We start from the raw sequence: 57,671 nt of genomic DNA on the forward strand, positions 1-57,671 counted from the left end.
GCGGCTCAAGCTGGTGTACGTTACTCGTTAGAAAACCCTTACGCTTATATTAATACTAATATTGTGGGGTTCTTGAATATATTAGAATGCTGTCGCAATTACAATATTAAAAATCTATGTTTTGCATCAAGTTCATCTGTATACGGTTTGAATAAATCTCAACCTTTTAAAACATCGGATCATACAGATCATCCTGTATCTTTATACGCTGCAAGTAAAAAATCAAATGAGATGATGGCTCATACCTATGCTCATTTATTTGGTATACGTTGTACTGGGCTTCGATTTTTCACTGTCTATGGACCTTGGGGGCGGCCTGATATGGCTCCAATGCTGTTCGCAGATGCTATGACAAACAATAAAACAATAAATGTTTTTAATCACGGTAAAATGAATCGTGACTTCACATATATTGATGACGTAGTTAATGGAATCATTGGGGTCTTGGATTGCCCAGCTGGAACGTCTGGAACAGAGGTTTTATTTAATCCGTTAGAGCCTAATCCAGAAACTTCATCTGCACCATACCGCTTATATAATATAGGCAATAACTCACCTGTTAGTCTTATGGACTTTATTAAACATTTAGAAAAAGAATTCGGAATAGTAGCAACTAAAAATATGATGGAAATGCAGCCTGGTGATGTCGTTTCTACTTATGCCGACTCAAGTACAATCGAAAAATTAGTAGGTTTTGCGCCAGATACAACTTTATCTGAAGGTGTAAAAGAATTCACTAAATGGTATAGAGAGTATTATTTAATATAAATGAGGTGTTATTTTTTGGTATCTCTTTTTATATATGCAAATTTTTAAGTTATAAATTAGGTGTGCATAATAATGTCATTAAATTCATATGTTATTAGTCTTAAAAAAGAGACTGAACGTCGTGACCATATTAACAAAATTTTTCAAGAGTTAGACCTTGAGTTTGATTTTTTCGATGCAATTGATAAAACTCAAATTAATACGATCATAGAAAAATATTCTATTAATATTTCTAAAACGCACTTATCAAATGGAGAAATAGCATGTTATTTGAGTCATTTCTGTTTATGGAATAAATTAATAGATCATAATTTAAAATGTATGGCTATATTTGAAGATGATATCTATTTATCCAAAGATGCTGCTTCGTTTATGACTGATATGGGTTGGTTGCCAGATGAATTTGATGTGGTTAAACTTGAAACCATGTATGAAAGAGTGTTTATTCAAAAAGGTTCTAAATTATTAGGTAGTAGATATCTTAGTAAAATGCAAAGTAGGCATATGGGTGGTGCAGGATACATATTAAGTCAAAAAGCAGCTTTCAAGCTTATAGAAGAAACAATAAAACACGGTATACGAGCTCCAGTAGATCATTTAATTTTCGATTGGCTTATATCTGATGAAGAACAAATATATCAAGTAAATCCAGCGATATGCATTCAGGATAAAGTTTTCTACGATCAAGATCCTAAATTTGATAGTTCACTTGAAAATGATAGGGGAGAGAAGCCTAGTGCTCCTAAACCTCAAGGAATAAAAAAAATAATAAGGGAAATGCAAAGAGTTAAAAAGCAATTGTCCACTAATGAGCTAATTATTGCTTCAATTATGTTTTTTAAAGGTTATCGTAAGGAAGTAATTAAATTTAAACCTTAATAACATACTTAAAATTAAAAAATTGTTAGGTATACGTTAAATTTCATAGATAGTTTATTTTATTAATTCTAAATATAATTTGGCTGCGTTTTCAGGTAAGAAAATATCATCCAATTCTATAACAAATTTATTTGGCTCATGTACAACTTGGTTAATCAGTAGAGCCAATGCGTCTATATCTTCCACTGGACTTAAGTTATGTTTAGGTAGAACCTCAGAAGGCCCTGAGGGACAGTTTGTACTGATTACTGGTGTATTTAATGCTATTGCTTCAAGCATTGAAATATTTAATCCTTCTACATCAGAACTAATTACCATTGCTAAAGCATGTTTGATATAAGGATAAGGATTAGAGGTATTGCCAATGAAATGGATTTTTTGATCTATCTTTAAATCTTTAGCTAAGATTTCTGTATTAAGTCTTTCCTCTCCATCTCCTACTAATATTAAAGGTAATTGAACCCCACTTTTAGCATAAGCTTTTAATAATTTATCCTGTCTTTTAACAGGTTTAAAACTTGAAACATTTACTATAAATCTCTCAAATGGTGGCGTAAAATCTTTAGCTAGTTTACTGGCTTTTTCAATATCAACTGGATCATAGATAGTTTGAATGTTTAACTCACCACCCAATAATCTCTTTAAATCTGAACTCACACCTTTACTAACACCAATACAAGGTTTTGATAAGTAAGTGGTTTTCAGCCTATTTAAAGTTTTATTTGTTAAATACTCTCGTTTAGAAAGTGTATTGTGAATTATCAGAAATACATTAGGTAGCTCACTGCGTGCCATGAACTTATCGACTGAGTATAAATTGGATAATACTAAATTTGGTAAACCAATATTTTCTAAAATAAAATTATCTAATGCAGTAGGAATAACAAAAGGTCTAAGAACTCTAGGATATTTGCGGTATTTATTGAAATCGAATATATGTACTGGAATGTCTTCAGGTACTGGTAATTCTATTGTTTCAAACAAGATCACTATATGAGGATCATGTCCAAGCTTTTTAAAAGCTTTAGCTAAGGTTATTACAAATTGTTCTGCACCACCAATTCTTAATTTAGAAATTATTAAAACAATTCTTTTACTCTCAAAATTTTTACTTTCTTGCTTAGTGTTATTAGTATTGAATAACAGTTTCTTCATAAAACTTCCATTTAAAATAGTATATTTATTTAATCATATTAAAATTGCGAGATAATAAAAGAATCTATAAAGTCAGACAAAGTTAAAAATTTTATAAAAGATAATTGGGTTAATTTAAAATTTTAATATTATATATTCTTAAATAAACCCTTTGATACCGGAGATTTATTATCCACTTTAACCCCATGATCTCTATATACTTTACCCATTAAATCAAACGAAGGTACAATACGATTAGTTATGGCTTTATCAAGTTTACAAGGCGCCGCATTGTCCTTATTTTCATAAAAGCGAGGCTGATTGCTGTTTATTAAATCAATCCCATATAAATTTATCTCTTTAGCTCGTAAAGTATATGCCAATTGTGCAGCAACAAAAGCTACCGTACCTGATTCAACAAATCCATTTTCAATGTTTAAAGATACGCCAATAGACTTAGGGTAACTAGAATTATCAATAACAAAATCAGGATGGTTTTGAAAGTCTGTTAAAGAGAGTTTTTTAGTAGATAACCTTCCTAAAAAAGGTAATGAATTCAAAAAGCCAGCTTTATAATTAATAGGTATGGGTCTATCTACAGGATAAATTAGTTTAATGGCATGATGGTATCTATCAATAAGCTGTGGCAATGTCGAAGCAATAGCCTCTAATACAGGCTTGGTTATAAATAAAGGTTGCCCAGTATAAAACTGCTGCATAATCTCTGCATTATGCTGAACAAATCTATCATCACTAATTACGTAACCAGCTATTTTAGAAAAGTTATGATCTTCAATTAAAGTTATGCTGCCATTAACGAATAGGGTAGGGGTTTTAAGAAAAGCCTTATCATAACTAATTTCATTTATAGAGGGTCCAGAAGCTATAATATTTATGATCTCATATTGATGACTTGATGAGCCAGTATCATGATTAAATAGTGCAATAGAATATGATTTAAGAGGTGTTTTTATTTCGACATGTGTAGGTAGAACCATAGACCATTCTTATTTTAAATACTACAAATTATAGTTAATAAATTTTCTAATAACAGGGGGATGCTCAACTCTTAATTTACTAATCATTGCCAAACAAGTCTCGAGTGAAAACTTTATCTTTAACATCGTTTAATTCATCCGACATTCGATTAGCAATAATAACATCACTCATCTCTTTAAATGCTTCGATGTCTTTTATTACTCTGGAGTTATAAAATAAATTTTCTTCTAAAGTAGGTTCATAAACAACAACCTCTATGCCTTTGGCTTTAATTCGCTTCATTACTCCTTGAATAGAGGAGGCTCTATAATTATCTGAACCACTTTTCATAGTTAGTCTATGAACACCTACAATTTGAGGGTTTTTTTCTAAAACTTTTGATGCTATAAAGTCTTTTCGAGTTCTGTTGGAATCAACTATTGCCTTTATTATATTGCTAGGTACTTCGTCATAATTAGCTAGAAGTTGTTTGGTATCCTTAGGTAAGCAATAGCCCCCGTAGCCAAAAGATGGGTTATTATAGTGATTGCCTATACGAGGATCTAATCCTACCCCCTCAATAATTTGTCTGGTATCAAGTCCATAGGTCTGAGCGTAAGTGTCTAATTCATTGAAATAAGCCACACGCATAGCCAGATAAGTATTCGAAAATAATTTGATAGCTTCAGCTTCTGTTGACTCTGTAAAAAGAATCGGTACTTCTTTTTTTACAGCCCCTTCTAGCAACAATGATGCAAACATTTTGGCTTGTGAAGATCGATCTCCAATAATTATACGAGAAGGGTACAGATTATCGTGTAAAGCTTGTCCTTCACGTAGAAATTCTGGAGAGAAGATAATATTTTCAGCGGATAAGATTTCTCGAAGATTTTTAGTAAAGCCTACAGGAACAGTGGATTTTATAACTATCAAAGCATTTGTATTTACTGCTAGTATATCTTCAACGACGGATTCAACACTTTTGGTATTAAAGAAGTTTGTTTTAGGGTCGTAGTCAGTAGGTGTGGCTACTATAATTATCTCAGCCTCTTTATAGGCTTGTTGAGCATTTAAAGAAGCTGAGAAATTGAGCTTTTTATTGGTTAAAAAGTTTTCAATGTCTTTATCTTCGATGGGAGAGACTTTAGAGTTAAGCTGTTCTATTTTTTCTGGAATGATATCAATAGCAGTAACCTTATTATGCTGGGCAAGTAGCATTGCATTTGATAACCCTACGTAACCGGTACCTACGACAGTTATATTCATAAAATCTCCAAGACTTTTTAAATGTTTTTATAGTATTTATGATTTCAATAGTTTTGATACTCTCTGAGCATAAAATCCATAACTCAAATCAGAATATCATTTAAATATTAAATTTATAAGAAATCTATGAATCAATGCCAGTATTGCTTCAGCCAAGGGCTGGGTTTAACATGACGATACCATTTCCCTCCACCACCTTCGATGGCATCAGGGGGGTTTATCTCCCCATGAAAAATTACTATTTTAGCCCATTTAGGAAGACTTGGCGGTTTGACTAAACTAATGGGGAAAGGTTGAATGCATTGGTATTTAAAACTGACACACCATGACTTGTCCCAGTATTCAAGGTGATGATGTTCACGTAGGTAGTTTGATAAGTAGGCTTGTTCATGGCGTACTTCTGAGCGAATGATTGAAAAGTTTCGTTCAAAGTTACTAAGTAGATTTGGATAAGTATTTTGACCTACTTTGAAGCGATAGACTGAGCTATTGCCAATCTTACGCCATGGTTTCTTCCAGTCACGAATAATAATGACGCAATCTTCATGATCAGCTTCATATTCAAAAAAAGCATCAATATTATCAACTATAACAATATCAATATCTAAAAATAAAGCAATCCCTTTTAAGTCATACAAATTAGGTTTAAAAGTAGTTAGTTTTTTCCAACCGCGTTCTGGCAAACCTTCAGGTAGATTTAATTCTGGGATCGGATAACAGGTTACTTTGTCATCAATTCCTTCAGAATCATCTGTTAAACAGACCATTTCAAAATCTAAAGTTAGATTACGTTTTACCATATTATATAAACGATTTACGTACTCGGGACCATATTTGGTGCCCCATTTCATACAAATAATATAACGCTTTTGTTGGTTATCAAACACTTGCGTATCCTAATTTAATTTTAATAATATAGATTTATAGAAGGTTGCAATCTAATCAAGATTGAATGTGTAAAAAAGCTTCTTTGCAGATAGTTGCAACTTATAAGAGTTAATTTTAACAGATTATTTGAAGTATTTATTTCACTATTATTTAAATGTTTTTATGTATTGGGCTTATTTAGTAAAGTATTCACTATTTACTATTTAGTTTTCAAATGTTTAGTAAATCTATAATTAAAATTGAATTTAAGAATCAATAGTAAGGTTTTTTATAAAATCGTTTAACTTAGCTTCTGACGTATTATAAGGGTTTCCTAATCTGGGTATACGTTTGAACCTTCTATAGCTCCACATATATTGACTTGGACATACTTTAATCATCTGCTCCATCGCTTTATTTAAAGCATGAGTAGCTATTTGCATATCACGGTCATAGAGTTCTGGATTATCAAGCTTAGTACAGTAAATATCAAAACCATTTTTCTCATTACGTAAGCAAGTAAGTCCTATTAACGAGCATTTGGTTTTAGTAGCTAGCTTTGATGCTAGGGTACTACTAAGGGTTTCTACACCAAAAAAGGGAACAATGACTCCGCCGGAGGGGTGGGGAACATGGTCGGGTAATATAATGCTAAATCCACCGGACTTTAAAGTTTTAAAAATGGATTTTACCCCAGAAGCGTCAGTAGGTACTAAAGTAGCATTGAGTCTTTGACGACCTTGCAAAATAAAATCATTTGTCATATCCCTGCTAGCAGGCTTATATAATATGGTAGGAGAGCCGAATTGATTAAGCCAAGCATTCATCATCTCCCAGGTACCTAAATGTGGCACTATGGCAAGCATCCCTTTAGGGTTAGCTAGTGCTTCATCTAACAATTGTTGATTATAAACATTATCGATTTGTTCAATACTCCATTGCGGCTGCATTGCCCAACACTTCACAGATTCTATAGCAGTTAAAGCTTGATTTTTTATACTAAGCTTCATTAATTTATTACGTTCAACCTTACTAAGTTCAGTAAAGGCGAGTCGTATATTTACTTCGATGATACGTTTAATTCTTAAATTAGGGGTTAGTATAATTATCCAAGCGACAAAAAGTGCCAATGTCCGCATGACGGACAATGGCACATATCTAAAAATATTCAATGGATTCATATAGTTGCACTCATAAATAAGGCGATATTCGGAGTACCCGTTATCGCCTTACTATCAAAACTTACCGATAACATATCAGCAAATATCATAAAAGAGTATTAATAAATAGAGGTTTAATACCTATTACTCTTTATTTTCTGCTTGAGCTTTTTCACGAATACGAATACCAAGCTCACGTAATTGACGATTATCTACTTCAGCAGGCGCTTGAGTTAGAGGGTCCTCAGCAGTTTTGGTTTTTGGGAACGCAATCACATCACGGATTGAGCTGGCACCAACCATTAGCATAATTAGACGATCCAAACCAAATGCCAAGCCACCGTGCGGCGGCGCACCAAATTTAAGCGCATCGAGTAAGAAGCTAAATTTCTGATCTGCTTCTTCTTCAGAGATACCTAAAGCATCAAACACGGCTCGCTGCATCTCAACCGTATTTATACGTAGGCTACCACCACCGATTTCGGTACCGTTTAATACCATATCATAAGCGATCGAAAGGGCTGACTCTGGATTGTTTTTAAGTTCCTCAACTGAACCCTTAGGTTTAGTGAATGGATGGTGCATTGAAGTCCAATGACCATCGTCGGTTTCTTCAAACATTGGGAAGTCAACTACCCATAAAGGTGCCCAATCACAGGTTTCCATGTTCATATCAAGACCAATCTTGACACGTAGCGCACCCATGGCATCATTCACAATCTTCGCTTTATCTGCGCCAAAGAAGATGATGTCACCATCTTGAGCTTCTGTACGCTCTACAAGACTAACCAGAACATCATCACTCATGTTCTTAATAATTGGCGATTGTAGACCCGACTCTTTATCGACACCATTGTTGATGTTAGTCACATCATTTACTTTGATATATGCTAAGCCGCGCGCACCGTATATACCGACATATTTTGTATAAGCATCAATTTGCTTGCGCGTTAAAGTGCCACCATTAGGAACGCGTAGGGCAGCAACTCGGCCTTTTGGATCATTAGCGGGACCTGCGAATACTTTGAATTCAACGTCTTTCATTAGGTCTGCAACGTCGATAAGTTTTAAAGGAATACGCAAATCTGGCTTGTCAGAAGCATAGTCGCGCATTGCATCGGCGTAAGTCATACGTGGGAAGTCATCGAGTTCAACATCAAGCATGGTTTTGAATAGATTTTTAATCAAACCTTCGTTGATGTCCATGATTTGTTCTTCATCTAAAAATGAAGTCTCGATGTCCACCTGAGTAAACTCTGGCTGACGATCAGCACGTAAATCTTCATCTCGGAAACATTTGGCGATTTGGTAGTAACGATCAAAGCCTGATACCATTAATAGCTGTTTAAATAACTGTGGTGATTGCGGCAGTGCAAAGAAGTTACCTGGGCGTGTACGTGATGGCACGAGATAGTCACGTGCACCCTCTGGTGTCGCGCGTGTCAAGATTGGTGTTTCTACATCTAAAAAACCATTGTCATCTAAATAGCGGCGAATCGTTGAGGTCGCTTTAGCGCGAAATACCATACGTTCTTGCATCACCGGACGACGCATGTCTAAATAACGATATTTTAGACGTAAGTCTTCATTAACAGTTGTGTTTTCGTCATTCAATGGGAAGGGCGGGGTTTCAGATTTGGCTAAAACTTCAATCTCTTTACCCAATAACTCAACCTGACCACTGGTCATATTTTTATTTTCAGTACCTTCGTAACGTTTACGTACACGGCCAGTAATCTGTAATACATATTCAGGACGCGCGGCATCTGCCGTAGCAAAAGCCTCAGGGGTGTCAGGATCAATGACAACTTGCAATATACCTTCACGATCACGCATATCCAAAAATATAACCCCACCATGGTCACGGCGACGGTGTACCCATCCAACAATAGTGATGGTTTGATCTAATAGCTCTTCGGTTACTGCTCCACAATACTCAGTACGCATCATAAATGGTCCACTATATTAATTAATATTATAGAAAAAGGATCTAAATAAAATTCTTGCAAATAAGATGTTAGATTAGTTGCACATTATGCCTGTTATTGCGCTTTGTCACAACTCCTAGCCCGTTACAAATTGATTTGAAATGCTTTAAACAAAGGGCAGATAGCCGCTCTAAAAAATTCACAGCCTATAAAACAGTAAAAATATAAATTAAATGTGTACTAGGGTCTATTGATTAAGGTAAGGTTTAAACATGTGGCGCTATACCATGTGCATTTAAGTTTATAACGGTTGCTAAGGAAGATAAATATGACTATGAATACAAAAGGTAGCAGTGCTGGTGATAGTACTAAATTAAAAACCTCTATCAGTGCTGTTATGACAATGAGTTGTTTGATGACAGGATGTCAGACAATTTCAACTGACATGCATAATGGAGTATCAAATCAGACCACTGAAGCAAATCAAATCTTACTGTCAAATGATAGTAATAAAGGGATGCAAAGTGCCGACTTAATTGCACCTGAATACGGGACTGGCCGCACCAATCAGCAGCTAGTATATGCTGATAATTATATGGTAGCTTCTGCAAATCCATTATCAACGCAAGCAGGCTATGACATACTTAAAAAGGGCGGCAATGCGGTTGACGCGATGGTAGCCATTCAAACGACATTGGGTTTGGTTGAGCCGCAATCATCGGGGTTAGGCGGCGGCGCTTATGTGGTTTATTGGGATAATATTAATAAAGAGCTGACCACTTTCGATGCACGTGAAATAGCACCATTCTCTGCTACGCCAGAGCTGTTTTTAGACGAATCTGGAGAACCTCTAGAATTTATGCAGGCTGTCATCGGTGGTCGTTCGGTCGGTGTGCCAGGTGTACCTAAGATGATGGAGGTACTGCATAAGCGTTATGGAAAGCTTGAATGGTCTGCGTTATTTGATACGCCAATCCGATTGGCTGAAAATGGATTTAAAGTTTCTCCGCGCATGGCGGCTTCAATTGCAAGCAATTCGGACAAATTGTCTCGCTATCCGCAAACAAAATCGTACTTTTTACCTAATGGTCAGCCGCTTCAAGCAGGCACATTGCTAAAAAACGCTGAGTATGCAAAAAGTATCAAAGTCTTGTCGCAGCAAGGTAGCACTCCTTTTTATCAAGGTAAATTAGCCAATAATATAATTCAGCAAGTGAAGATGGCGCATGATAATCCTGGTGATTTACGGCCCTATGATTTTCAATCTTATAAAATAATTGAAAGAGACCCCGTATGTAGTGAGTACCGCAAATACGACGTATGCGGGATGGGCGGATCTAGCTCCGGTGGCATCGCAGTTGGACAGATAGTGGGGGTATTAAATCAATTTACACCTGAGTATCTTACCGATAATCCAGCAAATACATTACGAGTGCTTGCAGACAGCTCACGGTTAGCTTTTGCAGACCGTGGCAAATATGTCGGCGATCCAGATTATGTCACTGTTCCCACAGCTGAGCTGCTATCGCCAGAATATCTAAAAAAACGAGCTGATTTGATTAAGTCAACAACCCTTAGTATTCCTAATGTGGTACCAGGCGACATACAGCTCAAAGACCCACACTTAAGTAATCAAATCGCCAGTTATGTGTCTGCAGAAGCCATAGAGTTGCCCTCGACCAGTCATATTGTCGTTGTAGATCAAGCGGGGAATGTATTATCGATGACATCGTCTATAGAAAATGCATTTGGCTCGACACTGATGGCAAATGGCTATTTATTAAACAATGAATTGACTGATTTTTCATTTAAACCAGAAGAAGATGGTGAAATTGTGGCCAATCGCGTTGAAGGTGGAAAACGGCCTCGCTCTTCCATGGCACCCACAATCGTAATGGAAGATGGGGAGCCGTATTTAGCAGTTGGCTCTCCAGGCGGTAGCCGCATTATTGGTTATGTCGCAAAAACTCTCATGACCCATATTGATGGTGGGCTAGATATTCAACAGGCCATTTCCTCACCCAATATTTTAAATCGGTTTGGCACCTTTGAAGTTGAAGAAAATACCCAAGCTACCCAAGCGGTACCCCTGTTAGAAAGTATGGGCTATAAGACCAAAGTGCGAGACTTAAACTCAGGGATACAGGGTATTGTTATTACTGAAGAAGGACTTCAAGGAGGTGCCGATCCTCGCCGCGAAGGTAAGGTCATGGGGGATTAAATACTAAAATTTGATAAGCATTACTTTATTTAAGTTATTTGTAGATATATATGTAGTGGCTATTAAATTGGTGCATATTTATTTATGGTCTAATTACTGAAGCCATTCGGTCTTAGTAAGCTATAAATATTGAGCCAAAAAGGCAATGAGCTTGAAATTGTCAGTTTATGCAACAATATCTATAGATAGCTTAGAATATATTATGTTTTATTCGCCTAGAACCTTTATACATTATTGATAGGAAAATTTAAAAAATTATGTTATTTCACCCTACAAAAAATCCAGTAGAACTTAAAATAGTGCATCTTAATAAAAAACAAAATGAGCAGCGTTCTAAACTGATTGAAGCTATTGAAGATAAAAATGCAGTCAAGCACTTCAAAAAATCTTTGACCAAGGAAGCTAAAAAAAGATTAAAAAATATCACCAAAAATAAGCAAAAGCCAAAGCGTATTTTCGTTTTAGATTTTGATGGCGATATAAAAGCGTCAGCGGTTAAACACTTACGTGAAGAGATTAGCGCTATTATTAGCACTGCAAAAAAAGGCGATGAAGTCGTTGTTCGTTTAGAGTCTGGCGGCGGTATGGTACATAGTTATGGTCTTGCGGCTGCGCAACTGGTACGTCTTAAGGATGCGGGATTAACGTTAACAGTATCAGTGGACAAAATTGCCGCCAGTGGTGGCTATATGATGGCCTGTGTTGCGGATAGAATTATTGCCGCCCCATTTGCCGTCCTAGGGTCAATCGGCGTGGTGTCTCAAATTCCAAACTTTAACAAATGGTTAAAAAATCACGATATTGATTATGAGATGTTCACCGCAGGTGAGTACAAACGTACGGTCACTATGTTCGGTGAAAACGACGATGAAGACCGTGCTAAGTATAAAGAAGAATTAGAGCAAACTCACAAACTGTTTAAACATTTCGTGACCACATACCGTCCACAGCTTAATTTAGAAAAAGTAGCTAATGGCGATCACTGGTATGGTGAAGATGCGCTTAAATTAAATTTAGTAGATAATCTTAAAACTTCTGATGCTTATTTACTTGAGCAAATGGATGAACATCAGGTATTCGCGTTAATGTCACGTCAGAAACCTACCTTAGTCGAAAAGTTAGGTTTAGCTAATGCGGCTCATTCAGCAGTTACTGGATTGAGCAGCGCGGCTACCAAGTCTGTCTTACACGCTATTAGTGACAAGCTGCCTGAAATAATGACTAAGCTTGAACAAGATAAACGGCTTAAAAAGTAATCAACCTGTTGATGTTAAATGTTAAATGTTGATTGTTATTTACCAGTCAATTTTATAATTAAAGCGGCCTTATGGTCGCTTTTTTGTGTGCCATACTATGAAATAAGGTCTAATTATAATTTGATAAGCTTAGAAAAGATTTTATCTAATCTCAAATATAGTTGTCTAAATTATAAAAAGTCACGGTGTTAACCTCGATAAGCCTACTCCAGTAGTACTTGCAGTCGGTTGCCTTGTGACTACTTTAAAGTTCTTTGACTATAGATAACGGAATAGTTTTTATAAAAAAATCATATTAGAAAAGCATATAAATAAAAGCATAAAACAAGGATTGTTGCTAGCAGATGAATACTAAACTTAAAAAACAAACCCAAGTCACTAAAAATAATAAAACTCAACCCTTTATTAAAAGAACCACAATTGCAACAGGTATAGCGATAACCTTAGGCACCGTTATAGCAAAAGCAGTATGGAGACCTGATTTATCGCTTGAACAATTGCGTCATTGGGAGTTTTCAGACAGTAAATTCGTGCCTATTAGTGATGCGAATGTTCATGTGGTTATGTCAGGTAAATGTTTCGATTCTACTGATGACGTAATAAAGGTAAGCCAAAATAACAAACTACAAGAAACCATTTTGTTATTGCATGGTACGTCTGCAAGCTTGCATACATGGGACGGCTGGAGTAAAGCGCTTGAGTCAGAATATTGTGTGCTACGTCTGGATATGCCAGGGTTTGGATTAACGGGGCCTTATACTGCTGCGCACAAGCGGTATACTTCGGACAATTATGTTGACACCGTCATTGAGGTTATGGATAACCTAGGTATTGATAAAGTATCGGTTGCGGGCAACTCACTGGGTGGGGGTGTGGCATGGCTGATGGCATTAAAGCATCCCAACCGAGTTGCAAAGTTAATACTAATCGACGCCTCAGGTCTCAAGTTCAAGTCACATAGCGTACCCATAGGCTTTAAATTGGCCCAATATCGCGTGCTCGAACCAATTATTACTAAGGTGCTTCCTAAGCGTTTAATCCGAGACAGCGTGTATAGTGTCTATGCTAACAAGTCTAAAGTTACTAGCGCTTTAGTCAATCGCTACTATGAGCTAGCATTACGCCAAGGAAACCGCGCCGCATTATTAAAACGAATGCGTGAAGGGTTGTCTAGCGCTCAAGTAGGTAATTTGTCCGATATCAAACATCCAACGCTAATTATTTGGGGCGGGCAGGACAAGCTTATCCCAATCGATAGTGCGTATAGATTTGAAAGAGCGATACCCAACAGTCAGTTAGAGATTTTTGATAACTTAGGTCATGTGCCCCAGGAAGAAAATCCACAAGCAACCGTTGCGGTAGCGATGAAATTTCTGAAGGGAACCTTATAGTCGTTATAATCTATTTAAAGAGGCTAAATTAATTTTATAAGTACGAGATTAAGCTTTATTACGTTTTTATCATGAATTAGTGTTTAATATATTAGTTTATTATCTAAATTTTTATGGAGGTGTTTATGGCGCTAGATATGTACTACAAAATCGGTTTGGGTCGTAAAAAACGATACAGAATTACGAATGATATGATAACGACATTATATCAAGTTCATAACAACGCAAAGTTCCCTAAAGTGACGTGGTTGATAGATAACCTATATGAACACATTGAAATCAATCCTGATATTAGCAAAGCTTTGCTAAATGAAATGGATTTATTTGAACAGTTATTATTATCCTTACATTTACCTTTTCCTAGATTGGCCTTGCTGGATTTACAAAAGTTTTTAAAGAGCGCACAAGGTCGACATCGAGTGATCTATATTAAAAATGCCTAAAATGTACTAAGTATCATATTCTTATTATTAACTATTGCTTAGTATTAAATATATTGAAGTCACGTTAGATAAACAATATCTCATATTAATTTACGCAGATATATTTTAGCCTGTGATAGCATAATTTTGAGCTTAAAAGCTCTAGTTAATAAAATGTAGGTTTATAAGCGCCTTTAATAAATTTAGCATATAGCTAAATAAACGCATATCTCAAAACAAATGCTTAGCGCCTTAAAGTAAATCGCCTACTAATAATCAGTACAACACTCTTAAAAAACTTTATAAAACATTCTAATAATAACTAACTATAGGTAATCATAATATGTCTAATACAACAAACACAGCAAATGATCAGGCACCACAACGCTATACAGACTTCAACTACCAATACATCGCAGGCGAGTGGGTAAAAGGTAAAGATGACAGTACCAATATCAACACAAACCCCTATACGGGTGATACCTTAGTTGAAATCACTCAAGCAACCGAAGAGCAGCTTGATGAGGCCTTTCAAGCAGCGAGTGACGCACAAAAAGAATGGGCGAAAACACTGCCTGCTGAGCGCACCGCTATAATGTATAAATTTATTGAAATCTTAGACCAGCGCCATGATGAAATTGCCGATTGGCTTATCAAAGAATCTGGCAGTACTCGTATTAAAGCAGAGATTGAGCTTAAGATTGCTCGTACTGTTACAGTAGAAGCAGCAACCTATCCTAACCGCGTGCATGGTGAAATTAGACCTTGTAACACCCCTGGCAAACAAAACTTTGTGTTTCGCGACCCTATCGGAGTAATCGCTTTAATTAGTCCTTGGAACTTTCCGCTACATTTAACTCAGCGTTCGCTAGCGTCAGCACTTGCCCTTGGTAATGCCGTGGTATTAAAGCCTGCCAGTGATACACCAGTGACAGGTGCATTGCTACTTGCTAAGCTGTTTGAAGAAGCAGGATTGCCAAAAGGGGTATTAAACGTTGTCGTTGGTGCAGGCAGTGAAATTGGCGATGCTATTGTCACCCATGACACCCCAAGCCTAGTGTCCTTTACAGGTTCTACCCCTGTCGGCAAACACATTGGCGAGCTTGCCTTTAGCGGTGACTATATTAAAGATGTGGCATTAGAGCTAGGTGGCAACAACCCCTTTGTTGTATTAAAAGATGCTGATATCGATCAGGCTGTAAAAGCAGCGGTATTTGGTAAGTTCCTGCATCAAGGTCAGATTTGTATGGCAATTAACCGTATTATTGTTGAAGCAGACATTTACGACAGCTTTGTAGAAAAATTCAAAGATATGGTGACCAACCTGAAAGTAGGTGATCCCAATGATGAAGATACCTTTATTGGACCTATTATTAACAAAAACCAGCTGGAGTCGCTACAAGATAAAATCGAAACCGCCAAAAGCGAAGGGGCTAATTTACTGCTAGAAGGTAAAATTGAGGGTCAACTTGTACACCCTTATATATTTACTGAGGTGACATCAGAGATGGACTTGTTCCGTAATGAAATCTTTGGTCCATTAGCCGCCATTGTAAAAGCTCAAAATGAGCAAGAAGCGCTAACCCTCGCAAACGACACCCAATTTGGCTTATCAAGTGCTGTATTTACCAATGATATGCAAAAAGGTATGAATTTTGCCAAACGTATGCAAGCGGGTATGACTCATATTAATGACATGCCAGTTAATGATGAGAGCATGGTACCGTTTGGCGGTGTCAAAAACTCAGGTATTGGACGCTTTAACAGTGACAAAATCCTAGAAGAGTTTACCAAAACACATTGGGTTTCTTTCCAAAACGAACCTCGCGATTATGGCTTCTAGGGGCTTCTAGGGGCTTTATATAAAAGGACTATAAATTTAAATAGACTATAATTAAACGCAAAAGACCACATAAGGTGGTCTTTTTAGTGCTTAATGAATACACAGTTGCAATTAATAAACCTTAAAATAGGTAGCTATCACCGCTTTACGCTGCTATCTGCATGCCATAACGAGGCAGTCGCTAAGCGATGTGGTGTCGCCTGCTTCGCGCGCCACCACATAGCAAGCGCCTGCAACTCGTCCTGTCATGCAGTATATCCACTGCAATCGGGGCTAAACCGCACCTCCAATGCAACCATCGTACAATGAATTAAGTTATAATAAGTATCAACGAGTAAAACCCTAAATACAAAACCATCTTGAAACCACCTTCCAAAACCCCCATAAAAAACCAACACATAGCAAATAATAGCCTAAGCAAATGCCAGATTCTAATCAAAACAATCAAATAGACAATAAACAAATACCCACCCAAAACAAGGTGCTAGAGAGCACAGCAAAAAATCAAACGATGACCTCTACAGAAGTCCCCGTCCTAGCCAAAGACCGACATTTTCTGAGCCGCTTGCAAAGGGAGCTCGCTCGCCCTAACAACAATACCCCTGAAAAGGTACTGGCAGAAAAAAAGGCTAAGTTTGAAAAAATAAAACACCGCTCACAACAAGTGGTACAAGAACGTATTGACAGTATTCCAGATAATATGGCTGAGCGGCTCAATCATGAGCTACCTGTGAGTAAGCGTAGCGAAGATATCGTTCAAGCGATTATTGATAATCAGGTCATTATTGTTGCTGGTGAGACAGGCTCAGGTAAGACCACCCAGCTTCCTAAGCTTGCCATGATGGCAGGGCGAGGTATCACTGGACAAATAGGTCATACCCAGCCAAGGCGATTGGCGGCACGAAGTGTGGCAAACCGAGTCGCTGAAGAGCTCGGTGAGCAGCTAGGTGATACGGTTAGCTTTAAGATTCGGTTTAATGAGCAAGGCACCGCTAAATCTGTGGTCAAGTTAATGACCGACGGTATTTTACTTGCTGAGCTGGGTCACGATAGATTTTTAACCCGTTATGACACTATTATCATTGATGAGGCGCATGAACGGAGTTTAAATATTGACTTTATTATGGGGTATCTTAAACAGCTATTGCCCAAGCGTCTCGATTTGAAAGTCATCATTACCTCTGCAACGCTTGATACAGGTCGCTTTAGCGAGTACTTTGCACACTACGATAAAGCCAAAAAGCGTATGGTGCCCGCGCCTGTTATTGATGTGGAAGGTCGGGGTTATCCGGTCGAAGTACGCTACCGAGCACTTACCGATGAACCCGTTACCAGCTCCGATGATGACAGCTTTGATGACTTTGAGGATAATCTACCTCGTGCAGTGGTCGCAGCAGTTGAAGAGTGTTTTGAAGATGCGATCTCTAAAGGTCATCCAGAGCATGCAGATATCTTGATATTTGCAGCGACCGAAGCCGAAATCCGTGAGATGCAAGAGGTGCTAATAGCGCATGGTCCGCGCCATACTGAAGTGTTACCGTTGTTTGCTCGTCAGTCGTACGCTGAGCAACAACGTATTTTCAAACCCTCTGGGCGAGGGCGCCGTATTGTTATCGCTACCAACGTCGCTGAGACTGCATTAACCGTACCGGGTATTCGCTATGTTATAGATTTAGGCTTTGCCCGTATTTCTCGTTATTCATACCGTTCGCGTGTTCAGCGTCTACCAATTGAAGCGATAAGTCAGGCGGCAGCCAATCAGCGTAAGGGGCGCTGCGGGCGTATTGCACCAGGTGTTTGTATTCGCTTGTACTCAGAAGAAGATTTTGAAAATCGTCCTGCTTATACCGAGCCTGAAATATTAAGAACCAACTTGGCATCCGTTATTTTACAAATGGCTAGCCTGCGCTTAGGTACAGTGGAGAACTTCGACTTTATTGAGCCACCTGATAGCCGCTTGGTAAAAGATGGTCGCAAGCTACTCGATGAGCTTGGCGCCATTACTCCCAAAAACCCAAATAGCACCAAGCCACTTGCAAAGCAAACCTTAAATGAGGTGACACTGACACGAGTAGGTCAGAAGATGGCGCGTATGCCCATTGACCCAAGGCTGGCTCGCATGCTGGTTGCAGGTAGTGACTTTGATTGTATGCTAGAGATGTTGATTATTGTAGCAGCATTAGCAGTGCAAGACCCACGTGAGCGCCCAGCAGAAAAACGTGCGCAAGCAGACCAAAAGCATGCCATATTTCGTCAAGAAGACTCTGACTTTCTGTTTTATCTAAGTTTATGGAAGGCGCTATATGAGGGCGGCACCAATAAGCTAACTAATAGTCAGCGCAAATCATTTGCTAAAAAGCATTATTTAAGTTTTCCGCGTCTGCGTGAGTGGGAGAAAACGTATCGTCAATTAGAGCAGATGGTCTCAGATTTAAGGCTCTTAACCGACTCAGGTACTGATAAAAAGCAAAAACCACAAGCCCTTAATGATAAGCACGGTAAAAAAGGAAACAGTGCAAAACCAAAAGTCAACCTATCTAGGAACAATAACCAGCAACAAACCAAAGTGGCTAGAAATGTCGCGACTGACTTAATTGTGACTGATAAAAAAGAAGTCAATGAAGAGCAGCGAGCGGTTAAATATGCCAATCTACACCGTGCGCTATTAACTGGTTTGTTATCAGTTATTGCGCATAAAACAGACCAGCGCGGTGAGTATCTGGCAGCACGTCAACAGAAAACTAAGATTTTCCCTGCAAGTACTGTATTTAAACAAGCACCACCTTGGTTAATGGCATTTGAAATAGTAGAAACCTCCCAAGTATTTATGCGCACAGTCGCCAAAATTGAACCTGAATGGATTATCTCGGCAGGCGGTAATTTGCTCAAGTACCATTACTTTGAGCCACATTGGTCGAAGAAGACGGGACGGGTGCGGGCATATGCTCAAATCAGTTTGTTTGGTCTGATTGTGGTGGCTAAGCAGCTGACCAATTATGAACAGATTAATCTTGAAGAATCTCGTGAAATCTTTATCCGAGATGGCTTGGTAACGGGTAACTTGGGGCGTCAAGCACCATTTTTGCAACACAACATGGACAAGATTGCGGATGTGGAGCGCATCGAGGATAAGCTGCGTCGTCGTGACTTACTGGTTGATGAAGAAGACTTATATCAATTTTATGAGCGTAAAATCCCTGAGCATATTGCAAGCCGAAAAGCGTTTGAAGACTGGCGTGCAGAAGTTGAAAAACAAGACCCAAAGTTCTTGTTCTTCACTGATGATGATGTACTCAAAGAGACAGCACCCACTACTGGCGAGTTTCCTGAAGTATGGCAACTGGGTGACCTAAAGTTACCCTTAAAATATGTGTTTGATCCTGCATCACAAGATGATGGCGTCACTATTCGAGTGCCGCTTGCTGCTTTGCCTCAACTCGATGCTATTGAGCTGTTGTGGGGAGTGCCAGGCTGGCGTTATGAATTAGTATTGCAACTGCTCAAGTCTTTACCTAAAGATATCCGTAGAAAAATCGTTCCCATTCCTGATACCGCAGACAGCTTGTTTGATGAGTTAGAAGCCAATCACCAACAAGGGCTACTGAATCAGCTGTGCCAAGCGCTTCAGCGTCGAGGAATTGTGGGCGTTAAACCTGAGGACTTTAATCCCTCATCAATTGACCGTTATCTCCAGCCACAAATTTGTGTCGTAGATGACAATAAGCGGGTGATTGAAAAGGGGCGAGACTTAAAAGCGCTACAGCAGCGTCACGCAAGCGAGACCAGTCAAGCGGTTAGCTCAAGTCAAGGCAGTGAGGGCGTTCATACCCATTTCCCAGAGCACTTTAAATTTAGTAAAAATCGTCACAGTGCAGGTATTGTGATGAAAGAGTTTTCAGCCTTAGTCGCTGATGAAGCAGGTGAGGCGGTGACCATTTATCAATTTACCGATGTTACCGCCGCTTTAAAGGCACATCGCAAAGGCGTTCTTACTCTTATTAAGTCAAAACTGGGTGCAAAACAAAAACAGTTAACCAGTCAAATCGACAAGACTTTTAAACTGGCTTTTGCACCTTTAGGGGACATGGAAAAGCTTAAAACTATTGTGGTTGATGCCACCTTAGATGCCACGCTTGAATCTCATGCGCCTCGTTTTAAAAGTAATAAAGAAGCGCTCCCTGATAATGCTGATAAAGTCGCTGAAAAGCTTGCTGTTCAATTGCCTATAGATGAGAGTGATTATGCCAAAACCGAAGAGGCAGTATTGGGTCAGTTTTTATTACAAGGGCAAACCGTCCTAAAGTTATTAAAAGAGGTCTATACGCGCTGGCAACGCATTCGCCGTAGCCTACTGATGCTCGACAGTGAGGTATTTGGTGAGTCAATTGATGACATTGAAGATCAGCTCGATGATTTTCATTTATCAGACTTTGTGTATCGTATGGATTATGAGCACTGGCAACAATATCCACGCTATCTTGAGGCGTTAGAAATTCGCATTGAGCGCTTAGAGCATAATCTGGATGGTGATTTAGATGCGGTGTACGAGCTTGATGAGCATATGGAACGTTTAGCCGGTCGTGCTGATGATGAGCTTATCTGTGACTATCGCTGGCTGGTTGAAGAGTTCCGTATTCAACTGTTTGCTCAGCCAATGAAGACGCGTCAAGCCGTGTCGCAAAAGCGATTAAACAAACTGTGGGATAAGGTGAAGTTTAAAATTAAATAATAGCTATTAAATGATGCTGGATAAAATTCCAACATCTTTTTATTGTTTAAAGATATAATTGTTGAATTATATAGTCAATCAATCTTAAAAGCGGAACAAGTTGAACGTGCGCGAGTACTACTAACGTAGGCTTAGTAAGTTTAACGCGATTATACTTTAAGTGTGGTATGACTATAAATATAGTCAAAGAACTTTAAAGTAGTCACAAGGCAACCGAGTGCAAGTACTACTAGGGTAGGCTTAACGAGGTTAACACCGTGACTCTTTATAAGTTCGCTGACTATACAGCCCCTATTTATAGCTAAGGAAAGTTATATGGTAGTTTTACGAATATTATTTAAATGGATTTTGTTGCCGATTTTTGGGTTGCTAATAATTATATCTTTAGGTCTGATTTTGACTGGGAATGGCTATATATTTCGCGGTGTTCAATTAACCTACCTTAAAGGTGAAAAGACCGCAAACATTGATGATTATGTCGATTTTGATAATAGAGTGATCAAACCTGCAACACACATCCCTTGGGGTTCTCACCCTAATGCCGATGACTTTGAATTAACACCCCCTCTCCAAACCGCCTTAGATACAGATCAAACTATCGCCTTTGCCGTTATACAAGATGGTCAGTTATTGTATGAAAACTATTGGCAAGGCTATAGCGGCGAGTCACATACCAATAGTTTCTCGATGGCGAAAACGGTAACTACAATGCTTTATTTAAAAGCCGTAGAAGAGGGTTATATCAACAGTGTCGATGAACCTATAACGACGTTTTTGCCCGAATATGCAGACAATGAGTATGCCAAGGAATGCACGCTTGCAGATTTATCAGGTATGACCTCAGGTTTTGATTGGCTTGAGGATTATTATTTACCTGTGAACCCAACGGCTAAAGCTTATTATGGCAATAAGCTGATCAAACAGATGACTAGCCGGGATTTTGTTGAACCGTGTGGTAATCACTTTGATTATTCTTCAGGCGACACTCAGTTACTAGGCATTGCGCTGACGAGAGCTTTAGCACCGCATGGATATACTGCATCAAGTTATTTAGAGGAGAAGTTTTGGCAACCGCTTGGCATGAAAGATAACGCTTACTGGTCGCTTGATGGCTCTGCAGAAATTGAAAAAATGTACTGCTGTTTAAATGCTAATGCTTTAGATTTTGCCAAATTTGGACAGCTGCTTTTACAAGGTGGCGAATGGCAGGGTAAACAATTACTATCTAATGAGCATGTACATTGGATGATAACGCCAAATAACGCGGCTTTTAATGACGGTGAAGCTAAGGTATATGGTCATTCTATTTGGACTGATCTTGACAGTCCCTTTCCTTTTTATGCCATGCTTGGGCATTTAGGTCAAAGAGTATTGGTACTACCAGAGTCCAATACAATTATTGTTCGTCTAGGCAAACAAAAAGGGTTGAATCAACCTATTGCTGGCTTTCATTTAGAACCTGATCTCGGACTGTATGTTAGTGAAGTGGTTAAAGAGCTAAATAACCTAAATATACTATCTAAAGATGAAAGTGTGCAGTGATGTAGAAAATATATCCAAAAATCTTTTTATTTCCCTAAAATTTCAACTAATAAGTGAACTAACGAGATTTGGTTCACTTTTTTATTTATAACACGGATAAAACGATATACATGATTGACGACTATCAAAATAATACCTATATGAATATAGCGGTGCAAATCAGAACCTATTTGATTAAAAATAGCCTAAGTATTAATTTACCTAGTATTTCGTATGAAATCTTAGCACTTCAGTTGTTAGAAAGTATCAAACACGAAACCGACATACACGCTCTTTTCGACGGTCAGATACACCAACAAGTTTGCGATCCATACTCACAGTTTTTTGATCCAATAAAAGCCGTAGTTTATCTAAATCAAAAAGACCATGATGAGGCGTGTTGGTTAAGTTTCTTAATTATTTATACCGATGATAATGCAGAATCTGACTGGGCTTTTGTTAGACAGCTTTACAAAAGGGAATCTACATTTGATATAAAAAGCAAGCAGTTAAATAAAACCGTAGAAACTGAAGTAGGCATAGACGCAGTAGAAAGTAGGGAATCACACTCATCAAAAGTGCTAAGTTGGCAGTTTATTACCCATGATAACCATCTTATCAATCCACGACTAGAAGCTTTAGCGGTTAATTTAGCACAAAGCCCGAATAAACCCAAATTCGGCCATCATCGTGCCTATGAATCGTTAAAACATTTGCCGACAGTATTTAAAAGCTATATTGATTTCATAGAAGAGCAGGGCGGGCATCAAGCGCTGTTTAAACCGTATCACCAAAAGTTGGATAAAGAAGCTTATTTTAATTATCTGTACACGTTAATAAGACAACGCATTTATCGATTTGGTAGGTTGTCAACATTTGAATATTTATGCTTGATGAGCAAAATGAGATTGGCTGAGGTTGAGCCAGATGGTTGTTATATTAGTGAGGCTAGTGGTCCAAAAAGAGGTGCTAAATTATTATTTGGTATGCTTAGAAATGAACGGCTTAACTATCATGCTATTGGTTTGGCTGAGCATTTAGAAATGAGCTTCCAGTCTGTTGAAGCTGCTCTATGTCATTGGCAAAAGTCGCCAACGCGATTTATAAAATATGATTAACAGTGTACATAGTGTTTTTTATAGCGCTATTTATAGATCACTATTTTATTGTGACACCATTTTATTATGACACTATGTTTTACTAAAATATGTTGAGAGTAGTTAGTTTTGAGGAGCTTAAGAGTATAGGTTCTTATGAATATAGGAGCCTAAGACTCGGACTTAGCTTTGGATCTAATGGTCCCGAATAACGATTTCTCCCCCTCATCGTTAGTCTTGACTTTAGTCACATCGTGAATATTGTGTGACAGTGTTGGGGCCGTGTTACCAGCTTGTAAGGCTTTAATTTGCGCTTCATCGCGAGTATTTTTTTGGATAGTAATGGCAGCGAACATACTCATGGTAAATGACATCAGATAAAAGCCTTTTTCGCTCAGCGACAGTCCACCAGCATTTAATAACCCGATTATCATCAATGCAATGGATGCCCCAAGAGCTGCCCAACTGATCCAGTAGTACATAACCGAAGTAGGTATGCCTTCCGCTCTATCACGTACAGTCTTTTGAAGACTTATAGACGCATACAATCCTAATGCCAAAACTACCCCGTAAAAGCCTTTTTCGCTCAGCGCCATTCCTGCTGCATTCCATAAGCCAACAAAAAAGGCAATTGTACCAACACCCAATACTGCCCAAGTTGCACCTATATAGGCAGTTGTGGGACGGTAGTTTGACAGACTTTGAGTATTCAAAGGATGCTGCTGCATAGAATATCCTTATAATGGGGAGAGAGCTGTTGTGTCACTTTTAAAACCGTACTGTTTATTAAAAGCTATCAAAATCAAAATACTTTTAATAGCGCTATTAAATAAAAAAAGATAATTATATTAAACGATAATTATTTTAAACGATAATTTATTAATTACATTTCATAATATTTTTAGAGTATAGACACAAGCTATATACGGGTCAATAAAAGTTTTAGAACTATTTTTTTATTATCATTAAAAGTGTACTTTATTAAGGCGGTATTATAATATTTAGAACTTACAATACGTTAGGGTATCGCTTTAATTCTTCAGACCTTTATATACAGACTAAATGTCTCATTAACAGAACAAATAACTATGGATTTCATCTATTTAGTATTACTTGTCAGCTTGATAATTATCATACCAATTTTATTTATTATTATAGAAAAGTCGCGCCGTGAGCAACTCAGCTCAAGTTATCAACATCAAAAGTTTATAGCAACTAAGGCACAAGGGGAGCTACACCAGTCTCGACCCGATATAAAAATAGGCGATACAATTATTTATTATCATAATCTATCTACAATGCCGATAGATTACCGCCAGCTATTGGCTAAATTGCATGAACAATATAGTTATTTATCGACGCAAGAGCTTTCAAATGAACAGCGTTTTACTATCGATAAGTTAATAGGTACACGTTTACCTGAAATACTAGAAGATTATCTCGATTTAGATTCTGAATTTGCTCAACGTACAATTATTGATAAACACAAACAGTTAACAAGTCATGATGTGACCTACAATCAGCTTGATTCGATGTTTGCGTTTTTGCGTCGTCTAGCAGAAGAGGGTCAATCTAATAAAGCGAACAATATCCTTATAAATAGCACGTATCTAAAAACAGTTTATGATTCTTTCTATCAAGACGATTCCACACATAATAATAGTCAATTAAATGCTACATATAATGACCTTAATACTTATCTAGATATAGAGGACATGGATATAGAAGACATGGATATTAAGGACACTACTAGTGAAGAAATTATGTATACGCTAGGTGAGTCTTATCTTATAGATTGCGATGAGCTTATAGCATCGAGTTCTACGAGCGAAAAGACGCCTACTCAAACTTCGCCAAATATAATTAAATTAAGCAATAACAAACAGATATTGGGCGATGAGATTATTATAGAGTTAGGACAGCTGGTTCATATCGCAGAACAAACCTTGATTTGCGCTGATGATGCAATGGTTAGTACAGAGCCATTAAAAGTATTTGATACGATCATGAGCCATGCTATACCGCAGCTTTTGCGTAGCGCTATCATGGAGTCATACCCTGAACCCGTATCTAAAATTAGAGAAGAGAGCCTAATTGATAGAATAACACAATTCGGAAAAATTTTAGAAGACTGTATGCATAATCTAGATGAGTTTGTAAAACAAAAAGATACGTCAGAATTTTTAACAACGATATCAGTTGAGGACTTAAACAGCTTATTAAGTTCTAAACAACATGATGCACAGCACTTATTAGAAAGTGAGTTTTTTGAACTAAACTAAAGGCTCTTTAAAATCTTCATTAGAAAAATTACAGTTTCAAAGCTTTATAACCAATATGATTTAAGGAATGGAACTTGGAACTTGGAACTTAAGAGATTGAGCTTAAGCAGTTTGAAATAAGTAATTGATCTAAACCAGATCCCCTTAATTGGTTTGTTTTAATAAGCTGCGTTGTATAAGTTGTCTTAACTAAGCTGCTTTAACCAAGATGCAACCTTATCGACGCGCTCTTGTCGGGTTCCGCCAATACGTCTAAACGGTTTGCTATGGTAGGTTAATGCATCGGCAAATAATTGACTAATCTGCTCCCTTTGGTGTGGCGCATCACGAAGATCATCCTCAACCCAAGGCACATCCACTTCTGTTAGCAAAATTAGGTCGTATGAATGGTTTAAGGCGGCAGCTTCAATTGCCAAAGGGCAATTATCATAATACCAATAAGAATATACCATCAACTCAAATAATGCGGTGTCACAAAATAGATAGTCAGTGGCCAATTTGGAAAGTGCATTTTCATTTGCAACTTGACCTCGGGCGATAGGCAGTAAATCTTCCCATTCACAAGATGTACGCGAGTTATCCCACTTGTGTTGCAAGTAAGAACGCATGTATTCACCCACCCACTGCGTATCAAAATGAGCCGCTAGATCTTTACATAACGTCGTTTTACCAGTGCTTTCGGCGCCTAAAACCAGTACTTTAAACAGTTCAGGAGTTTCATATATGCGTAAATCGTCTGGCAATGCGTAAGGAGTTGGTGATTTAGACTCATTAAAAATCCCCCACTGTTTGGTTTGGCAACGTGTCTTATTAAGCTGTGGATATGGATTGATTGACATAAAAAACTTATTACCAGGGTTTTGAATCAGATAAGGAATCTAGAATAGGTTAGCCGTGCAATCATTAGAGTATCTATTAGAGAGTCGACCTAGTAGAGAGTCGACATAATAGAGAGTCGACATAGTAGAGCGTCGACCTAGTAATAAAGTACACTGTTTAAAAATTTATAACACACTCTATTAGGAATAATAAAACAAAACAGGCATAATAATTGTTTAAAACTTTAATTTTGATTTTAACCATTAATAGCGGTAAATACTTTAAGTTTAATTATTGAATTAACAAGCTTGCTTAATAGGTAGAGTTGATTGATTAATAATTAGCCTACTTTATAAGTAAGATGAATGACCTAAAATAGGAAGCCACATGAAGACATATATTACAGGGACAGGATTATATATACCACCTCACAGCATCAGTAACGAGGAGCTGGTAGATACCTTTAATCAATATGTAGACAATTATAACGAAAAATATGCTGCTGAGATTGATGACGGTAAACGCGAGGCTTTAGAAAAATCCTCTCCTGAATTTATCGAGAAAGTCTCAGGTATCAAGTCGCGCTATGTGATGGATAAATCAGGCTTATTAGATCCAGACATCATGACGCCTATACTTGCACCGCGTAAGTTAGGTGAAGAAGTATCATTAATGGCTGAGATGGGGGTAGATGCACTACAGCAAGCAATGGATGAAGCGGGTATAGAGGCGAGTCAACTAGATGGCATTATTGTAGCGTGTTCTAACCTTCCTCGTGCCTATCCTGCATTGTCTATTGAGATTCAACAGGCAATTGGTATGGATGGAGGGTTTGCTTATGATATGAATGTGGCGTGTAGTGCCGCTACGTTTGGTATCTCACAAGCAGTAGGTTCTATCCAAACTGGTTTAGGTAAACGTATTGCAGTCGTGAATGTTGAGATCACTTCTGCTCATTTGAATTGGAGAAATCGTGACAGTCATTTTATTTTTGGTGACGTAGCAACAGCAACTATTGTAGAAAAGCTTGATACCGAGCACTCCGATAGCCCTAAAGGTTATGAGATTATAGACGCTAAACTATTTACTCAGTTTTCAACCAATATCAAGAATGAATACGGCTTTTTAGATAGAGCGCAGTATCTAGCCGAAGAGGCTGAGATGTATCATGATATTGACGACCCCGTTAATGACAAGTTATTTTTACAAAATGGGCGCAAAGTATTTCGTGAAGTATGTCCAAAAGTATCTGAATTAATCAAAACCCATTTGCAAGAAAATGAGTTTGATCCAAAGACAGTTAAAATGATGTGGTTACATCAAGCAAATGCAAACATGATCAGTTTGATCCTTCGGAGTGTTGTTGGTAAAGATGCCGACCCTGCAATAGCGCCTTCAGTAATTGCTGAGTTTGCCAATACCAGCTCGGCCAGTCCTATCATCGTGTTCCATCGATATAAAGACCAGCTTGAGTCAGGTGATTTGGGGGTAATGTGTTCGTTTGGGGCGGGGTACTCAATTGGCTCAATACTGGTAAGAAAAGCATAGTTTTAAACCATTATAATTTTCAACAGACCCTAAATCTAAAATCTTTGAATTCAAACATGTTAAGTGTCGGTATTTATTACAGAATTTGCTATAATTACCGGCTTAAATTTTATTGAACTTTAGGACAGTCTAATACGGCGCCTTAAAGACTATTAATTCTCTATCAAAAAAAGTTAATTTATGAAAGACTCATTAAGAGAACGCCTAGATCAGATGGTAGATCGCTACGAAGAGGTGACGGCTCTTTTATCTGACCCCGATGTCATTAGTGATAATAATAAATTCCGCGAACTGTCAATGGAGCACAGCGATCTCAGCGAAATAACATCATTGTGGCAACGATACTTACAAGCTGAAGCTGATAAAAAAGATGCAGAAGAGATGATTGGTGAGGCCAGTGATCCTGATATGAAAGCCATGATGCAAGAAGAGATTGACACTGCCACAGATGATATTAAAGATATGGAAGAAGCCCTAAACGTTATGATGCTACCAAAAGATCCTAACGATAAAGTGCCTGCCTTTTTAGAGATTCGTGCAGGTACTGGCGGCGATGAAGCAGCTATATTCTCAGGTGATTTGTTTCGCATGTATGAGCGCTATGCGTCCTCACAAGGCTGGACCATTGAGATATTGTCTACCAATGAAGGCGAGCATGGCGGCTATAAAGAAATCATTACACGCGTATCAGGCAATGATGTATACGGCCGTTTAAAATTTGAATCGGGCGCGCATCGTGTTCAGCGCGTGCCAGAAACAGAAAGCCAAGGTCGCGTGCATACCTCGGCATGTACGGTCGCTGTTATGCCCGAGGTCAAAATTGACGATACGGTAGATTTAAATCCAGCTGATATTAGAATGGATACATTTCGCTCTAGTGGTGCAGGTGGACAGCACGTTAATACGACAGATTCGGCGGTACGTTTAACGCATATACCAACAGGTGTCGTCGCAGAATGTCAGCAAGAACGCAGTCAACATAAGAACCGTGCAAAAGCGATGCAAATGCTTGTTTCTCGTATTCAACAAGCCAAGGTTCAAGAACAAGTTGACACTGCTGATGCGCTTAGACGTGATTTGGTCGGTAGTGGCGATCGTAGTGAGCGCATCCGTACCTATAACTTTCCGCAAGGACGCATGACGGATCATCGAATCAACTTAACGCTTTACAAGTTAGATGCCATTATGGAAGGTGATCTAGATGAGCTACTAGATGCATTAACGCGTGAACATCAAGCAGATTTGATGGCTTCTGTAAGTGGTGAATAATTACTATTTATTAATATTTACTATTTATCATTTCTCATAGTAAGCTTTTAGCTGGGCAATTTTCTGATTAATACTTAGTAAATTAATAGTTAAATACTCAACACGTTATAGTTATTGAAATCATAGGTAACGAATGATCGTTTATATGTCATCTTTTTAAAATGACTAACTATTTAGGATATTTATTATCTTATTAGTTATACATGTAATACTTATATTCAGCAGGATTGCTAATCCTTTTATTATGATGCTCGAATTTATTAAACGATAGGTTTTAATTATGATTAAATACATTAAATCAAGCTTGTTGGGTGTTTTAACTTCAAGTGCATTGATACTATCAGGTTGCACAGCGGACGGTATAGCTGATAACAATAATACAAACCAACCATTACCTATAGATTTAACTAAATTTAGCGACCAGTTTGAAGCATGTCCAAAAGTTACTAAAAATGATGTTTTAGAATGTAGAGAACAAAATGGTATGCTTCAAAGAGAAGGGATGATGGGGTGCTATATGTGCGTCATCACTTTTAAAGATGCCGGTCAATCATGTCAAGACGCTAGTGACTGTGAAGGTGCTTGTTTGACTTCTCAGGGCGAATTCAAGCCTGCTGGGACTAACAATCATATAGGTACATGCCAAAGCACCAACAGTCCCTTTGGATGTTATCAAACTATAGAACAGGGTGTGTTACAACCTGCTATATGTGTTGATTGATATTTTACACAAACTATTTAAATAATTTAAAATTTATAAATTTGAGAGTCTTATGTCTAATAATAAACCTGAACAAGCCCCATCAGTCGATGAAACAAATGATCTAATCGCTCAACGTCAAGCTAAGTTAGATGAAATTTCAGCCTCAGGCGAAATTGCTTATCCTAATCAGTTCAAACGTACAGATTACGCAGATGACTTACAACAGCAGTTCGAGGGTATTGATAAGCAACAAATAGAAGAAAAAGTCTCAAATGGCAATAAGACCTCAGTTAATGTAGCCGGTCGTTTGATGTTAAACCGTGGCTCATTTATGGTCATTCAAGATATGACGGGTCGCATTCAGTTATATGTCGCTCGTAAAGAGCTTGATGACGATACTAAAGCGTTAATTAAGTCGTTAGACTTAGGGGATATCGTTGGCGTATCAGGGTTTATTGGTCGTTCAGGTAAAGGCGATTTGTACGTACACATCGAAGAGATTACTTTATTAACTAAGTCATTACGACCCATACCAAACAAGTTTCATGGTCTAGCAGACACCGAAGCACGCTATCGTAATCGCCATTTGGACTTGATGACCAACGAAGACAGTCGTCATACTTTTATGGTTCGTAGTCAAGTGATTAGCGGAATTCGTAAATTTATGCTCAATGAGCGTTTTATGGAAGTTGAAACGCCAATGATGCACCCCATCCCAGGGGGTGCTGTTGCACGTCCATTTATCACGCATCACAATGCGTTAGACATGCCACTGTATTTGCGTATCGCTCCAGAATTATACTTAAAGCGTTTGGTAGTTGGCGGATTCGAGCGGGTGTTCGAAATTAACCGAAGCTTTCGTAATGAGGGGGTATCCACACGTCATAATCCTGAATTTACGATGATCGAATTCTATGAAGCTTATGCTGATTATAAAGATTTGATGGATTTAACTGAGCGAATGTTCAACGAATTGGCGACTGATATTTTAGCTACAACAGAGCTCACCTACCAAGAAGAGAGCATTAGCTTAAAAGCGCCTTTTGAGCGTTTAAGTATGAAAGATGCGATTGCAAAATATGCCGAAGACTTTGATATATCTAAAGTAGATGATAGGGATTATTTGGCTGATTACGCTCAAAATGTACTCAAGCAGCAAGTCAAACAAGGCTTTGGTGTCGGTAAACTTCAAACCATTATCTTTGAAGAAACCGCTGAGCATAAATTACGTCAGCCGACCTTTATTACCGAATATCCTGCTGAAACCTCACCACTGGCTCGTCGTAATGATGAAAATCCAGAAATCACTGATCGTTTTGAACTGTTTATTGGTGGTCGTGAAATTGCAAATGGCTTTAGCGAGCTTAATGATCCTGCAGATCAAGCGGAACGTTTTTATAACCAAGTTGCTGAAAAAGATGCAGGCGATGATGAAGCCATGCATTTTGATGCAGAATATATTGAAGCCTTATCGTACGGCTTACCACCAACCGCGGGAGAGGGTATTGGTATTGACCGATTAGTAATGTTATTCACTGATGCGGCCAGCATTCGTGATGTCATTTTATTCCCGCATATGCGCCAAAAAAACTAATTATAACCCCGAATCATCAATTATTGATTTTATACGGTCGGTGAATGCTGTTTTTAAGATATAGGACTGTATAAACAATACAGTCCTAAATTTATTTAGTAGGTTTAATATATAAGTGTAATATAAACTTAAATAAATATTTAGAAAAAGAAATATTTATTGTATAGTCAATATGCCGCATGACTCGTGTTAATATTGATAAATATACGATAGACAACCATATTAATAAATTCACAATTTAGGTTAAATGGATGATATGGCAAATTACTCTGCCCAAAAAATCAAAAGTGTTTCTTTAAATAACCAAGATCGACGCTTTGCAAACTATGAAGAAGAATCAATGAAACCATCTAATACATCTAATACGAGAGCGAATAACAATAGACCACTTATTAATCCTATGTCAGAAGGAGGGGCGCCTCCTGCTGTTAAGAAGAATCCAACAACCAAACCGATAAATTTTGATTGGCTTGGCATGTTCCATCGCACGTTTATGTCTTTATACCTAGATGAAGAAGATCCATTAGTAGGGGAAGGACTATTTGACTATTTGTTTGTTATCGGTGACAAACGTCTATACGTTTTGGTTAATGAAGAGGGCATCAAGTCGAATAACCCAGAAGTTTCTGCCAACAAACTTGAAAAGTTAAAACAAAGCTCGGCAATGTTCATTAACAAACGTTATCATCAAATCATGAATAAAGTAGAAAGATTAAAAGCATTAGATAGTTCGGCTGAGAGTAATGATGCTGATCTTTCAAAATACGATGATATTAAATATATCGGTATTACCTCGCTTGCTGTCAACTTCCGAGGTGAAAATTATCAGATTGAACATTTATACGGCAGTAAGTTTTTTCAAGAAGATTGTGTATTTGATTTAGATGATGACAATAAAGTCTTACAACTATTTAGTTTAAATGGGTTTTATAAAATTGTTAAATTGCTGCAAACACCGAGCGACTTTATAAGTTTTATAGATTTTCATCTCAATCAATTGGTGGATTATCAAAGCTATGTAGATGAGATAGCTTTAGCCGAATTATTTATTGTCAGTCCAGAGTTCTTTAAAAGAGCAGTTACGGTACAAGAGAAGCTAGTAGATATCGGCTTAATGTCCAATGTGGAAAGTCGCTTGTTAACAATGATTCAATCAGATGAAAGCGATAAAGAAAAGGAGAAGTTGAGACAAGAGCTTAGTACCAAACTAAAAAGCTATTCAACGATGTATCAGAAGCTGCTTAATAAAGCGACAGAGCGTAGGCATGAGTCAGATGATATAATTCCTATTGAGCAGGTCCAATCATTAGTAAACGAATCTATGTATACCAGATTAAGTATCATGGAAGAAATGGTCGCTTACGAACATCGTTCACAAGAAGAGTGTTATGAGGGGTATGTAAGTCATCAGCACTCATATAACGAATTTGGGCATCATTACGTACTCATAGTTTATGGTTTACGGCCAGATGCCGAATATTCTAAAGAAGCAGTAGAACAAAACTATAATAGTATGCTACTAGACATTAATGCACAGCTTCAAGATCCAGCCATGTCAGAGTTTTTTATACTAGGTTTTGATATGTCGAACCATGATGGCAAAGGTAATGTGACCGTACAAATGGATGTATACCATAAGTCTGGATTTGAAATGTCAGAAATAGAACACCAATATTTCGAACAAACACAGGGATTGGCTTAATCACTAATTTGTCAGCTTAGCATTATAGCAATTTAATAAAAATGCTTTAAATTGAAACGCTTATAAACTATAAACTATTAGTCAGGATAGCTATAATCTAAATTAGCCATCTACTAAATTATCCATCTACTAAAAATTGTTTTTAACTTAAATAGTTATTAACTCGAATACCCTTTAGTAAAATTCCGATTTACCATTCTATATATATAGGTTTGGACATCATTATGTCACAGCAGTATCAAGTTTTGGCACGCAAATATCGTCCAAAGAATTTTCATGAACTGGTTGGACAAACCCATGTTTCTAAAGCGTTAATCAATGCAATTGATCACCACCGTCTGCACCATGCTTATCTGTTCACAGGTACACGCGGAGTTGGTAAGACAACGATTGCTCGTATTTTGTCGAAATGTCTAAATTGTGAAACGGGTATTACCAGTACCCCATGTGGGGTATGTCATAGCTGTGTGGCTATTGATGAGGGTCGATTTATTGATCTTATTGAAATTGACGCCGCATCACGTACTAAAGTAGAAGATACGCGTGAACTTATCGATAACGTGCCTTATGCGCCGACACAAGGTCGGTATAAAGTCTATCTTATTGATGAAGTCCATATGCTGTCTACTCATAGTTTTAATGCCTTGCTTAAAACCTTAGAAGAGCCTCCAGAGCATGTAAAGTTCTTACTAGCCACTACCGATCCACAAAAGCTACCGATTACAATTATTAGCCGATGTCTACAATTTGTACTACGCCCCTTACCTCAGCAGGCAATTAGCGAGCACTTGGAGAGTCTACTTTCTAAAGAAGATGTTAAATTCACCCAATCCTCTTTGTGGCAGCTGGCTAACGCAGCAAAAGGCTCTGTACGCGATGCTTTATCACTAACCGATCAAGCGATAGCGTTTGGTCAAGGCGAATTAACTGATGAAACGGTTAATGATATGTTAGGTTTAATAGACAGCTCAGATTTAGTTAGTCTTGTACTTGATATATACCATGGTAATAATGGAGCCGTATCACAGCATATTAAGCAAATGCGAGCTCAAATGGTAGATGCCAGTAGCATGTTTGATGGTTTGGCAGAGTTACTACATCAAATTGCGATGCATCAGATTCTACCTGATATTTCTTTAAATGTTAATGAAACTCATGCTAGTAAAATTCATGAGCTTGCATCTACAATTAATGCCGACGTCCTCCAGCTATATTATCAAATAGTGATACAAGGGCGTGAGCAAATTAAATTAGCCAATACACCGCTGCAAGCGCTAGAAATGTGTCTATTACGTCTATTAGCATTTAGACCTTTGGCTGTCAATGAGGTGACAGCGCCAGTTGAAGTCGAACCCGAGGCAATATCGCAACCAGTCAATCAAGCTAATGAAGAGGTTTTTGACGATGGCGCACTTTTGAAAACAGCTGAGACTCGAGCCACGGTCGCTAATGAAAAAGTGACTGAATATTCTAATGAAACTATTAAATCAGACGATGATTTAGAACCAATCATTGAGTCTTTCGATCATCTAGAAATAACATCCTCTTTCAATGATATCGAAACAAACGACGTACACCTAAGCGAAGTGCAGCCAAACGAAGTGCAGCCAAGCGAAATGCAGCCAAGCGAAATGCAGCCAAACGACGTTCAATCTGAAGATATTAGCGTTCAACAAGACTTGAAAACGTCAAAGCCTGACTATGAACATCGACATTCTGAACAACAGGATTCTTTAATACAAAATAGAGTAGAGTTATCAGTAGTTGATAATAAAGACAGTGAACTACAGCAGACTAATGTTGATTTAAATACAGAAGAAAAACAGACTATCTCAAAAAGTAGTAACGTGATAGATCATGCAGATGACCCACGTCATCTATTGAAATGTGAACCCATCAAGTTTGAGGGTGAATGGACACCCGACAAATGGGACTATTGGTTGCAAACGGCCCGAGAATTAGGATGGTTGCACCAAGATCAGTTGGCGTTGGCTAGGCAAGGTGTCATGACTGGAGACATTCATGGTAATGCTGTATTCAAAGTTGCCTTTGATACCAAAAACATGCAGAGTATATTTAAGCATATTGCAAGCCAACTTGAACAACAGTTTAATTCTACAGTCGCTATATTAATAGATAGTAGTTTGAACACTAAAAGTGCCGATCTGTTACCGCAAAATCGACAAAAGCAAAGAGAAGATAAAGCTAAAAGCTATGCTAAGCAGCTTATTCTTAACAGCCCAGTTCTACAAACTTTGCAAAGTAATTTTAATGGTAAAGTCACCCATTTAAAGTTAATTGAAAATTAGATAGCCAAGATAGATATTTTTATTTAATCTAAAGTAATTATTTTAAAAATTGAATATAAAAAATAATATTATACATTTACTTTAAGTTTTAAATTTCATTAAATATTAATTCTCATTTATCGCTCTGAATCCCAACAATTGATTAAAAAAGTCAACATTTGTCAAATAAAATGAGTTATAATGCTTGTCCGGTATAACTTAGTTGAGTATTTGAATAATGTTAGACAATCTTAGAGGAATGGCTGTTTTTGCCAGTGTTGTTGGTCACGGTTCATTTAGTGGCGCAGCACGCCAGCTAGGCATTACTACCAGTGCAGTAAGTCAACAAATTAGATCTTTAGAACGAGACCTAGGTGTCGTATTATTACACAGGTCTACCCGTAAACTAAGCTTAACAGAAGCTGGTGCGAGTTTTTATGAGTCAGCAAAAGATGTTGTATCTGCAGCTGATCAAGGGCGTATACGTGTCAATCAGCTACGAGATGAGCTTGCAGGTAGCCTAAGAATTGCCACGACGCCAGAGTTAGGGGTTAATCATATCTTACCTGCGCTATCGACGTGGATGGCTGCTCACGATGATTTAAACATCAATTTTATTGCAGACAACCATTATATTGACCTTATTGATGAGCGTGCTGATATCGCCATACGTATGAGTCCTAACATCAAAGATAGTTCGGTTGAGACTTATCCTTTGTCTGATGTTAAGCAGATATTGGTTGCTTCTCCTGATTATTTAAGACAGCGAGATAAAATAACCGCACCAAAAGATTTATCTAGTCATCAGCTTATCGCTATTGATTTAATGAAAGATCCAACATTATTAGAGTTTAAGCATGTTGAGACTGGTAAAAAGAATCGCATTAAAGTTCCATCACGAATACAAACTAATAACGTCTTCCTAGCAACGACTTTGGCTAAAGAAGGTCATGGCTTAGCGCGAGTCCTATCTTTAGATATACAAAAAGAACTTGAATCTGGTAACTTAGTAGAAGTATTACCAGAATATTCTTTGCCGCATTTTATTCTGTATGCCGTAACGTTAGACCGTGATCAACAACCTGCTAAGATTACGCGTTGTTTAGAGGTATTAAAGAAACATTTCCATTCTGGCATTTAAATTTCAAATAATGTTCCAATAAAAATAACAATAATAATAACAATAAATTACGATAAATAGAGCTTATTAATTATGATTAATTAATAAGTTTTTTTAATTATGAACTTATTTTTTAAGTACTAAATCTAAAATATGAAAATGTTAAATTCACTTAAATTTAAAAATGAGATTTATAATTTAATAAGTTATCATAGTAATTCGATTTAAATCTTCTACAAGTCTTTGAAAAAAGAACATTAAAATTTTAAGAACTTTAAGAGTTCAAGTATTACATGAGTAGGTATAACGATGACAAAATTCGTGTAGTTTTTAGCGATTACGCTATGTTTATTATAAGTGGTCTGAAACTGGTTAACTCAATATGGAAAATCGTCTTATAAATCCTTTAGAACGCGTCGACGATTCTATCGATTCTAATATCCGCCCAAGCACATTGGCTGAATACATAGGTCAGCCTGTTGTTCGTGAACAAATGGAAGTATTTATAGAAGCCGCCCGCAGGCGTAATGAATCTTTGGATCATACGTTAATCTTTGGGCCTCCCGGCCTCGGAAAAACTACTTTAGCCAACATTATAGCGCGTGAAATGGGTGGCAATTTACGTTCCACATCAGGGCCTGTTTTAGAAAGAGCAGGTGACCTGGCAGCAATGCTCACTAATCTTGAGGAGGGTGACGTACTATTCATTGACGAAATCCATAGACTCAGCCCGGTAATTGAAGAGATATTATACCCAGCGATGGAGGATTTTCAGTTAGATATAATGATAGGAGAAGGCCCTGCAGCCCGATCAATTAAACTTGATTTGCCTAGATTTACGCTTGTTGCTGCGACAACACGGGCAGGTTTGCTAACCTCTCCGTTAAGGGATCGTTTTGGTATTGTTCAGCGCTTAGAGTTTTATAATATTGAAGATTTAACGACTATCGTGAGTCGTTCTGCTCGTTTAATGAATGTGACGATGAAAGATAACGGTGCTGTTGAAGTAGCTCGGCGTTCACGAGGTACACCTCGTATCGCTAACCGATTATTGAGACGAGTTCGAGATTATGCAGAAGTTAAATCTAATGGTGAAGTAACCGGAACGATAGCTGACAGTGCCTTAGACATGTTAGCGGTCGATAGACGTGGTTTAGACCATTTAGATAGGCGATATATTGAGATGCTGCATGCTAGGTTTGATGGAGGGCCTGCAGGCGTAGAGTCGATTGCGGCTGCGATGGCCGAGGATAGAGGTACCTTAGAGGATGTTATTGAACCTTACTTGATCCAGCAAGGATATGTACTACGGACTGCACGAGGTCGTGTATTAACTCAAATGGCAATAGATCAAATTTAAATAATTAACCAATAAGAAAAAAAGCGCAGAATAAATTTTTATTCTGCGCTTTTAATTTGTCTGAAATGGTGAATGGGTCGTGTTAGTTAATTTTATCTAAGATAATAAGAGTACTTTCTATTTAAAATATATCTTCAATAAATGAGTATCTTCTAGATCATCACTGTCATTCAATTACTGTCACTAAATAAGAATTAGAGTATTAGTTTAAATCTTTAATTTGTTGATTAGATGCATGATGTTCAATCGTATTAGTAAGCATTTTATCTTTATCACTATTTAGATATTTGACAACGGCCATTGCACTCAACAGACCAATCACTAAGATTAATAAAATTAAGACTGGGTTCTTCCAAAAAGGTTTTGGTTTGCTAATAGATTTGGTTGTATCTTTATAGGGCTTAAGTTGTTTGTCTGATTTATTTTTATTATCAAGTAGGCCAAAATTAACAAAAGGTCTTGACGGTGCCTGTATAGGTTCGGGGGCAATCTTCAATCTATTTCTACTTAAATATATGTCAGAGATTTTAGCCAGCTGTAGTAACCAGCGCTGATAAGGTAAAGCAATGTTGTCGATTGAGCAAAAGGTGAGTACATCACTTTCATTGGCATTATCTACTATTAGTTTTGTTGGGTTTGAGTCGATAGGTGATGATACGTATTCAGAATCAACTTCAGATGCAGGTTTTTGACCTCGCCCTATTACTTTGGCGTAATTAGGCATTTGCGAGTTCTGAATATCTTCTGAGATTTCATTTAAATGACAGCCAGTAAGTTTTAGCCATTCTTCATTAAATTCTGGCACTTGCTGATAGTAATCGTTATATTCAGTGTCTAAATCAATTATATTAATTTCGTTATTAGATTCACTAGGATGTCGAGGTAATTTAATGAACTGTGCTTGTAGGTGTAACCATTGATCAACTTCATTTGCATCAAGTTGTGCGAAGTCTGTCAGAATCGCCAATTCACGTAAACAAATTAGATTTAATGCACCAAAGAGAATAATAACCTTATCTTTTGATAAAGCAGACAGTTGAGATAAACGCGCTATGATATTATTTTGTACTTTATCATTCGGATAAAGGGCATCAATAGTATTAGACCCATAGAGGTTAGCGGTTTTCATGGCATCTGAGTTAAATGCATTGTGCTTACGCATCTCTTTAACCTGACTGCGATTAAATAGCTTTTTCATAATCGCTTGTGAACCATAATTTTGATTATAAGCGATAATGCCGCATGTATAGGCTTGAATACCATTTTCAATAATTAGTCTAGCCTGAGGTAATGATGTATTGCCAAAATCAGCAAAAATTGAATCAATAGGCTGAGTATCTTGATAAAGAAAATCGTAAATTGATATTCGGGTAGGTAAAAGAGCAGTCATAAGATCTTATTAATTATAATTTTAATTATCATAAGGGCGAACTGCATAGGTTTCAAGGCTAATATAGATATATCGTTATATTTACATCGCAATTAGCTATAATACTTATATATTTGACGTCAAGCTAACATATATATTTGTTTTAAAAGTAGTACTTTTTTAAAAAATAAGAAGGTAGATAATACGGTTATGGATAATAAGCACATAGTAGTTAATATTGAAAAGCAAACCTTAACTTTATACAAATCTAATAAATTAAAATCTCTAAATACTACTCAAGATGCACCAAATCAAAACCTTCAGAATTTATTAAATAATAATAGTGCTATTCAAATCAATGAATATCAAATTTCAACAGCTAAAAATGGTATAGGCAGTTTGGAAGGTACGGGTTGTACGCCTTTAGGTCATCATGTTATAGAAAATAAAATTGGTACAAATATGCTAAGCGGGACTGTGTTTGTAGGGCGCAAACCTACTGGAGAAGTTTATAATGATCAACTAGGGTATCAACATCCAAATAGAGACTGGATATTATCTCGAATAATGTGGCTCAAAGGCTGTGAGCTTGGATACAATCAAGGGTCTAATAATAAAGGGTGCTGTGATACCTATGAAAGGTATATCTATATTCACGGTACCCCTGATACAGAACCTATGGGAACGCCGCTATCGCATGGTTGTATTCGTATGCGTAACGACGACGTCATTGAGTTGTTTGATTTAGTCGAAGAAGGCACAAGAGTAGATATAATTGAACGTTAATACAATAGGGATGACTATATATTTATTACATCGAAATATATAAATCCTACACAACTATCAAAAACAGCTACCAAAATTTAGGTGCATTTTTTATAGATTTAAGAGATAGTGCGCATTCAGTTGCCGCATGACCCTGCTGTGCACCGAAATAACCTACCGCGAACCAAGCATTTGGATCTTCATGCGTTTTGGCTAGATAAAAATCATGACCAACAATATCATCATTATATTCACCAAGTATGTCTTGCGCAGGCTCTAAATATTTCAAGAATGCTTTTGTTTTCTTCTTTTTATACATAGGGCTTACAAATTCACATACGTAACGTAGGCTCTTTAATCGCTTACGGACATCATGTTGCTCTTCCAAGCTTAATGATGCGAAGTGGCTGGTAGCCTTACTAATCTTTTTATATAGCTTTTGAATAATTTTGGTCGCTTCTTCTTTTGCGCCAGTTTTATTAAAAACTTTATCAAGCTTTGGATTGCTCATAGCAAATGCGATAAGCTCTAATAAAATAATTTGAAAATCATTTGCTCGGACTGCATCCAGAGGTTTTATTTTTAAAGCTTCTCTTTCTTTGTTCCAATCTACTTTTGGTCCGCCCAAAACTTCAAGTGCAGGCTGGGTTTTGGTTTCTAGTACTTCTAAATCGCGATACTCGCCTAACAATGAAAACGTCTGTTTGATAACAGGTATCCATTCGGGGTTTATATCAGATGAAAACTCTTCAAAGAATCTAAGAGCTGTTCGCAAACGACGCAAACCTACACGAAGCTGGTGAACATGATTACCATCAGTACTTCCATCAGCAATTGCGCTAACATTAGGCAGTATTTGTAGCAAACAATTATGAACCATAGCACGTATAAACTTAGGTTTACTCGTTTTCTTATTTATTTTAAGAGACTTAAGGTCAGCTTTTGTTGCATTTGAATAATCTTTACCGCTAATTAAAAGACCTCCGCGTTCAGCTTTAGTCACAGTCGATATGCAAAGATGATATCGTTTACACCAAGTACGAGCAGTTTCTAACAAGAAAGAGACATCACCTTGTAACAGCTCAAACTCTATTTCATGAATAGGTTGCGTGATGTTTTCGTTTTCTCCATGTCTAACTTCGCCTTCATCGTAAGCCACTTCGATAATGCTTCCTTCTTTCTTAATCAATCGAGTGGTACGTTTTACATCAGTAACATATTGGCGCATTAGCGGGTTTTGCTCAGCATTACCATGCTCAGTATCTTTATGTTCAGTGTCTTTATATTCAGTGTCTTTATGGACAGAGTTAAGGTCTGAAGTTTTGTAATTTAAAGTTTTACTTAGTTTAGGCTTATCATAAAGCGAAAGGTCAGGATATAAGGCATCTTGCTCAATTGCAGTTTCTACGCTGCCTTTATCTAAAATATCATTTTGTTCACCACGAGACGCAATACCATCACCACTCGTTTTTAAAGTTTGTACCCAGTCATCACCTTCTTTACGTATTCTAAGGGCCATATTTGACTTAGCCAGTAAATGTTCAGACGTGTCGTAGTAATGAGCTTCAAGCTGAGAGGTTATTGAGGACTTAATGTTAATTTGACGTAACAATGACTCAACCTTGTAAACGGGTACTAAAAACTTTAGCTCTATTTCAAGCATTATCTATCCTAAATTAAAAAGGTGATTAAAAATTATTTTGAGTAATATTATATGACTATAATAGCTCATATCGTATTGGATAGTGTTGGTAAAGGCAAGGATTTGAATGGCTTTATATATTAAAGTTTTATTAAAGCAGGGAAACGTTAAAAAGTAATTAATAAATTATTTAATAGGTATAAAATTATCAAGCTTAAAACTTTTAATTTTATTTACAACGTATAAAACTTATAAATTAATGCAAGTTGTTAAAGCATTTTATACAGCCCCGAGCCTTATAAAAATAAAACTTTAAAAACGTTTTATATGCATAAAAAATACCCTAACGTAGGTTAGGGTATTTTAAAATAAAAATTAATAAATTTGATAAACTATCTTAGAACTGGTTCATGGTGTTCTTTTCGCCGCCAGCTTTAAGCGCGTTATCACCAGAGAAGATCTCTTTATGATCATCACCTAGGTCAGAACCCGCCATTGCTTGGTGCTTAACGCAAGAGATACCTTCACGGATTTCTTTACGTTGTACGCCTGCAGCATAAGCAAGCATACCTTTTTCACCGAAGTAACCTTGAGCTAACTCATGTACACTTAGTGCAGTGGTGTGATAAGTTGGTAGCGTGATTAAGTGATGGAATACACCCGCTTCACGAGATGCGTCTTTCTGGAAGTTCTTCGCAGCTTCATCGGCAGCAGCATCTAACTCAGTACCGTCGTAGTCGCTACTCATTAAGTTGTTCTTATCGTATGCTGATATGTCTTTACCTTCTTCTTCCCACTGAGCGATAACTTGCTTACGGAAGTTAAGTGTCCAGTTGAACGATGGGCTGTTGTTATATACCAGCTTCGCTTTAGGCTGCTCTTCTTTAATACGATCAACCATCATTTTGATGTGTTCAACGTTTGGCGTCGGAGTTTCGATCCAAAGTAGATCAGCACCGTTTTCAAGTGCAGTAACACAGTCTAGAACAACGCGGTCAATGTTAGTACCTTCACGGAACTGATATAAACCGTTAGGCATACGTACTGGACGAACTAATTTACCGTCACGTTTGATAAGTACGTCATTTTCATTAACGTCAGCGATATCAACTTCTTCAGCTTCGATGAAGTCAATGTACTTAGATGCTAAATCACCAGGCTTTTCAGATACTGGAATTTTTTGAGTTAAAGATGCGCCTTCAGAGTCAGTACGGGCAACGATAACACCTTGGTCAACACCTAGCTCTAAGAAAGCATAGCGAATAGCGTTTAATTTTGCGATGAAATCTTCATGTGGTACGGTTACTTTACCAGCTTGGTGACCACACTGCTTAGCATCAGATACTTGGTTTTCTACTTGGATAGCACAAGCGCCTGCTTCGATCATTGCTTTAGTAAGTAAGTAAGTCGCTTCTTCGTTACCAAAACCTGCATCGATATCAGCAATAATTGGCACAACGTGTGAATCAAAGTTATCAATTTTAGCGATGATTTTAGACGTGTCTTGACCGGCTTCTTTAGCAGCGTCTAACTCACGGAAGTAATCATTTAACACTTTAGCATCAGCTTGACGTAAGAAAGTGTAGATCTCTTCGATAAGGTTAGGTACTGTCGTTTTTTCATGCATTGATTGATCAGGTAATGGACCAAGCTCAGAACGTAGAGCAGCTACCATCCATCCTGAAAGATAGATGTATGTTTTAGACGTGGTACCGAAGTACTTTTTCTTGGCATACATTGTTTGTTGTGCAATAAAACCGTGCCATGCCCCTAAAGACTGAGTGTACTTAGAGGTGTCTTCGTCATACTCTGCCATGTCTTGACGCATGATACCAGCTGTGTATTTAGCGATATCAAGACCCGTTTTGAAACGGTTTTGCATTTTCATGCGAGCGGCATCTTCGGCACTGATATTATCCATGTTGCCGACTTTTTCTTTAACAGCGCGGATATGTTCAATAGCTGATTGGTAATTTGACATTAATTGTCTCCAGGTTTGAGGATGATTTATTTAAAAAATTTGCTCATGTTTATATATGATAAATTTCTTAATTTTACTGCATAGACAAGGTAGTACATAACTTTCCTTGGTATTTTGATAATTTTTTAAACTAATACTTATCTAAAAACGAATACTTATTCAATTTGAACTCAATCATTAACTTTCCAATTAAACTAATATGATTTAAACCAATTTAATCTTAATATAGATGTTATGACATATAAACTGTGAATTCAAAATAAAAAAACAAAGTAAAACATTACATTAAACTTAATTTGTTTTAAAACTTAACCGTATTTATTTTTCTGTAAAGCACTATAACTAGAATCGTAGAATTTATCTAGTTTATGAGGCTTATCTTGGGTATTTATTTAATTTATAGTATAATTATTACAATGCTTTGACGCGTGAAATTTGGCCTTTTGAAGTATACAGACGCACATTATTTAATTAAGATAAGTTGATTTATATCGCCACAATATAGTCTATTAAAGAATTTTTTATTGAACTATATATCTTAGCTAGGGTCTGTTGAACATTCAAATATTAGGACTGCTGATAGCTAAAATTGTTCCAAACTAGGCATAAACCGACGATAATGTCTAGACCTTAGCTAGGTTTATAACAACGTTTGGGGCAATTTTAGCATCAGCCCTACGGGGCGGGTCTATTTTTTGTCAATATATTGTGAAATTTTCTAACTTAGAATAACTAAGTGTCTAAAATTTCCCTGCATATTGCCTAAAAAATAACCGCCGCCAGTTCCATATTTGAATGTTCAACAGACCCTAAGGTTTTAAATTATTTTTCCTATGTATATTAATGGCATAAAAAACTCTTATTAAATAACCCTATTCGGAGCTAATTCGCTGTCACGTAAATCTACTTTAAATATGAGCTCGCTTTAAATGCTAGTCCAATTTAAATACCATAAATTTTAAATACCAACTTAATACAAATTATAGCTAAATATATTTATCATTTTATATCTAATACTTCACTTTTAATACTTCAATTTTAAAACTTCACTTTTAATACTTCACTTTAAATATAGGGTATCGAGAAACTTATGAACTTACAACGCGTTGATTTAAATTTGTTAGTCAACTTAGATGTCCTTTTACGTGAAAAAAATGTCACCCGCGCAGCAGAACAATTAGGCATTACCCAGCCTGCAATGAGTAACATATTAAGGCGCTTACGTAAGTTATTCAATGACCCTTTATTAGTACGTTCTTCAGAAGGTATGACACCAACTGAAAGAGCTTTAGAGCTACAGCCTCGTGTACGTGAAATACTAGCAGAGCTAACTCAACTTTTAGAGCCACGCACTGAGTTTAGACCCTATAGTACCTCTCGTGTATTTAGAATTATGACCTCGGATTATGCCGAAGCCACACTGGTTCCAAGATTAGTTAAAGCATTACGTTCAGAAGCGCCTAATGTCATTTTAGATTTTTTGACGCCATCTGATGTTTCTTATAGAGATATGGAGCAGGGTAGAGTTGATTTAGCTATTAACAGATTTAATGAGATTCCACAAAGCTTTCACCAAGTTTTAGTATGGCGAGACACGTTTAGTTGCCTTTTAGCAGCAGAAAGCCCCTACGCCAACCGCTTTAATCTAAAAAATTATTTAAAAGCTCAGCATGTCTGGGTATCAAAAACAGGTATGGGGGTAGGGTTTGGCGTGAATCCTGATAAGTCAGGAGGTTTAGGTTCTATCGATCAAGCATTGCAACGCTTAGGTCAAAAACGTCAAATTAGTGTCTTTACTCGTCATTATCAAATGCCTGCTATGCTTGCCGCTAATAAAGATTTGATAGCAACATTACCGACACGAGTTGCAAAAATGCAAGCAACAAATGACAGTATCGTATTAAAAGAGCCGCCATTTTTTATTCCAGAATTTGAATTAACTATGGCGTGGTCTCCCTTATTACAACATCACCCAGCCCATAGGTGGCTACGTCAACTAATTATGCACGTTGCGCGTCAAGTTGTTGCTGATGAAGAAGCTGATAAAAATGAAACCCAAGTAATTAGTCATTTATTCTAATAAAAACAATTACTTAGTTAATAAATAAGTTAAACACTTATTGCACAGTTAATTACATCCTAACAAAGGTTTATAAGTCTCTGCCTGTTATTCTAATAGTCAAATAATTATTAGAACCTATAGAACCGTACATTTTTACATATCTGTATAGCTAACTACAGACCTAATAGCAATGCTGTTTTATGTACTTTTTAGTGAATCTGCTTCTTTAGGTATCTAGGTTTTTAAATAGTAAAAATAGCTAAATAGCTAATTTTAAATTAAAAAAACGGTTAATAAGACACCCAAAAAAAATAGATAATAATATATAAGGATGAATTATGTCAGATATTACAACAATAAACCCTACTAATGGTGAAGAAATTAAATCGTACTCATATATGAGCGCCGATGAAGTTGATCGTATCATCAATAAATCTCACGAAGCATTCCTTGAGTGGAGAGAGAAATCAGCAGATGAACGCGCTAAGGTCATCAACTCTATTGGTGATAAACTTATGGAGTATAAAGAAGAGCTAGCTAAATTAATGACCGAAGAGCGTGGTAAGACTTACGAGCATAGCTTGCAAGAAATCGACCTTTGTAAAAGTATTTGTGATTTCACTGCTAACAAAGGGGTAGAAGCTTTAGCAGATGAAGAACGTGATCTTGAAGGACTAAAAAAAGGTATCGTAACTTATCAGCCTATCGGTATCATTTATGGCATTCAGCCTTGGAACTATCCGGCTTATCAAGTTATTCGTTTTACGATTGCTAACCTTATGGCGGGTAACAGTATCTTATTAAAGCATGCTTCAAACGTAACGGGTTCAGGGTTATTGATTGAAAAAATTCTTCATGAATCTGATCTACCTAATGATTTATTCCGTACTTTAATAATAAGCCATGATCAATCTGAACAAGTGATCGAAAATGATAAAATACGTGGTGTCACTCTAACGGGTAGCGATAAGGCTGGTGCAGTGGTAGCACAGCAAGCTGCTAAAGTTCTTAAGAAAACCGTTATGGAATTAGGCTCTAACGATGCTTTCATCGTACTTGATGATGCTGATCTTGAATTAGCTGCAACAACTTGTGCTCATGCTAGACTATATAATAATGGTGAAACCTGTGTTGCGGCTAAGCGTTTCATCGTTGTAGATTCTGTTTATGATGAGTTCCGTGAGCTTCTTATTGAGAAGTTTAAAGGTTATACCGTTGGCGACCCAATGAAAAAAACTACTGATGTGGGTCCTATGTCTAGTACCAAGCAGCGCGAGACTTTACAGGAACAAATTCAAGAAAGTATTGATAAAGGCGCTACAATTGCCTATCAAAGTGAGTTAGATGAGAGTTTATCTAAAGATGGTGCTTTTCAATCTATTGTTCTTTTAGAAAATATTTCTGAAGATCAGCCTGCTTATAAAGATGAATTATTTGGCCCAGCAGCAGCATTGATACGTGCTAAAGATGAAGACGATGCTTTCCGTATTGCTAACGATAGCCGTTATGGATTAGGCGGTGGTGTCTTCTCTAAAGATGAAGATAATGCTATCCGCTTAGTGAGTAAATACTTTGACACTGGTATGGTTTATATCAATGGCTACAGCTTGGTTCATCCGGGTCTTCCATTTGGCGGTGTTAAAAATTCAGGTTATGGCCGTGAACATGGCGGCTTTGGTATTAAAGAATTTGTAAATATCAAAGCATTGCACGTGGTAGGTCAAGCACCTGCATAAAAGCTTAAGTTTATATTAACCTCAAAGCTTGTAAGCGTATAAATTTAATCAAAGTCCTTGGCTTTAAAGCTAAGGACTTTTTTATTGGCTACTTTTTGAGGACTGTCTAGCAAAATATGGCTATAATCAAGAATATCAAAAAAAACAGTCTTATTTTGTTAGAATCTTATCATTGAAGCGTTGGCATTAGCCCCCGTTAAGCATCATTGAGTCCTTAATAATGATAATTTCACCTAAAAAACCACCAACAAATAGAAAAATCATCAGTCTTATTAAGAGTCATGTTCTGGTAATACTAATTCTTGCCCTATGGCAACTTTTTGTGTGGATGGAGGTGATTCCTGATTATTTATTACCTTCACCAGTTCAAATAGTAGAAGCTTTTATAGAAGATTTTGGTTTATTAATGCAGCATGCTAAATACACTTTAGTCACTGCATTTATTGGTACAGCGATAGGTCTATTGATTAGTTTTGTGCTGTCCATTTTGATGGATTTATCAAAAACTGTAAAAGAGCTTATATATCCTGTTATATTACTAAACCAAACCATTCCAACTATTGCTATTGCGCCTTTACTTATTATTTGGCTGGGGTATGGGATCACGCCAAAAGTTGTTTTGGTTGTATTGGCTGTATTCTTTCCTATTACTATTGCTCTAGTGGATGGGTATCAATCGGTCAGTAAAGAGCATTTGAATTTATTTAAATCAATGAGAGCATCTAAATATCAGCTATATCGTCATTTAAAAATACCTTCAGCAATGGGGTCATTCTTTACAGGACTTAAAGTGGCGCTTTCATATGCGTTGATATCTGCAGTCATTGCTGAATGGCTTGGCGGTTATTATGGTTTGGGTGTTTATATGACCAGAGTTCGTAAATCATATGATCTAGATAGCATGTTTGCGGTTATCTTCTTGATTAGCTTTCTTACTATCTTATTGATTGGTCTAGTGAAGTGGATAGAAAAAAGAGTGCTTAAACATAATTATTTATAAATAATATAGGGCGTGTGGAACATTCAAATGTTGAACTATCAGCAGTCCTAATATTTGAATACTTCATCACGCCCTAACAAGGATTAATTATTTTGATTTTAAATATGCGTAGTTTCGATAGCTTTAAAAATAATCAAATAGTACTGTCAGCTTGGATAGCCCTTATAGGCTTGATTGCAATAACCCTAATGGCATGCCAGCCTAATAATGAATCAAGTGACAGTACGGAAGTAGCGGGTGACAAGCTCACGGAAGTTATTATATCGCTAGATTGGGTACCTAATACCAATCACACAGGCTTGTATGTTGCACAAGAAAAAGGCTATTTTAAAGATCAAGGACTAGACGTAAAGATTGTTCAGCCAAGTGAAGACAGTGCGTCTACTTTGGTAGCCAATAATAGAGCCGACTTTGGTATCTATTTTCAGCCTAATATGACCAGTAGATTGGCCAAAGGCATGCCCATAACTGCGGTCGCTGCAATATTACAACATAACCCAGCAGGTCTTTTAAGTTTAAAATCTTTGGGTGCAAAGTCGCCTAAAGATCTTAATGGTAAACGTTATTCTACTTGGGAAGATCCTATCGATGACGCTACCGTGGCTCATATTGTGGGCGATGATTTGGTTAAAATACCAGGGGAGGCGACCGATGCAACGGTCGCTTTACGTATGAATCAGTTTGATTACATTTTAGCTTACTACGGCTGGGATGGAATACATGCACAGCTGCAAGATGTCGATACCAATTTTTTCTTTCTAAAAGACTATGAGCCCATATTCGATTACTATGCACCTGTAATTATAACTAATAATAAGCTATTAGAAACCAAGCCAGAAATGGTTAAGAAAGCCTTGGTTGCTATGAAAAAAGGCTATATCTATGCGGCTAATAATCCAGAAGAGAGTGCTGATATTTTGATTAAACATGCACCTGAGACTAATAAAGAGCTTGCGCTAGCCAGTCAAAAATATATTTCAACTCAATATTTAGATGAAAATGATGAGTGGGGTAAATTTGATTATGATCGTTGGGATAGATTCTATGAGTGGGTCTACGAAAATGGATTACTTGAACAGCCTTTACCACCTCAAGCAGGTGTGACTAATGATTATTTATAGGCGCTCAAACCCAACTTATTTTATAAGTAATGGATTTCATCATGGTCATCATGTTCATTATGGGCCATGTTGAGGATTAAAATGGTAATGGATAAGCTTTTGGTACTAAAAGACATCACCCATGCTTTTGATCAAATACCGATATTTGAAAATTTAAATATGTCGGTTGTTGAGAATGATGTGGTAAGTATCGTTGGGGCAAGTGGCGTCGGTAAAACGACTTTATTTAATATCGCCGCGGGTCTACTTATTCCTACTTCCGGCAGAGTGGTTATTAACGGAGTTGAAACGACTGGGCAGGCGGGTACGGTGGGCTATATGCTGCAAAGAGATTTGCTGCTGCCATTCAAAACCGTGTTTGATAACATCGCTTTACCGTTAACCATTAAGGGCTACAGTAAGTCTAAGATTGCTGAGATAGTCAATCCACAATTGGCTCATTTTGGGTTAGAAGGATTACAACACAACTTCCCACAAATGCTATCCGGGGGGCAACGACAGCGAGCGGCGTTACTTAGAACTTACTTGAGTGACAATCCTATAATGTTACTTGATGAACCTTTTTCAGCATTGGATTTTGTAACTAAGGACGAGATGTATCAGTGGTTTAGTAAACTGCAAAAAAATTTGGGCTTAACCTGTTTAATTATCACCCATGATATTGATGAAGCTATTTATTTATCTGATCATCTTTATGTGTTAAAAGGTAGCCCCGCTCATTTTACAGAGCAATTTGAAATTCCAAAACAAGAAGGATTTTTGGACAGCCAAGCGTATCTACAACTTAAAAAACAAATACTTAACGCAATTCAGGATTAATTTGGCTTCGATCTAAACCGTGATCTAATAAAAAATTAATCCAAAAAGCCTTTAACTTGAAAAGCCCAATTTTAGCTTGGGCTTTACTTAAATAAAAAGTTTAATTAAAGAGTGTTTAGTCCATCCAAAGTTGATAAGGAATGCTAGGCAGGTATATTTCTGAGTCTTTAGAAGGTAGGGATTTAACGTCTAATACTCCTTTAGAAATCAATAAAATGGTCCAAGGCAGTATTTTATGCTCTAACTTTTGTACTCTATTTTGTAGTTCATCAGCACTTTTTGATTTGTCTACAGCTAACAAAGCTTGCGTCAGTACTTGACCCGCATCAAGTTCTGCCGTGACCACATGCACACTACACCCATGATGCTTATCACCAGATTGTAAGACGCGTTGATGAGTATTAAGGCCTTTGTATTTAGGTAATAAGGATGGATGTAGATTGATCATTGGAGCAGGGGCACCATCAATAAAGCCACCACTCAATACACGCATAAACCCAGCAAGCACGATCAAGTCCGGTTGCCATTCGTTAAGTTGACTGCTGGCATGATGCTCAAAAGTTTTGATACCCATGCGCTTACCGGCATTCTCACCTGCAGTAATATGCGAAAGTACAGTGACGGGTATCCCAGCATGCTCGGCACGGGTAATCGCATAGGCATCTTTGTTATTACTGATAACACCCACAATCTGAATCGGCAAACTGCCCGAATTCATAGCATCAATAAGAACCTGAAGATTGCTACCACTACCAGAGACAAGCACTGCAATCTTAAGTGGGGTATTTGAAGTGAAAGTTGATTGATTAGTAGCCATATTATGCGTAAACCACCGCGTTTGTGTCACGAGCAATGATTTCACCAAACTTAAAGGCATTCTCACCAGCGTCATTATTTAATATGCTAATCGCTTGATCGGCGACATCAGCAGCCACAGCAATCACAAACCCGACACCACAGTTAAAGGTACGGTACATTTCTGACTGCTCAATATTACCATGCTTTTGTAGCCACTCAAATAACTCAGGCATCTCCCAGCTTGAGGTATCAATCTTAGCAGCTAAATGTTCTGGTAATACACGAGGTAAGTTTTCAGTGAAACCGCCCCCTGTTATGTGAGACATCGCGTGCAATTTGCCGTTACCCAGCTTATTTTGTAGGGTTTGAATAGATTTAACATAAATCTTAGTAGGTGCCATTAAAGCATCTGCAATAGGCTGACCATCAAGGGTCTCGTCAGAGTTAGCAATATCTACGCCACTTACTTCAATGACTTTACGGATTAACGAATATCCGTTTGAATGCGCACCGCTAGAAGGGATAGCTATCAATACGTCACCTTGAGCGACATTTTCACCAGTAATGACTTCGCTTTCTTCTACCACGCCCACACAAAAACCAGCTAAGTCATAGTCTTCTTTTTGATACATGCCTGGCATTTCAGCGGTTTCGCCACCAATTAATGCACAGTTTGACTGCTTACAGCCTTCGCCAATCCCAGTTACCACATCTGCCGCGGTATCGACATCTAACTTGCCAGTAGCGTAGTAATCTAAGAAAAATAGGGGCTCTGCACCACAAACCAATAAATCATTAACACACATGGCCACCAAATCAATACCTATGGTGTCGTGACGATTGAGTTGTAATGCTAATTTAAGCTTTGTTCCGACACCATCAGTACCAGATACCAGTAGCGGAGACTTATAGCCTGTTGGAATTCGGCATAATGCTCCAAAACCACCTAGTCCACCGACGACTTCTGGCCGCGTGGTTGATTTGGCAACAGATTTAATGCGCTGTACAAGGGCGTCACCTGCATCAATATCGACACCAGCATCTTTATAGCTTAATGACGTAGAATTATCACGGGTTGATGGGGTAGCGGATTCATTTGAATTCGGATGGCTCATGGTTTGGATAGACCTTAATAAGCGAATGTAAATTTATTGGGTTAATATATGAATGGTGTCATTATATTGAGATGATATTAAACTCTTGAATAACTTATTAATTTATTTAATATATTTTAAGTTACGAAATATTTTATAAAATAATAGATATCTGATGCATTATACGCAAAAACCTATTCCACTCAAAATATAAATAGGTCATATTGAATAATACAACAAAAAATGACTAAATTATTCTTATTGATAAACTGATTTACTCGTATGATGTAACTATTTATATGATGTAACTATTTAATTGATATATATTATTTAAAATTTTATTAAATATTTGAGTAAAGTTATTTCGATTTGATAATTATTTTATAATTAAGCATTAATATAGCGCTTAAAAAACTGTTTTTAAGTCAAATATTTAAATTAGTTTAAATGCTTTTTAAGCTTGATTGGCTTTAGAGTTTACTTACCTATCAGGTTTAATTAATTTATGTTAGTTCATAGAATCTAAAGAGACGTATATATGCAGACTGCTTACATAGACCCTTTTTTTAAACGAATCGCTACCATTGTCGCCATAGCAGTTATTTTATATATATTGTATCTATTAATACCGGTTTTAATTCCTTTTGCGAGTGCCTTCATACTTGCATATTTAATCAACCCAATTGTTGCTCGAATGGCACGTTATGTGCCACGCTGGCTCGCCATAATCGTGGTATATACTGCGATCATTATTGGTCTAGGTATATTGCTTTGGTGGTTGTTTCCTACCATATGGCAACAGATACAAGCAGGCCTTGAATATTTGCCACAGTTAGTAGAATGGTATAACGAAGATGTTCGGGTTTGGGTTAATGAGAATAGCCAGTTCGATTTAATGCCACTAGAATCCCATATCGTTTCAAATACGTTCATCGAATACTTAAATGAAAATTATAACGTTGAAGATGCTCAATCCTTTGTGCAGCAAATATTAAGCTCTGGAATGAGGTTTATTAATAATGCTGGGTTGGTGGTGTTAGTGCCTATTTTGACATTCTACTTTTTATTTAATTGGAATGAGCGATTAGAAACATGGAAAAAAGCATTGCCATATTCTAGCCGAGATAAAATAATTGAAATTGCAAGAGATTCAGATGAAGCTCTTTTAGCCTTTGTTAAAGGCCAGCTTTTAGTCATGATTCTGTTAGGTGCGGTATACGCGATTCAATTAGAATTAATTGGATTGGAGCTTGGGTTAATTATTGGTATGATTGCAGGCATAGCTAGCTTTGTACCTTATTTAGGTTTCGGAATAGGCTTTATTGCCGCTATTATTGCAGGCTTATTCCAGTTTGGTATGGATTGGTTTTATATAAGTTTAATTATAGGTGCTTTTTTAGTCGGTCAAGCGGTGGAAGGTTATGTCCTTCAGCCTTTATTACTTGGCGACAAGATAGGGTTGTCACCATTATTGGTTATATTTGCGGTCTTAGCGGGTGCAAGTTTAATGGGATTTGTAGGAATGCTCATTGCGCTACCTGTTTCCGCTGTGCTCAATGTTCTATTTCAGCATGCATATAATGCCTACTTAGGGAGTGATTGGCATAAAGGAAATAAGCAATATAAATTATTTAAGTAGTTTAATTTTTTCACAAAATCTAAAAGCGTTGTCTTACTGAGGACAAAACGTTTATAAAACCCATCAACATATGAATAAGTTTAAATTTGTGTTATAAATAAGCGCTATATAAAGAAGTATATAGAGAAATATCGAGCCGAGATACTAGCCTGATGAATAATCAACTAAGTTTAAATTTAGAAATCAAAAAAGATGCTAGCCTAAGTGATTTTTCGGGTCCAGGCTGGTCGACTTTAATAGATGCTGTACGTCAAATTCACGTTGGTCTGATTGGTCAGATGTATATTTACGGGAGTACATCAACAGGAAAAACACACTTACTATCTGCGATAAGCGAGTCTTATATGGAGATGGGTAAAACTGCAATTTGCTTATCTCTTAAAGAATTGGTTCATACAGATGTAGGTGTTCTAGCCTCATTAGAAAGCTTTGATTTGGTTGCGATAGATGACTTGGAAGCAATCAAAAACAGTCGAGCGTGGCAAGAAGCTATCTTTCATTTGATTAACCGTAGCCGTGAGGGTCAAGGTCAATTAGTCTTTGCTGCTAAAACCCCTGCCAGTGAACTCCCTTTTGATTTGCCTGATTTGTTAACAAGGCTTATTCAATCGCCTGCATTTAGAGTCCCTGAGGGTCATGATATAGCCGATAGAAAAGCAATGCTTGAATCCGTTATGCGTAGACGAGGCTGGCAATTTGATTCAAAAATTATCGATCATCTTCTTAAGGAAGGGCCACATCGTATCGGCGGCATGCTCGATATTCTAAAGGTCATTCAACCCTTGTTTTCTAATTTAAATCGAGCTCATGTCTCAAAAGCGGTTATAAATGAAGCCATTTTAATGATTGATGAGCATACATTATTAGCTGAGCTTGAAGATATACATCAAGAAGCGCAAGAAGATTTTATATCTAAATCTGAGGAAAATGGTCCTTACCGAGATAATATGAGTTTTAATTTTTAAAACTAAAGACATGCTCTAATCATAAAAGCGATTTTATTTAAATGACAAGGTTTCAATATGAATGAAATAAAAATAACATCATCGTTTAAACAGTTGGCTGTCGTAGCAAGTTTGGGATTAGTCAGTTTGTCCTCAGCTTACGCCGAAGTAAAGCTTTTGGTGGATGAAAATATCAAAGTGACCGCTATTAATGGAAAAGAGGTAAATAAAAGCCTATTTAAACCTTTAGTACGTGAGTTTACCCTTGAACCAGGTACGCATGCCATCACTGCTAAATACGACAGATTGTATGATTTACGGGGTGATGATCATGACTATTTAAGATCTTCAAATATTACCGTCGCTGCCAATCTTAATGACAATCAAACGTATACCTTGGCTATGTTGAATCAGCCAGAACGTTATGATGATGCGCGCAAATACGCTAAGAACCCAACCTTAGCCATTACTCAAGGTACAAATATAATTGTTCAAGATACTGCAGCTGCTAAAGAGGGTGGTATATTTTCAAGTTTGTCTAGCGTCTTAGGTATAGGAGATAGTCCGGCTCAAATAGATAATAAAAAAACTATTTCTGCTATTGAACAAACCCCTACAACGACAGTTCAGACTCAGCGCGTCCCAGCAACAAGTATGCCTGCTCCTATTAGTAGTTCGGATAGCAATCGATTAGATAGTACGAGCACAACTTTAGATCAATTTATGCAATTATGGTTACAAGCCACCCCAACGGAACGCGAAAAAATACGTCAATGGGTGCAGAAATAACTGTCAACTTATAAATAGCTATCAATTTTTAAATAGCTATAAATAGATAAACAAATAATTGAACGCTAAAACTGTTTTCAGACTTCGTTATTTTTCATAAAATAATTTAATACTATATTATTTAAAGTATCTTAGGTTATTTAAAACATACAAAGTCATCAAAGTATTCGAATTATTTATGATTTTAATTTAATAACATAGTAAGCGTAAAAGTTGATAAATTATTTAAGTTTTTTTAATAATTTACAATAAACTTTTCTACAAGTTCGATTCAGCAACACCGATTCAGCAATACCGATTAATCATTAACTCAACACCAAGAACAATTAACTAAAAATTTAAGGAATTAAATATGGCTCATTTACGTTTAGGTGATTCTGCTCCAAATTTCGATGCTCCGACTACGGAAGGTGATATTAATTTCTACGATTGGGCGGGCGACAACTGGGTCGTACTTTTTTCACATCCAGCTGATTTTACCCCAGTTTGTACCACAGAATTAGGTCGTGCTGCCGCTTTAAATGGTGAGTTTCAAAAACGCGGTGTTAAACCAATCTGTATTTCTGTAGATAATGTAGAAGATCATAAAGCATGGGCTTGTGATATCGGCGAAACTCAAGGTACAGATTTGAATTTCCCCATTATTGGTGATGAAAACAAAAAGGTAGCTGAACTTTACGATATGATTCATCCTAACGCGGCTACCACTCATACTGTGCGTAGTGTTTATATCATTGATCCTGATAAAAAAGTACGTTTAGTTCTAACTTACCCTGCCAGTGTTGGTCGTAACTTTGATGAAATCTTGCGTGCAATTGATGCCCTGCAATTGACAGATGAATACAACGTTGCTACTCCTGTAGATTGGAAAGATGGCGAAGATGTCATCATTCCACCGAGCATTAAAACCGAAGATATTTCTGAAAAAGACTATCCAAAAGGCTTTACTGAAATTAAACCTTATTTACGCACCACACCGCAGCCAAATAAATAAGAAAATCATCTTTTAATTATTTATAGCGACTGATTTATTTGGTAGTTTAAAAATTTTTAAATCATCGATTTAAATCATTTTAAATAAGTAAAGCTCTCACAATACAAATTGTGGGAGCTTTTTATTTAAATCCTGTTTTTCTTATAACTTTTTAAACATATTATTAGTTAACTAACCTAATAAATAATTTAATCGCTATATTAAATTGTTTGATATGATAAATTATTAGATAAGTTTAGCGGTTTAAATAACAGATATTACTCGACAGTTAATTGAAATAGCCTATATATAATGGAGTCTGAGATGAAAAAACTATATTTAGAACGTAAAGCACCCAACCCTCGTAAAGTAGTGGTTTTGATGCAAGCTAAAGGAATTGATATCGATAATATTGATGACTTAGAAGTTATTGACGTTGATATGGCTACTGGTGAAAATCTAACCGAAGAGTTTGCTAATATCAATCCCCTAAAGTTACTTCCAGTATTGGTACTAGGTGATGGTACGATTATTAATGATTCTCAAGCTGTATGTGAATATATGGACAGAGTGTACGGCGAGCATTCTTATATGGGTAATGATGTCGTTCAAAGAGCGCAAGTGTGCGCACTACGCCGCACCGCAGAATTTGAGGTTTTATATAATTTTATGTTGGCGTTTCAGCACAGTCACCCATCTAAGGCCAATCGCGTTGATCAAGTACCTGAATTTGCGCCTAAATTTATAGAAAGAGCACTTAAAGCATTACCATATTTTGAAAAAATTCTAAAAGA

At 37.2% G+C, this 57,671-nt stretch carries 43 protein-coding genes (2 of these 43 running past the window's edge); 30 read left to right on the top strand and 13 right to left on the bottom strand.

Annotated features, from left to right (window positions below; all coding sequences use genetic code 11):
• Both AC2SLP_RS02225 and AC2SLP_RS02230 read left to right on the top strand, forming a co-directional pair.
• Window positions 1-768, top strand: partial view of an NAD-dependent epimerase gene (locus AC2SLP_RS02225; protein ID WP_486534991.1) — the 3' portion only. 306 nt of this gene lie to the left of the window's left edge; 768 of the gene's 1,074 nt are visible here — the last part of the coding sequence; the start codon falls outside the window, past its left edge; its stop codon occupies window positions 766-768.
• Window positions 769-840: 72 nt separating this feature from the next.
• Window positions 841-1,647 (top strand): glycosyltransferase family 25 protein, encoded by an 807-nt coding sequence (locus tag AC2SLP_RS02230; protein ID WP_486534992.1) that lies wholly within the window; start codon window positions 841-843, stop codon window positions 1,645-1,647.
• Window positions 1,648-1,701: 54 nt separating this feature from the next.
• On the opposite strand, the gene AC2SLP_RS02235 is transcribed toward AC2SLP_RS02230, so the two are convergent.
• The 6 genes from AC2SLP_RS02235 to aspS all read right to left on the bottom strand — a co-directional run bounded on the left by AC2SLP_RS02235 (window position 1,702) and on the right by aspS (window position 9,002).
• Window positions 1,702-2,802: a glycosyltransferase gene (locus tag AC2SLP_RS02235; RefSeq protein WP_486534993.1), complete on the bottom strand. Its 1,101-nt coding sequence runs from the start codon at window positions 2,800-2,802 to the stop codon at window positions 1,702-1,704.
• A 128-nt stretch (window positions 2,803-2,930) separates the two neighbouring features.
• Window positions 2,931-3,779 carry a hypothetical protein gene (locus AC2SLP_RS02240; protein ID WP_486534994.1) on the bottom strand — a complete coding sequence of 283 codons (849 nt, stop codon included), beginning with the start codon at window positions 3,777-3,779 and terminating at the stop codon, window positions 2,931-2,933.
• A gap of 79 nt (window positions 3,780-3,858) precedes the next feature.
• Window positions 3,859-5,025 carry a nucleotide sugar dehydrogenase gene (locus tag AC2SLP_RS02245; RefSeq protein ID WP_486534995.1) on the bottom strand — a complete coding sequence of 389 codons (1,167 nt, stop codon included), beginning with the start codon at window positions 5,023-5,025 and terminating at the stop codon, window positions 3,859-3,861.
• Between the two features lie 131 nt (window positions 5,026-5,156).
• Window positions 5,157-5,876: a glycosyltransferase gene (locus AC2SLP_RS02250; protein ID WP_486534996.1), complete on the bottom strand. Its 720-nt coding sequence runs from the start codon at window positions 5,874-5,876 to the stop codon at window positions 5,157-5,159.
• A 282-nt stretch (window positions 5,877-6,158) separates the two neighbouring features.
• Window positions 6,159-7,073, bottom strand: a complete 915-nt coding sequence (locus AC2SLP_RS02255; protein WP_486534997.1) for a lysophospholipid acyltransferase family protein — start codon at window positions 7,071-7,073, stop codon at window positions 6,159-6,161.
• A 123-nt stretch (window positions 7,074-7,196) separates the two neighbouring features.
• Complete coding sequence (aspS, locus tag AC2SLP_RS02260; RefSeq protein WP_486534998.1) at window positions 7,197-9,002, bottom strand: aspartate--tRNA ligase; 1,806 nt, start codon at window positions 9,000-9,002, stop codon at window positions 7,197-7,199.
• Between the two features lie 306 nt (window positions 9,003-9,308).
• On the opposite strand from aspS, the gene ggt reads away from it, so the two are divergent.
• The 8 genes from ggt to AC2SLP_RS02300 all read left to right on the top strand — a co-directional run bounded on the left by ggt (window position 9,309) and on the right by AC2SLP_RS02300 (window position 23,481).
• A complete protein-coding gene (gene ggt / locus AC2SLP_RS02265; protein ID WP_486534999.1) occupies window positions 9,309-11,201 on the top strand; it encodes a gamma-glutamyltransferase in 1,893 nt (630 codons plus the stop codon).
• 257 nt (window positions 11,202-11,458) lie between these two features.
• Window positions 11,459-12,457: a protease SohB gene (sohB, locus tag AC2SLP_RS02270; protein ID WP_486535000.1), complete on the top strand. Its 999-nt coding sequence runs from the start codon at window positions 11,459-11,461 to the stop codon at window positions 12,455-12,457.
• A gap of 344 nt (window positions 12,458-12,801) precedes the next feature.
• Complete coding sequence (locus tag AC2SLP_RS02275) at window positions 12,802-13,848, top strand: alpha/beta fold hydrolase (RefSeq protein ID WP_486535001.1); 1,047 nt, start codon at window positions 12,802-12,804, stop codon at window positions 13,846-13,848.
• A gap of 125 nt (window positions 13,849-13,973) precedes the next feature.
• Complete coding sequence (locus tag AC2SLP_RS02280; protein ID WP_486535002.1) at window positions 13,974-14,291, top strand: hypothetical protein; 318 nt, start codon at window positions 13,974-13,976, stop codon at window positions 14,289-14,291.
• A 322-nt stretch (window positions 14,292-14,613) separates the two neighbouring features.
• Window positions 14,614-16,113 carry an aldehyde dehydrogenase family protein gene (locus AC2SLP_RS02285; protein WP_486535003.1) on the top strand — a complete coding sequence of 500 codons (1,500 nt, stop codon included), beginning with the start codon at window positions 14,614-14,616 and terminating at the stop codon, window positions 16,111-16,113.
• Window positions 16,114-16,624: 511 nt separating this feature from the next.
• Window positions 16,625-20,842: an ATP-dependent RNA helicase HrpA gene (gene hrpA / locus AC2SLP_RS02290; RefSeq protein ID WP_486535051.1), complete on the top strand. Its 4,218-nt coding sequence runs from the start codon at window positions 16,625-16,627 to the stop codon at window positions 20,840-20,842.
• Window positions 20,843-21,238: 396 nt separating this feature from the next.
• Window positions 21,239-22,384, top strand: coding sequence for a serine hydrolase domain-containing protein (locus AC2SLP_RS02295; protein WP_486535004.1), 1,146 nt, complete (start codon window positions 21,239-21,241; stop codon window positions 22,382-22,384).
• Window positions 22,385-22,494: 110 nt separating this feature from the next.
• The gene (locus AC2SLP_RS02300; RefSeq protein ID WP_486535005.1) at window positions 22,495-23,481 is read left to right on the top strand and encodes an alpha-glutamyl/putrescinyl thymine pyrophosphorylase clade 3 protein; all 987 of its coding nucleotides are present in this window, start codon (window positions 22,495-22,497) and stop codon (window positions 23,479-23,481) included.
• 149 nt (window positions 23,482-23,630) lie between these two features.
• Here the strand turns inward: AC2SLP_RS02300 and yiaA are convergent, their stop codons facing one another.
• Window positions 23,631-24,188, bottom strand: a complete 558-nt coding sequence (gene yiaA, locus AC2SLP_RS02305) for an inner membrane protein YiaA (RefSeq protein ID WP_486535006.1) — start codon at window positions 24,186-24,188, stop codon at window positions 23,631-23,633.
• Window positions 24,189-24,548: 360 nt separating this feature from the next.
• On the opposite strand from yiaA, the gene AC2SLP_RS02310 reads away from it, so the two are divergent.
• Window positions 24,549-25,742, top strand: coding sequence for a hypothetical protein (locus AC2SLP_RS02310; RefSeq protein ID WP_486535007.1), 1,194 nt, complete (start codon window positions 24,549-24,551; stop codon window positions 25,740-25,742).
• Window positions 25,743-25,927: 185 nt separating this feature from the next.
• Here AC2SLP_RS02310 and AC2SLP_RS02315 read toward each other — a convergent pair whose 3' ends face one another.
• Window positions 25,928-26,581 (bottom strand): AAA family ATPase, encoded by a 654-nt coding sequence (locus tag AC2SLP_RS02315; RefSeq protein ID WP_486535008.1) that lies wholly within the window; start codon window positions 26,579-26,581, stop codon window positions 25,928-25,930.
• A gap of 367 nt (window positions 26,582-26,948) precedes the next feature.
• Here AC2SLP_RS02315 and AC2SLP_RS02320 point away from each other — a divergent pair, with 367 nt between their 5' ends.
• The 8 genes from AC2SLP_RS02320 (at window position 26,949) to ruvB (ending at window position 38,145) form a co-directional block, all read left to right on the top strand.
• Window positions 26,949-28,109, top strand: a complete 1,161-nt coding sequence (locus AC2SLP_RS02320) for a beta-ketoacyl-ACP synthase III (protein WP_486535009.1) — start codon at window positions 26,949-26,951, stop codon at window positions 28,107-28,109.
• A gap of 180 nt (window positions 28,110-28,289) precedes the next feature.
• The gene (prfA, locus tag AC2SLP_RS02325; protein ID WP_486535010.1) at window positions 28,290-29,378 is read left to right on the top strand and encodes a peptide chain release factor 1; all 1,089 of its coding nucleotides are present in this window, start codon (window positions 28,290-28,292) and stop codon (window positions 29,376-29,378) included.
• 280 nt (window positions 29,379-29,658) lie between these two features.
• Window positions 29,659-30,099 carry a hypothetical protein gene (locus AC2SLP_RS02330; protein ID WP_486535011.1) on the top strand — a complete coding sequence of 147 codons (441 nt, stop codon included), beginning with the start codon at window positions 29,659-29,661 and terminating at the stop codon, window positions 30,097-30,099.
• 52 nt (window positions 30,100-30,151) lie between these two features.
• Window positions 30,152-31,675 carry a lysine--tRNA ligase gene (lysS, locus tag AC2SLP_RS02335; protein WP_486535012.1) on the top strand — a complete coding sequence of 508 codons (1,524 nt, stop codon included), beginning with the start codon at window positions 30,152-30,154 and terminating at the stop codon, window positions 31,673-31,675.
• Window positions 31,676-31,931: 256 nt separating this feature from the next.
• Window positions 31,932-33,377 (top strand): hypothetical protein, encoded by a 1,446-nt coding sequence (locus AC2SLP_RS02340; RefSeq protein ID WP_486535013.1) that lies wholly within the window; start codon window positions 31,932-31,934, stop codon window positions 33,375-33,377.
• Between the two features lie 224 nt (window positions 33,378-33,601).
• Complete coding sequence (gene dnaX / locus AC2SLP_RS02345; protein WP_486535014.1) at window positions 33,602-35,686, top strand: DNA polymerase III subunit gamma/tau; 2,085 nt, start codon at window positions 33,602-33,604, stop codon at window positions 35,684-35,686.
• A 217-nt stretch (window positions 35,687-35,903) separates the two neighbouring features.
• A complete protein-coding gene (locus tag AC2SLP_RS02350) occupies window positions 35,904-36,806 on the top strand; it encodes a LysR family transcriptional regulator (protein ID WP_486535015.1) in 903 nt (300 codons plus the stop codon).
• A 361-nt stretch (window positions 36,807-37,167) separates the two neighbouring features.
• Complete coding sequence (gene ruvB, locus AC2SLP_RS02355; RefSeq protein ID WP_486535016.1) at window positions 37,168-38,145, top strand: Holliday junction branch migration DNA helicase RuvB; 978 nt, start codon at window positions 37,168-37,170, stop codon at window positions 38,143-38,145.
• Window positions 38,146-38,347: 202 nt separating this feature from the next.
• On the opposite strand, the gene AC2SLP_RS02360 is transcribed toward ruvB, so the two are convergent.
• Window positions 38,348-39,535 (bottom strand): hypothetical protein, encoded by a 1,188-nt coding sequence (locus AC2SLP_RS02360; RefSeq protein ID WP_486535017.1) that lies wholly within the window; start codon window positions 39,533-39,535, stop codon window positions 38,348-38,350.
• A 189-nt stretch (window positions 39,536-39,724) separates the two neighbouring features.
• Here AC2SLP_RS02360 and AC2SLP_RS02365 point away from each other — a divergent pair, with 189 nt between their 5' ends.
• Window positions 39,725-40,300, top strand: coding sequence for a L,D-transpeptidase family protein (locus AC2SLP_RS02365; protein WP_486535018.1), 576 nt, complete (start codon window positions 39,725-39,727; stop codon window positions 40,298-40,300).
• Between the two features lie 67 nt (window positions 40,301-40,367).
• Here the strand turns inward: AC2SLP_RS02365 and AC2SLP_RS02370 are convergent, their stop codons facing one another.
• On the bottom strand, window positions 40,368-41,942 hold the full coding sequence (locus AC2SLP_RS02370) for a CYTH and CHAD domain-containing protein (RefSeq protein ID WP_486535019.1): 1,575 nt from the start codon (window positions 41,940-41,942) through the stop codon (window positions 40,368-40,370).
• A gap of 376 nt (window positions 41,943-42,318) precedes the next feature.
• A complete protein-coding gene (locus AC2SLP_RS02375) occupies window positions 42,319-43,902 on the bottom strand; it encodes an isocitrate lyase (protein ID WP_486535020.1) in 1,584 nt (527 codons plus the stop codon).
• A gap of 1,090 nt (window positions 43,903-44,992) precedes the next feature.
• Here AC2SLP_RS02375 and AC2SLP_RS02380 point away from each other — a divergent pair.
• The 5 genes from AC2SLP_RS02380 (at window position 44,993) to AC2SLP_RS02400 (ending at window position 50,640) form a co-directional block, all read left to right on the top strand.
• On the top strand, window positions 44,993-45,982 hold the full coding sequence (locus tag AC2SLP_RS02380; protein ID WP_486535021.1) for a LysR family transcriptional regulator: 990 nt from the start codon (window positions 44,993-44,995) through the stop codon (window positions 45,980-45,982).
• A 320-nt stretch (window positions 45,983-46,302) separates the two neighbouring features.
• A complete protein-coding gene (locus tag AC2SLP_RS02385) occupies window positions 46,303-47,700 on the top strand; it encodes an NAD-dependent succinate-semialdehyde dehydrogenase (RefSeq protein WP_486535022.1) in 1,398 nt (465 codons plus the stop codon).
• 220 nt (window positions 47,701-47,920) lie between these two features.
• Window positions 47,921-48,700: an ABC transporter permease gene (locus AC2SLP_RS02390; RefSeq protein ID WP_486535023.1), complete on the top strand. Its 780-nt coding sequence runs from the start codon at window positions 47,921-47,923 to the stop codon at window positions 48,698-48,700.
• A 188-nt stretch (window positions 48,701-48,888) separates the two neighbouring features.
• The gene (locus AC2SLP_RS02395) at window positions 48,889-49,821 is read left to right on the top strand and encodes an ABC transporter substrate-binding protein (protein WP_486535052.1); all 933 of its coding nucleotides are present in this window, start codon (window positions 48,889-48,891) and stop codon (window positions 49,819-49,821) included.
• Window positions 49,822-49,908: 87 nt separating this feature from the next.
• Window positions 49,909-50,640: an ABC transporter ATP-binding protein gene (locus AC2SLP_RS02400; protein WP_486535024.1), complete on the top strand. Its 732-nt coding sequence runs from the start codon at window positions 49,909-49,911 to the stop codon at window positions 50,638-50,640.
• 115 nt (window positions 50,641-50,755) lie between these two features.
• Here the strand turns inward: AC2SLP_RS02400 and purN are convergent, their stop codons facing one another.
• Together purN and purM are read right to left on the bottom strand one after the other, a co-directional pair.
• On the bottom strand, window positions 50,756-51,457 hold the full coding sequence (purN, locus tag AC2SLP_RS02405; RefSeq protein WP_486535025.1) for a phosphoribosylglycinamide formyltransferase: 702 nt from the start codon (window positions 51,455-51,457) through the stop codon (window positions 50,756-50,758).
• A 1-nt stretch (window position 51,458) separates the two neighbouring features.
• The gene (purM, locus tag AC2SLP_RS02410; RefSeq protein WP_486535026.1) at window positions 51,459-52,553 is read right to left on the bottom strand and encodes a phosphoribosylformylglycinamidine cyclo-ligase; all 1,095 of its coding nucleotides are present in this window, start codon (window positions 52,551-52,553) and stop codon (window positions 51,459-51,461) included.
• Between the two features lie 517 nt (window positions 52,554-53,070).
• Between purM and AC2SLP_RS02415 the strand changes: the two genes are divergently transcribed.
• From AC2SLP_RS02415 to AC2SLP_RS02435, 5 genes are all read left to right on the top strand, one after another.
• On the top strand, window positions 53,071-54,171 hold the full coding sequence (locus tag AC2SLP_RS02415) for an AI-2E family transporter (RefSeq protein ID WP_486535027.1): 1,101 nt from the start codon (window positions 53,071-53,073) through the stop codon (window positions 54,169-54,171).
• A gap of 152 nt (window positions 54,172-54,323) precedes the next feature.
• Window positions 54,324-55,136: a DnaA regulatory inactivator Hda gene (gene hda, locus AC2SLP_RS02420; RefSeq protein WP_486535028.1), complete on the top strand. Its 813-nt coding sequence runs from the start codon at window positions 54,324-54,326 to the stop codon at window positions 55,134-55,136.
• A 57-nt stretch (window positions 55,137-55,193) separates the two neighbouring features.
• Window positions 55,194-55,904: a DUF2057 family protein gene (locus AC2SLP_RS02425; RefSeq protein ID WP_486535029.1), complete on the top strand. Its 711-nt coding sequence runs from the start codon at window positions 55,194-55,196 to the stop codon at window positions 55,902-55,904.
• Window positions 55,905-56,256: 352 nt separating this feature from the next.
• Window positions 56,257-56,898: a peroxiredoxin gene (locus AC2SLP_RS02430; protein ID WP_486535030.1), complete on the top strand. Its 642-nt coding sequence runs from the start codon at window positions 56,257-56,259 to the stop codon at window positions 56,896-56,898.
• Between the two features lie 303 nt (window positions 56,899-57,201).
• A protein-coding gene (locus tag AC2SLP_RS02435) for a glutathione S-transferase family protein (protein WP_486535031.1) crosses the window boundary here: on the top strand, window positions 57,202-57,671 show its 5' portion. Its footprint extends 154 nt past the window's final position; only the first 470 of its 624 coding nucleotides appear in the window; it begins with the start codon at window positions 57,202-57,204; its stop codon lies off the right edge, out of view.

The sequence above is a fragment of the Psychrobacter sp. CX21 genome, assembly GCF_057396255.1.

Excerpts from the sequence above, each read along its gene's own strand:
- AC2SLP_RS02230 (WP_486534992.1), top strand. The coding sequence starts at position 841 with ATGTCATTAAATTCATATGTTATTAGTCTTAAAAAAGAGACTGAACGT.
- AC2SLP_RS02235 (WP_486534993.1), bottom strand. The coding sequence starts at position 2,802 with ATGAAGAAACTGTTATTCAATACTAATAACACTAAGCAAGAAAGTAAA.
- AC2SLP_RS02240 (WP_486534994.1), bottom strand. The coding sequence starts at position 3,779 with ATGGTTCTACCTACACATGTCGAAATAAAAACACCTCTTAAATCATAT.
- AC2SLP_RS02245 (WP_486534995.1), bottom strand. The coding sequence starts at position 5,025 with ATGAATATAACTGTCGTAGGTACCGGTTACGTAGGGTTATCAAATGCA.
- AC2SLP_RS02250 (WP_486534996.1), bottom strand. The coding sequence starts at position 5,876 with ATGAAATGGGGCACCAAATATGGTCCCGAGTACGTAAATCGTTTATAT.
- AC2SLP_RS02255 (WP_486534997.1), bottom strand. The coding sequence starts at position 7,073 with ATGAATCCATTGAATATTTTTAGATATGTGCCATTGTCCGTCATGCGG.
- aspS (WP_486534998.1), bottom strand. The coding sequence starts at position 9,002 with ATGATGCGTACTGAGTATTGTGGAGCAGTAACCGAAGAGCTATTAGAT.
- ggt (WP_486534999.1), top strand. The coding sequence starts at position 9,309 with ATGACTATGAATACAAAAGGTAGCAGTGCTGGTGATAGTACTAAATTA.
- sohB (WP_486535000.1), top strand. The coding sequence starts at position 11,459 with ATGTTATTTCACCCTACAAAAAATCCAGTAGAACTTAAAATAGTGCAT.
- AC2SLP_RS02275 (WP_486535001.1), top strand. The coding sequence starts at position 12,802 with ATGAATACTAAACTTAAAAAACAAACCCAAGTCACTAAAAATAATAAA.
- AC2SLP_RS02280 (WP_486535002.1), top strand. The coding sequence starts at position 13,974 with ATGGCGCTAGATATGTACTACAAAATCGGTTTGGGTCGTAAAAAACGA.
- AC2SLP_RS02285 (WP_486535003.1), top strand. The coding sequence starts at position 14,614 with ATGTCTAATACAACAAACACAGCAAATGATCAGGCACCACAACGCTAT.
- hrpA (WP_486535051.1), top strand. The coding sequence starts at position 16,625 with ATGACCTCTACAGAAGTCCCCGTCCTAGCCAAAGACCGACATTTTCTG.
- AC2SLP_RS02300 (WP_486535005.1), top strand. The coding sequence starts at position 22,495 with ATGATTGACGACTATCAAAATAATACCTATATGAATATAGCGGTGCAA.
- yiaA (WP_486535006.1), bottom strand. The coding sequence starts at position 24,188 with ATGCAGCAGCATCCTTTGAATACTCAAAGTCTGTCAAACTACCGTCCC.
- AC2SLP_RS02310 (WP_486535007.1), top strand. The coding sequence starts at position 24,549 with ATGGATTTCATCTATTTAGTATTACTTGTCAGCTTGATAATTATCATA.
- AC2SLP_RS02315 (WP_486535008.1), bottom strand. The coding sequence starts at position 26,581 with ATGTCAATCAATCCATATCCACAGCTTAATAAGACACGTTGCCAAACC.
- AC2SLP_RS02320 (WP_486535009.1), top strand. The coding sequence starts at position 26,949 with ATGAAGACATATATTACAGGGACAGGATTATATATACCACCTCACAGC.
- prfA (WP_486535010.1), top strand. The coding sequence starts at position 28,290 with ATGAAAGACTCATTAAGAGAACGCCTAGATCAGATGGTAGATCGCTAC.
- AC2SLP_RS02330 (WP_486535011.1), top strand. The coding sequence starts at position 29,659 with ATGATTAAATACATTAAATCAAGCTTGTTGGGTGTTTTAACTTCAAGT.
- lysS (WP_486535012.1), top strand. The coding sequence starts at position 30,152 with ATGTCTAATAATAAACCTGAACAAGCCCCATCAGTCGATGAAACAAAT.
- AC2SLP_RS02340 (WP_486535013.1), top strand. The coding sequence starts at position 31,932 with ATGGCAAATTACTCTGCCCAAAAAATCAAAAGTGTTTCTTTAAATAAC.
- dnaX (WP_486535014.1), top strand. The coding sequence starts at position 33,602 with ATGTCACAGCAGTATCAAGTTTTGGCACGCAAATATCGTCCAAAGAAT.
- AC2SLP_RS02350 (WP_486535015.1), top strand. The coding sequence starts at position 35,904 with ATGTTAGACAATCTTAGAGGAATGGCTGTTTTTGCCAGTGTTGTTGGT.
- ruvB (WP_486535016.1), top strand. The coding sequence starts at position 37,168 with ATGGAAAATCGTCTTATAAATCCTTTAGAACGCGTCGACGATTCTATC.
- AC2SLP_RS02360 (WP_486535017.1), bottom strand. The coding sequence starts at position 39,535 with ATGACTGCTCTTTTACCTACCCGAATATCAATTTACGATTTTCTTTAT.
- AC2SLP_RS02365 (WP_486535018.1), top strand. The coding sequence starts at position 39,725 with ATGGATAATAAGCACATAGTAGTTAATATTGAAAAGCAAACCTTAACT.
- AC2SLP_RS02370 (WP_486535019.1), bottom strand. The coding sequence starts at position 41,942 with ATGCTTGAAATAGAGCTAAAGTTTTTAGTACCCGTTTACAAGGTTGAG.
- AC2SLP_RS02375 (WP_486535020.1), bottom strand. The coding sequence starts at position 43,902 with ATGTCAAATTACCAATCAGCTATTGAACATATCCGCGCTGTTAAAGAA.
- AC2SLP_RS02380 (WP_486535021.1), top strand. The coding sequence starts at position 44,993 with ATGAACTTACAACGCGTTGATTTAAATTTGTTAGTCAACTTAGATGTC.
- AC2SLP_RS02385 (WP_486535022.1), top strand. The coding sequence starts at position 46,303 with ATGTCAGATATTACAACAATAAACCCTACTAATGGTGAAGAAATTAAA.
- AC2SLP_RS02390 (WP_486535023.1), top strand. The coding sequence starts at position 47,921 with ATGATAATTTCACCTAAAAAACCACCAACAAATAGAAAAATCATCAGT.
- AC2SLP_RS02395 (WP_486535052.1), top strand. The coding sequence starts at position 48,889 with ATGGCATGCCAGCCTAATAATGAATCAAGTGACAGTACGGAAGTAGCG.
- AC2SLP_RS02400 (WP_486535024.1), top strand. The coding sequence starts at position 49,909 with ATGGATAAGCTTTTGGTACTAAAAGACATCACCCATGCTTTTGATCAA.
- purN (WP_486535025.1), bottom strand. The coding sequence starts at position 51,457 with ATGGCTACTAATCAATCAACTTTCACTTCAAATACCCCACTTAAGATT.
- purM (WP_486535026.1), bottom strand. The coding sequence starts at position 52,553 with ATGAGCCATCCGAATTCAAATGAATCCGCTACCCCATCAACCCGTGAT.
- AC2SLP_RS02415 (WP_486535027.1), top strand. The coding sequence starts at position 53,071 with ATGCAGACTGCTTACATAGACCCTTTTTTTAAACGAATCGCTACCATT.
- hda (WP_486535028.1), top strand. The coding sequence starts at position 54,324 with ATGAATAATCAACTAAGTTTAAATTTAGAAATCAAAAAAGATGCTAGC.
- AC2SLP_RS02425 (WP_486535029.1), top strand. The coding sequence starts at position 55,194 with ATGAATGAAATAAAAATAACATCATCGTTTAAACAGTTGGCTGTCGTA.
- AC2SLP_RS02430 (WP_486535030.1), top strand. The coding sequence starts at position 56,257 with ATGGCTCATTTACGTTTAGGTGATTCTGCTCCAAATTTCGATGCTCCG.